Consider the following 57,671-nt stretch of genomic DNA (forward strand, 5'->3'; position numbering starts at 1 on the left):
CCCAGTACACTACGCATGCAACGTGATATCTGGATCAGCGCCTACACCATGGCCCGCCATTTCAGCAAGGCGGCGGATAACAATGACGACGGCAAATGATTTGCCGTCGGACTCCCTCTGCTGATCATTTCCAGTCACCAGTCACCAGTCACCAGTCACCAGTCACCAGTCACCAGTCACCAGTCACCAGTCACCAGTCACGCTTTTGGGTCTGCCTTACGTCCTGATTCCTTTGTTACTGTCCTTTTAGCCTTTGTTTTTATTGGGCTTTTCTTTCTGCCGAATTTTTTTTGAAAAAAATTAAAATTTTTGTGTAAGAAAGCCTGCGGGGCGGCGACTAAACCTACAGCCAAAGCAATTCGCCTGGCTCCACGCTGACGGCGTCGGGACTAGCAGTGTTCTATTCCAATACTTCAGAGGTGCAGACAATGAATAATTCCAAACTACTGGCCATCGCTGCCGTATCAGGTTTGCTGACCATGGGGGTGATGGGGCAGTCCGCCATGGCGGCAGCTGACAAGGAAAAATGTTACGGCGTGGCGATGGCTGGCCAGAATGACTGCGCCTCCAATGGCCATGCCTGTGCCGGTCAGGCCACCAAGGACAAGGACCCGGGTGACTGGAAATACGTTGCCAAGGGCACCTGTGAAAACATGGGCGGCATGCTGAATAAGTAAGCCCGGTAAAAGTGAGCGATGTCATCTGCCCGCCGGTCAGGTGATGTTCTCTTCATCAGTAAGCAGTACGCAATAAAACAACTATTCTGATTCAACGACTAAGCTGTCTGTTCAGACGACGGACAGCACGGAGATCAACGTGATGAAAGCTTCTAATCTGTTGGCTATGAGTGCGGTTGCAGGTTTGCTGGCGATGAGCGCCGCTACTACAGTGAGTGCTGCCGAGCAGGATAAATGCTTCGGTGTGGCGATGGCTGGCAAGAACGACTGCGCTACTGCTCAGCACGCCTGTGCTGGTCATTCCACCAAAGACAAAGACCCGATGGATTTCAAACTGGTCGCCAAGGGCACCTGTGAAAGCATGGGTGGCATGCTCAAATAACTGAGGTTGTTATGACGCAATTACCGATTGCGGTTGGCGTCGGGTTACGCGGCACCCATTACCGGGATTTTCTCGCTGATCAGGCACCGGCCGTCCCCTGGCTGGAAGCCCACAGTGAGAACTATTTCGGTGGTGGGGCTGCGCTCCATACCCTGATGCGTATTCGTGAACGTTATCCCATCAGCCTGCATGGCGTGGGTATGGGGCTGGCATCGGCCGACGGGCTGGATGCAGACCACCTGCGTGAACTGCAGCAACTGGTGGCAACCGTGCAGCCTGCTGCCGTCTCCGAACACCTGAGCTGGAACCGCAGTGGCGGGCAGGTCATCAATGATCTGCTGCCTTTCCCCTACACCGCCGAGGCGCTGGAGCTGGTGGCGCGTAATGTGGATCAGGTGCAGCAGGCACTGGGCTGCGCCATTGCCGTGGAAAACCTGTCCAGCTATGTGCGCTTCCGGCAGACGGCGATGAGCGAGGCCGAATTTCTTGCGGCGCTGGTTGAGCGTACGGGCTGCAAGATTCTGCTCGATGTCAACAATATCTACGTCAATCAGGTCAATCTCGGGATCGATGCCCGGCAGTTCATGCGTGCTTTGCCGGTCGGGCAGGTGGCAGAGATTCATCTGGCAGGCTTTTCTACGCTGGAGGATTGTCTGGTGGACAGTCACAGCCAGCCGGTCTGCGCCGAAGTCTGGCTGCTGTATGCGGAGGCCCTGCAGCGCTTTGGTGCGCTGCCGACCTTGCTGGAGTGGGATATCGATATTCCGCCACTCACCGTGTTGATGCAGGAGGCTGACAAAGCGCAGCAGATTTTACAGCAGGCAGGCGCCTGGCAACCGATGAACCGAGAGCAGAAGGAGCACGGTGATGTCCTCTGAACTGGCGCAGATTCAGCAGCAGATGCTGAACGCTGTCACCGGCACTTCGACCGCCGTGCAGGAGTGCCTGCAGTCCGGGCCGGGCTGCAGCAGCGAACGCGGTATGGACGTCTATCGCAACAACCGCCGGGTGGTGCTGAAGTCCATGCTGAGTTCGGTCTATCGGATAGTGGCGCAGATTGTGGGCGATGACTTCTTTCAGGCGCTGATCCATCGGTATGTCCAGACTCAGCCTTCCCTCAGCGGCAATCTACATCGCTACGGCGATAAGCTGCCGGCTCTGCTACGCACGATGCCCGAAGCTGCCGGATTGCCTTATCTGGCTGATGTGGCCGCGCTGGAGTGGGCGTGGCACAGCACCTATTACGCCCCAGACAATGCTGACTTCGACATGGCCAGACTGGCAGCGGTCGCTCCTGAGGCCTTTGCCCGGCTGGGTTTTGTGCTGGCGCCGGCTTTGCAGCTGCTGCGCTCCGACTATCCGCTTTATGCCATCTGGCAGCGCCATCAGCCTGAGTGCGAAGTGGAGCAGGTCGATCTTGGCATGGGCGGGCAGTGTGTTGCACTGTGGCGCCCCTATGGTCAGGTGCAGATTCGCCCGCTGAGCTCGGGGGAATTCCAGCTGCTGCTGGCGCTGCAACAGGGCGCTTCCCTGGAACAGGCGGTAGAGTCGCTGGACAGCCTGACGGACGGCGAGGCGGAGGTGGATGTGCAGGCCGTGCTGGGCTGGTTGCTGCAACAGCGGATGCTGGTGGATATCCGCGTGGCGGTTTGACTGCCTGCCTGCCGGGGTCTTTTGAGGGACTACACAGCGGGTGCGTACACACCCGGCTGACAAAATAACAGGAATACACCATGTCCGATCTGTTACTGAGCCTCAGCCGCTGGCTGGAGCGCAACTCGCCGCCGCTGCGTGATGTGGTCTGGCTGATACTGCGTCTCTATGTGGCCAACGTGTTCTTCAAGTCCGGTCTGACCAAGATTGATGACTGGAGTACCACGCTGTTTCTGTTTACCGAGGAATACCACGTCCCCTTGCTGCCCCCGGTACTGGCTGCGGTCATGGGCACGGCGGGTGAGCTGGGCCTGTCGGCATTACTGGTGCTGGGGCTGGCAGGGCGGTTCAGTGCCTGCGGCCTGTTTATCCTCAATATCGTTGCCGTTATCTCCTATCCGGCCGTTCGCGAAGATGCGGCGCTGCTGGCTTCACATACCCATTGGGGGCTGATGCTGGCGGTGCTGGCCGCCAGCGGACCGGGGCGACTGGCACTGGATGCGGCATTGCTGCGTATTCTTGCCCGTCGGCATCAGAACAATTTCCCTCAGCAGGGATAAATTTTTCCCCATTGCTGTCTCACTTCGAACGTGAACAGGTTCTTATGAACCTAACGGGCTGGCGGCAAACCGCTATTGCCGCCACAATTGGCACTTTCGACGGCCTGCCAAGGTGTGTTTTGTGTGTGAGACAGTTATTAAGGGGAATCGATGAAGCTGGGACGTGCTGGTTTAGTACTTCTCGTCATGCTGTTGCTGGTGCTGGCCTGGCATTTTGATCTGTCGTCTTATCTGGATCTGGAGTTCCTGCGGCAGAAACGTGACTCCTGGTCGGCGCTGATCAGTCAGTATCCGCTGCGCAGCAGTATTATTTTCTTCCTCGGCTATGTACTGGCGACGGCGCTGTCGGTGCCCGGTGCGACACTGCTGACGCTGTTTGCCGGGACCATGTTCGGTCTGCTGTGGGGCACGGTGCTGGTGTCGTTCGCCAGTACCGTCGGTGCGGTGCTGGCCATGCTGGTGGCACGCTATCTGGCGCGTGACTGGATCAGCCATCATTGCGAGCGGCAAATGGCGGTCATCAATAAAGGCATCCAGCGCGATGGCGTCTTTTATCTGTTTGGCCTGCGTATGGTGCCGGTCTTTCCCTTCTTCCTGATCAACCTGCTGATGGGCCTGACCTCCATGCGGGTCTGGACTTTTGCCTGGGTGAGTCAGATCGGCATGTTGCTGGGCACGGTGGCTTACGTCTATACCGGCGCCCGCCTGACCGAGCTGAACACACCGGCAGATGTGCTGTCGCTGCCGTTGCTGAGTGCGCTGGCGGTAGTGGGGCTGCTGCCACTGCTGACGCGCTGGTCACTGTCGTGGCTACGTGATTATCGCCACCGGCGGCAGTGGCCCAAACCTGCTCATTATGATTACAACCTGGTGGTGATTGGTGCCGGTGCGGCGGGTCTGGTGACCAGCTATATCGCTGCGGCGGTCAGGGCCCGGGTGGCGCTGGTGGAAAAAGCCGGGATGGGGGGCGATTGCCTGCATACCGGCTGCGTGCCATCAAAAGCACTGCTGCGCGCAGCGCATTATGTGGCCGCGACCACTGAGGCGAGGAACCTGGGCCTGCGTTCCGCGCAGGTGGAGTTTGACTTCGCCGAGGTGATGGAGAGGGTGCAGCAAACCATTCAGCAGGTAGCACCTCATGATGGGGTGGAGCGCTACACCACCCTCGGTGTGGACTGCATTGCCGGTGAGGCAAGGTTGTTGTCGCCATGGCAGCTGCAGGTCGGAGACCGACAGCTGACCAGCCGCAATATTGTGATTGCCACCGGCGCGCGTCCGGCGCTGCCGCCGATTCCGGGGCTGACGGAGATGGACCCGCTGACGTCGGAGACGTTCTGGCAACTGCGGGAACTGCCTCAGCGCCTGCTGATTCTCGGTGGCGGTGCGGTGGGGTGCGAGCTGGGGCAGGCCATGGCCTGCTTTGGCAGTGAGGTGATGATCGTTGAGCGCGCCGGGCGCCTGTTGCCCCGTGAAGATGAAGAGGTAGCGGTCGCCCTGCAGAGCCGCTGCCGTGACCTTGGCATCAGCCTGCATCTGGCGGCGGAAATCACCCATTTCAGTGAGGAGCAAGGCACGCGCCGTGCCTGGCTACGTCAGCACGGAACCAGTGAGGATACCGTGTCGCTGGAGTTTGACCGGGTGCTGGTGGCTTCCGGGCGGCAGGCCAATACTGAAGGGATGGGGCTGGAGGCACTGGGGATCGAGCGCAACGCGGATGGCACCTTGCAGGTGGATGACTTCCTGCGTACCCGCTTCCGTCATATTTTTGCCTGTGGTGATGTGGCAGGCCCTTATCAGTACACGCACGCGGCTGCCCATCAGGCCTGGTACGCCAGCGTTAACGCCCTGTTTGGTCTGGTTAAACGTTATCGCGTTGACTACCGGCACCTGCCCATGGCGGTCTTTACCGATCCGCAGATTGCCCGGGTGGGGCTGACCGAGCAGCAGGCGCGGCTGCAGGGCGTGGCCTTTGAGGTCAGCCGCTTTGATCTGGGAGAGCTGGACCGGGCCATCATCGAGGGCCGTCGTCATGGCTGGATCAAGGTGCTGACCGCGACAGGCAAGGATCGCATTCTCGGTGTCACCATCGTAGGTGATCAGGCCGCGGAGCTGATGGCCGAGTTTGTACTGGCCATGAAGCACAATATCGGCCTGAACAAGGTGCTCAGCACCATTCACATCTATCCTACTCTGGCTGAGGCCAACAAATACGTCGCCGGGGTGTGGAAGCGTCAGCATACACCGCAGTGGATCTTGCCGTGGCTGGAGCGCTATCACACATGGAGGAGAGGTCAATGAGAGGGATGTGGCGTAGCTGCCTGAGTCTGCTGGTGATGCTGGTCACCCTGTGCGCTGCCATCAGCGTTCAGGCCGAAGACTGGAACACCCTGCTCAAGCATGCCCGGGGTGAAACAGTGTACTTCAATGCCTGGGGCGGCAGCCCTCGCGTCAATGACTACATTGGCTGGGCGGCGGCGGAAGTGAAAAGCCGTTATGGCATCAACCTGAAACTGGTCAAGGTGGCAGACACCTCCGCGGTGGTCGGCCGCATTCTGGCGGAAAAGGCCGCCGGGCGGGAGAAGCAGGGCAGTGTTGATCTGCTGTGGGTCAACGGCGAGAACTTCCGCACCCTCAAGCAGAATGGCCTGCTGTTCGGCCCTTTCAGCACCAGTCTGCCCAACTATGAGTGGGTGGATCGCAGCAAGCCCAGCGTCAGCCACGACTTTGCCATCCCGGTAGAAGGCATGGAGTCGCCCTGGGGCATGGCGCAGTTGGTGTTCCTCTATGACAGTGCCCGCGTTGAGCAGCCTCCTCATTCGATGGAAGCCCTGCTGGCCTTTGCCAGAGAGCATCCGGGGCGAGTCAGTTACCCGCTGCCACCGGCGTTTCTGGGCACTACCTTTCTCAAGCAGGCACTACTTGAGACCATGAAGCGCCCCATGCGTCTGCTGCAGCCTTATGATGAGGCCGATTTTGCCGAAGTAACGGCGCCGCTGTGGGACTATCTGGATCAGCTGCACCCCTATCTCTGGCATCAGGGCAAAGATTTCCCCGCTTCTGCAGAAGTGATGAACCATATGCTCGACAGTGGCGAGCTGTTGCTGTCCATGAGCTTTAACCCTAACGAGGCCAGTGCCGCCATTCTGGCGGGGCAGTTGCCCGGCAGTGTGCGCACCTATGTGCACGATAAAGGCACGCTGGCAAACACGCACTTTCTGGCGATCCCGTTCAACAGCAACCACAAGGCGGCTGCACAGGTGGTGGCCAACTTCCTGCTGTCGCCCGAAGCGCAGGCGCGTAAGGAAGACCCCAGTTTCTGGGGCGATCCGACGGTGCTGGATCTGAAGCTGTTGTCGGCGGAAGATCAGGCTCGCTTTCAGGCCATCCAGCATGGGCCTGCGACGCTGACAGCGGAAGAGATGGGGCATGTACTGGCCGAGCCTCATGCCAGCTGGGTGCCTGCGCTGGAGCAGGAGTGGCAGCGGCGTTACGGCCATTGACGCGGCGGCCATGGCGCCCGTGCTGGCAGTCTGCCGGGCTGCACAGTCTGGCCATCCTGCTGCTTGGCGTCCCGCTGTTGCTTGGGCTGACGGGCACCGTGCTGCTGTCGCTGGGCAGCTGGCAGCCCTTTATTAATTCCTCTGCTATTAGCTCAGCTGCTTCATCCGACCCTCTTTCTCTCTGGCAGCCACTCCTGCAACTGCCCGCCCTGCCACACGCCATACTGCTCAGCCTGACGACTGGCTGGGCGGCGACCTTGCTCAGTCTGTCCCTGACCCTGCTGATCCTGATGGTGCTGCGCAGCCCGCGTCAGTTGCACTGGTTGCAGCGCTGGCTGGCGCCTATTCTGGCCATCCCTCATGCGGCCATGGCTTTCGGGTTGATGGCGTTGCTGGCACCCTCGGGCTGGCTGCTGCGCCTGCTGGTGGGGGGGCGCAATGGTGGGTTGCCACCTGACTGGTCGTGGGTGCAGGGAAGTTCAGGAGTGAGCCTGATACTGGCGCTGGTATTGAAAGAAACCCCCTTCCTGCTGCTGATGACCCTCAGTGCGCTGGCCCGCACCGATGCGGGGAAACGCAGCCAGCTGGCGGCGACGCTGGGCTATCCCCCCGGACAGGCATTGCTGTTGCTGGTCTGGCCTGCACTCTATCCAGCGTTACGCTTACCGCTCCTGGCGGTACTGGCCTATGGTCTGAGCAATGTGGACATGGCGGCCATCATCGGTCCGGGCAATCCGCCTACACTGGCCGTGCTGATCTGGCGCTGGCTGGCGGATGCGGATGTGCAGCAGTGGCTGCCTGCCAGTGCGGCAGCGTTATTGCTGCTGGCGATGATGCTGTTAAGCCTGCTGGTGTGGCTGGGCCTTGAGCAGGGCGGACGCTGGCTGTTGCTGAGGCTGACCCGCAGTGGCTGGCGCTGGCAATGGCCAGCCCGGTGGCACAAGCTGGGCCGCTACAGTGCCTCATTGCTGATCGGCCTGCTGGTGGCCAGCACGGTGCTGGCAGTGCTGCTGTTGTTGTGCTGGTCGTTCAGCTGGCGCTGGCCGTATCCCGCGCTCTGGCCACAAAGCTGGACGGCGCAGCACTGGCTCAGCCTGTGGCAGGCTGGTTCTGTGCTGCTGGGTAACAGCCTGCTGCTGGGCCTTGCCAGCGCCTGCTGTGGCCTGCTGCTGTGTGTGCTGTGGCTGGAGTGGAGTGTTCATCAGCAGCGCCCGCTGTATCTGGGCATCTGGTTATGGTTGCCGCTGCTATTGCCGCAACTGGTCTATGCCTTTGGCTTGCAGTGGCTGTTGTTGCGACTAGGGTGGGATGGTCAGGCGCTGGCGTTGCTCTGGGCGCACCTGCTGGTGGTCTTGCCCTACATGTATCTGAGTCTGGCGGATAGCTATCGTGGCCTTGACCCGCGCTATCAGCAGCAGGCCCGCCTGCTGGGCATGAGCTACTGGCAGGCGTTGTGGCGGGTCAAATGGCCGATTCTCAGTCCGGCACTGGTGACCGCGCTGGCGGTGGGTTTTGCCGTCAGTAATGGCCAGTATCTGCTGACCCTGTATATCGGCAGCGGGCGCTTCCCGACGCTGACAACGGAGGCGGTCAGTCTGGCCAGCAGCTGGGACATGCGGGTCATCGGCGTCTATGCTTTTGCTCAGCTCAGTCTGCCGCTGCTGGGATTTGCACTGGCACTGTACTGGCCGAAGTGGCGTTACGCCGGATTGCAGGGGATGCAGCCAGACATAGTTACAGCCAGACATAGTTAAAGGGAGAAGCGAACCGTGACCTCAGCGTTGACCAGCGGACTCCAGCTGCAGGGCGTCACCCTCAGTGTGGCAGAGCGCCTGCTGTGCCTTGAGCTGTCGCTGCAGATCGGGGGAGGGCAGTTACTTGCCCTGATGGGCCCCAGCGGCTGCGGTAAATCCACGCTGCTGGCCTGGATCACCGGCACGCTGAACCGGCCGTTCAATGCGAGAGGCTCACTGCGGCTGGGCGGTGCCGAGGTACATCATCTCCCCCCTGAGCGGCGGCGTATCGGCCTGCTGCAACAGGATGATCTGCTGTTCCCTCACCTCAATGTGCACGACAACCTTTTGCTGGCAGTGCCGCGGCACTATGCACAGAGTGAGCGGCACCGGCGAGTCGGGCAGGCACTGCAGCAGGCGGAGCTGGCAGACATGGCGGGGCGGGATCCGCTGACACTTTCCGGTGGGCAACGGGCGCGAGTGAGCCTGATGCGTACCCTGCTGGCGGAGCCGCTGGCCTTGTTGCTGGATGAGCCTTTCAACCGGCTGGATCAGGCACTGCGCGAGCAGATGCGCCAGTTTGTCTATGGCCACCTTAGCGCCTGCGGTCTGCCAACCCTGCTGGTTACCCATGATCCGCAGGATATTCCTGCCGGGGCGACGGTGCTGCACTGGCCTGCTGTCTCCCTAGTAGAAGGAGCGCCCAATCATGCTTGATCGCTACACCAGCCGCTGGGTACAGCCGCCGTTGAAGGTGCTGGCGTACCATGCCCGGCGGGAAGAAATCAGTGCTGATCAGCTGACGGTGCTGGGTTTCGTCTTTGGCCTGATGGCGATGGTGGCCATTACCCTGGGGCACTTTGAGCTGGCGCTGGTCTTACTGTTGATCAACCGCTTTCTCGACGGCCTCGATGGGGCTGTAGCGCGGCAGACTCAGCCATCGGATGCCGGGGGCTATCTCGATATCTGTCTCGACTTTCTGATTTACTCGGGCGTGATCTGGGCCTTCGCTCTGGCGGAGCCTGCCAATGCGACGGCAGCGGCGACGCTGATTTTTGCCTTTGTCGGCACTGGCAGCAGCTTTTTAGCCTTTGCGGCGGTGGCAGCCCGGCGTTCGCTGGTGCAGCCACAGGCCGTGCATAAGTCGCTGTACTATCTGGGCGGCCTGACCGAAGGAACAGAAACCATCCTGTTCTTTGTGCTGCTCTGCTTGTTCCCCGGTGCTTTTGTGCCGCTGGCCTATGGCTTTGCCGTGCTCTGCGCTATGACTACAGCGACTCGTATTGTCGGTGGTTACCTGACCCTGCGGCAGCCATAGTGCCTGTTCACCATCTGCTGCAAAGCAGCATGCTGGCTTGGCAAGGGCGGTTTGCCGTGGAATGATGACCCTCGACTCAAAAGACATAGGATTTCGGATATGCCGATGAGTGTGGCTGGCGCACTGGCGCTGATTGCCGTGGTGGGGCTGGGATGCCAGTGGCTGGCATGGCGGGTAAAGTTGCCCGCGATCCTGTTTTTGCTGCTCTCCGGTGTACTGCTTGGCCCGGGGCTGGGCTGGATTCAGCCTGATTATCTGTTCAAGGAACTGCTGTTCCCGCTGGTATCACTGTCGGTCGCCATCATTCTGTTTGAAGGCAGCCTGACCCTGCATCTCACGCAGATCAAGGACGTCGGCAAAGTCGTGCGCAGGCTTGTCACCTTTGGCGCACTGGTGACCTGGGCGATGATCGCACTGGCTGCCCGCTGGCTGATCGGCCTCAACTGGGATATGGCCTGGCTGTTCGGGGCGCTGGTGGTGGTGACCGGGCCGACGGTGATTGTGCCGATGCTGCGTACCATCCGTGTCAACGCCCGTATCGGCAACATCCTGCGCTGGGAGGGCATCATCATTGACCCTATCGGTGCGCTGCTGGCGGTACTGGTCTTCGAGTGGATTATTTCCCGCAGTGCGGAAGGCGGTCCGCTGTGGCACACCGCATTGTTGTTTGCCGAGGTGGTGGGTGTCGGTGGCCTGACCGGGCTGGTGACGGGCTATGCCCTTGGCCAGGCCCTGCGTCGCCACTGGCTGCCTGACTACCTGCAGGCGCTGGCGACGCTGGCACTGGTGCTGGGCTCCTTTACCTTCGCCAATCATCTGGCCCATGAGTCCGGTCTGCTGACAGTGACCGTCATGGGCATGCTGCTGGCCAATATGAAAGGGGTAGAAATCGAGGGCATTCTGTCCTTCAAGGAAAACCTCACGGTGATGCTGATCTCCGGGCTGTTTATTCTGCTGGCGGCGCGACTGGATCTGCATGATCTGTGGATGCTGGGAGCGCCTGCGATTGCGCTGCTACTGGTGATTCACTTTATCGTCCGGCCGGTGTCCGTCTGGCTGTGCAGCTGGGGATCGGAGCTGAGCTGGAAAGACAAGGCCATGATCGCCTGGATTGGCCCGCGGGGGATCGTCGCCGCGGCAGTATCGGCCCTGTTTGCCCTGCGTCTGGAGCAGAACGGCGTGGCCGATGCACAGGTGCTGTCGGCGCTGTCCTTCGCCGTCATCATCGGTACCGTGCTGTTCCAGAGCGCCACTGCCCGGCCACTGGCCAAGCGGCTGGGGGTGGCTGAGCCTGAACCTCGCGGCTTTATCTTTATCGGTGCCAATACCGTCGCCCGGGAGCTGGCCAAGCTGCTGGAGCAGAATCAGGTGCCGGTACTGATGGTGGACCCCAGCTGGGAAAATATCCGCGAGGCGCGCATGGCCGGGCTGCGTACCTTTCATGGCAATCCACTGTCACGTCATGCCGATACCTATCTCGATCTGGTCGGGTATGGCCGTATGCTCGCCCTGTCCCCACAGCGGGAAGTGAACGTGCTGGCCAGTCTGCGCTATCGCCCTGAATTCGGGCGCCGCAATATCTTCGCCCTGCAAACCAGCAAGGATACCCAGACCTCGGCCAGACAGCTGATTTCTGAGGAGTATCAGGGCCGTTATCTCGGCGCCACGGGGGGCAGTGAAGGGCTGACTTACAGCAAGTTTGCCAGCCTGATTCGTCAGGGTGCCCGACTGCGTACCACCCGCCTGTCGGACGACTTTACCCTTGAGGCCTGGAAGGCCCAGCACGGCAGTGATCGCTGCCCGTTATTTGCCATTACGCCGAAGGGCGAAGTGCAGATATTCAGCAATGAAGCCAGCCCTCAGCCCAGATCAGGCTGGTTGCTGTTGTCGTTCGACATGGGTGTGGAAAAGGAAAAAGAGAAGGTGCAGATCAAGGCACAGGAGAAAAGTCAGGCCAGTGCTGAGAAAGCCGAACGCAGTGGTGATGAAGCACTGAGCTCCAGCCCGGCCACATCCTGAGATCATGAGTACGTTCTGAGCATACATTCCGAGCACAGGGCGGCAGATAACAGTTGAAGCCAATCGTAGCTTGCCGGTCATGGGGCAGTCGTTATCATAGGCGGCCGCCACAATGGCAGGCAGGCTGGATAGCCTGAGAGCATGTTCGTGATCCGGCGGGCGCAGGTCTTTTCAGCGCTGCGGATCAGCAACAGGCTCTGAGCTCAGTTGATCAACAAGCAGTATCGATAACTGGTTTGGTAGAGTGAAACCCAATGGAAAAGTATCTGGAACGCACCATGTATGCCGCACGCTGGCTGTTGGCCCCGATTTATATGGGCCTGAGTCTGGCGTTGCTGGCACTGACGATTAAGTTTTTTCAGGAAATCTTTCACGTCCTGCCACATATACTCGATACCTCCGAGACTGATCTGGTGCTGCTGGTGCTGTCACTGGTTGACCTGTCACTGGTCGGTGGCCTGCTGGTGATGGTGATGTTCAGCGGCTATGAAAACTTCGTCTCGCGTCTGGATATCCCCGAAGGAGAAGAGAAGCTGGGCTGGCTGGGTAAGCTGGATTCTTCCACCCTCAAGTCCAAGGTGGCTGCGTCCATCGTCGCTATTTCCTCCATTCATCTGCTGAAAATTTTCATGAATGCCAGTACCTACGACACTGAGCATCTCAAGTGGTACGTCATTATCCACATGACCTTTGTCGCTTCCGCCTTTGCCATGGGTTATCTGGACAAGCTGACCCGCGACAGCCACTGATCTGACCTGCAGACCTACAAGGATTGGCCCATGCATACCCTGGCGCAACTACAGGCCGGCGAGCTTCACGGTGTCACCCGGCTGCAACTGGCAGAAGGGCTGACACACTTTCCCGCAGAGATTTTTTCCCTGGCCGACAGCCTGGAAATCCTGGATCTCAGCAATAACGCCCTGAGCGAGCTGCCAGACGACCTGCACCGGTTGCACAGGCTGAAGGTGATTTTCTGTTCCAATAACCGCTTTCGTCAGCTGCCGGCGTGCCTCGGCCAGTGCGCGGAACTGGAGATGATTGGCTTCAAAAGTAATCGCATTGAAACCGTTCCGGCTGAGGCTCTCCCCGTGCAAACCCGCTGGCTGATCCTGACCGATAACCTGATTGCTGCACTGCCGGAGCGAATAGGGCAACTGCACCGACTGCAAAAGCTGATGCTGGCCGGTAACTGCCTGACTGAGCTGCCCGGCAGCCTCAGCCAGTGCCATCAGTTGCAGCTGCTGCGCATCTCAGCCAACCGACTGCCGCAGTTCCCCGATGTGGTGCTGGATCTGCCGCAGCTGAGCTGGCTGGCGTTTTCCGGCAACCCGTTCTGTGCCGAGCGTCAGCCGCACGACGCATTTCCGCAGGTGGCCGCAGACGATCTGTATCATCACGAAGTGCTGGGGCAGGGCGCCTCAGGGGTGATCCGCCGCGCTTCATGGCGCCATAACCCCCATGGCTGCAGCGAGCAGGTGGCGATCAAGGTATTCAAGGGGGACGTCACCAGTGACGGCTACCCGCTGGATGAGCTGGAAGCATGCCTGTCCATCGGCCAGCATCCGAATATGGTTACACCGCTGGCACGGGTAACGGGTGAGCTGCAGGAGGCGCTGGTGATGGAGCTGATCCCTGCCGACTACCTCAATCTCGGCCAGCCACCGAGCCTTGCCAGCTGTACCCGCGATGTCTTCACGGCGGGTCAGTCCTTCGACATCGCGACCATCAGCGGCTTTGTCGAACAGATGGAAAGCGTGGTGGCACACCTGCGCCAATGTGGCATCAGCCACGGTGATCTGTACGCCCACAATGTGCTGGTTAACCCCGCAGGTCATCTGCTGTTCGGTGATCTGGGGGCCGCGTCACGCTATCACCATCTGGTGGATTATCAGCGTCAGGGCATTGAGCGCATGGAGCAAAGAGCATTGCACTGTTTTATCGAAGATATGCTTGGGCTGTGTGTGGAGCAGGACCGACATACCGAGCTGTACCGTCAGCTGGCAGCCAGGCTGGGCTAAGGCCCGGCCTGTTTTCAAAACAAACTGTCTATTCGGCAGTGAACTCTGGCAGCAGACATTCAGTATTCCCATGTATTTTTTGAGCTGCCTATTCGGCAGTGAACCTCAGGGCGTTACTACCTCCACCGGTGTAGCTTTTCTGAGCTGCCTATTCGGCAGTGAACTGATCATGGGCTTCTTTATTTTCTTGCGTGTTTTTCTGAGCTGCCTATTCGGCAGTGAACGTGCCCTGCCGGGCTGCCAGATACCACTTGGTTTTCTGAGCTGCCTATTCGGCAGTGAACTCCACGGTGAAGCCTTGCTGCTGCTCCATGTATTTCTGAGCTGCCTATTCGGCAGTGAACGCGGAGTTACTGGCCCTGGCGCTGCGCGGCAATTTCTGAGCTGCCTATTCGGCAGTGAACCTTGCATGCACTCAACGAGCGCTACACCCGGCTTTCTGAGCTGCCTATTCGGCAGTGAACGAGGCCAGGATCAGTCACTGTTGTCCGGGGCATTTCTGAGCTACCTATTCGGCAGTGAACAAGCGGGCGTCACCATGCAGCGTGTCCATTTTTTTCTGAGCTGCCTATTCGGCAGTGAACAGCAAGCCTACGGCGCAATGAATGGCCCTGTCTTTCTGAGCTGCCTATTCGGCAGTGAACTCCAGAAACCCTCGAGGGCCGAGCGGCCTACTTTTCTGAGCTGCCTATTCGGCAGTGAACGTGTTCCATTGGTCACTGACGCGCCCAATGCTGTTTCTGAGCTGCCTATTCGGCAGTGAACTGCTCTATGTATTCAATCGTGAAACGCGTGGATTTCTGAGCTGCCTATTCGGCAGTGAACTTCAGCAGCCTCCAGCGTAGCCATAACCGGCATTTCTGAGCTGCCTATTCGGCAGTGAACGTATCGCTCATGATCGCCTCTTTTTATGACATTTTCTGAGCTGCCTATTCGGCAGTGAACTATTCGGTCATTGCTGCAAAGTAAGCAGGACTTTTCTGAGCTGCCTATTCGGCAGTGAACCGGTTTCAGCATAGGCTCTGGTGCGTCGCCGTTTTCTGAGCTGCCTATTCGGCAGTGAACTAAAAAAGGCGCTTAAATCGATAACCGATTCATTTCTGAGCTGCCTATTCGGCAGTGAACGAAACGTTCTTAGCGTTACCTAACTCTTTGGATTTCTGAGCTGCCTATTCGGCAGTGAACGGTTACATGGCGCAAAACATAGAACCATATATTTTCTGAGCTGCCTATTCGGCAGTGAACGGTTTTCTCTGCCTGCTCCTGCTGGGCCAGCATTTCTGAGCTGCCTATTCGGCAGTGAACGATTGACCGCTTTAGATCTCGCCGACGACTCATTTCTGAGCTGCCTATTCGGCAGTGAACATGACTTTAATGCAGCGCTGTATTCCTAAACTTTTCTGAGCTGCCTATTCGGCAGTGAACAGCCAGGTGCAGCAGTCGCTCGATAGCAGCACTTTCTGAGCTGCCTATTCGGCAGTGAACCGTCAATAAAGTGCAAAAGAGTGGCACGATTTTTCTGAGCTGCCTATTCGGCAGTGAACCGCGCTAACACTGCTAAAAAAGCAGCAGCACATTTCTGAGCTGCCTATTCGGCAGTGAACCTTTCTGCACGTCATCCCAGCGTGATGACTTGTTTCTGAGCTGCCTATTCGGCAGTGAACGGTGACGCGGGCCACACTGTGCCGTGCGGTACTTTCTGAGCTGCCTATTCGGCAGTGAACGTGTTGCCCCATGGCGCCATTGAGCGGCGGCATTTCTGAGCTGCCTATTCGGCAGTGAACGCTGCGATAGGACTTTTGTGGTTTCAGGGGCATTTCTGAGCTGCCTATTCGGCAGTGAACTAGAAACCATTCAACAGCATCTAGTTTCTAAATTTCTGAGCTGCCTATTCGGCAGTGAACAAGATAATACAGCGCCAGCACGCCCATCACCTGTTTCTGAGCTGCCTATTCGGCAGTGAACGCAAAACGATCAACGCCGTCATTTTGCTTTTCTTTCTGAGCTGCCTATTCGGCAGTGAACGTCGTTCCTACGTTTCAGGTGTAAATCTCTTATTTCTGAGCTGCCTATTCGGCAGTGAACTCTTTTCGCCTTGGAGTCTCACGCTCGACTCTTTTCTGAGCTGCCTATTCGGCAGTGAACGCAAGCCCCGAAGCACGCGACTGACGTGCGCTTTTCTGAGCTGCCTATTCGGCAGTGAACCGGGTCCGACTGCCCCGTCACATTTGACGCAATTTCTGAGCTGCCTATTCGGCAGTGAACCAATCCAGGGGTCGGAAGATTGCAGCACAGAATTTCTGAGCTGCCTATTCGGCAGTGAACAGCAAGAAAGCCGACGCTGACCCGAAACTGTTATTTCTGAGCTGCCTATTCGGCAGTGAACTAGATATCGGTAATCCCGTAGCGTACTACCCATTTCTGAGCTGCCTATTCGGCAGTGAACGGCGGCCAGTGTATTCAGACGTTCAGCCAGCTTTTCTGAGCTGCCTATTCGGCAGTGAACGCGGAGTTACTGGCCCTGGCGCTGCGCGGCAATTTCTGAGCTGCCTATTCGGCAGTGAACGCATCCAGTGCCCAACCAGCCTGGCGAATACTTTTCTGAGCTGCCTATTCGGCAGTGAACGAGGGAGGTTAATAGTGACTGTAGAGTTATTATTTCTGAGCTGCCTATTCGGCAGTGAACTTCCTGCAGCGGAACCACCAATTAATAGTGTATTTCTGAGCTGCCTATTCGGCAGTGAACTATCGCTATGTGGCTCACTGCTGGCGCCGATATTTCTGAGCTGCCTATTCGGCAGTGAACTTCTCGGCGTCAGCATGATAAAACAGGGCGTCTTTCTGAGCTGCCTATTCGGCAGTGAACCCTCTGCTACAGAGTAACCGCGCATGACGTCATTTCTGAGCTGCCTATTCGGCAGTGAACCATGGTCCTGAGTTGCGAACGGCATTGACTCATTTCTGAGCTGCCTATTCGGCAGTGAACTACATTGGTCACCTGCTGATGCCAATAGTGAATTTCTGAGCTGCCTATTCGGCAGTGAACTTCCTGGTTTCGCGATGAGGCTTCAAAAGCAGTTTCTGAGCTGCCTATTCGGCAGTGAACGGCGTAATGGTTTCTCCCGCATCCTGATAGCATTTCTGAGCTGCCTATTCGGCAGTGAACAATTGCTCGATAGTGGCCGCCAGAGATTCAACTTTCTGAGCTGCCTATTCGGCAGTGAACAGGCGTCTTGAAGGGCTTTATCCTGATGACTGTTTCTGAGCTGCCTATTCGGCAGTGAACCGGAGCGACCTGGACCAGCGCTTATAGTGCCTTTTCTGAGCTGCCTATTCGGCAGTGAACCGGACGAAGTAGCGCGGGCGACAGCGGCAGAATTTCTGAGCTGCCTATTCGGCAGTGAACGATGACGGTGATGGAGCGCCTGTCTACCGGGCTTTCTGAGCTGCCTATTCGGCAGTGAACGAGGGCCTTTCTGACTGGGAGCCGCATGGTGATTTCTGAGCTGCCTATTCGGCAGTGAACATCTTCATGGACCCAATCACATTGATCTCGCTTTTCTGAGCTGCCTATTCGGCAGTGAACCACCTCAAGTACTTTTTTCATTGCCTCTCTGCTTTCTGAGCTGCCTATTCGGCAGTGAACTCTGTACTGATCCGCAAAGACAAAGGGCGCAATTTCTGAGCTGCCTATTCGGCAGTGAACTGGATCGAGGCGTACCAGTTCACTGGCCGTCATTTCTGAGCTGCCTATTCGGCAGTGAACTTTGCAGCGTCCACGTTTTCCCGCACTCAGATTTTCTGAGCTGCCTATTCGGCAGTGAACATCAACCGACAGCTGGCCGCCGCTGACATCACTTTTCTGAGCTGCCTATTCGGCAGTGAACTCCGTTGCCCAGATGGTGGACCATTCCATCAATTTCTGAGCTGCCTATTCGGCAGTGAACCTCTGCACCAAACCGAATAAGACGGCTCAGGCTTTCTGAGCTGCCTATTCGGCAGTGAACCTGAGTAGCGGCCGCCCGCACCGCAGCCAGCATTTCTGAGCTGCCTATTCGGCAGTGAACTTTTTATTACCAGGAGACAAGCCATGCGATCATTTCTGAGCTGCCTATTCGGCAGTGAACCACCGCTGACTGGCAGCAGGCCATGGCAGAAGTTTCTGAGCTGCCTATTCGGCAGTGAACTATAACGACTGCGTAAACTTGACTCGCAGCCCTTTCTGAGCTGCCTATTCGGCAGTGAACAATGGACGATGGCCGCAGTTGAAGCTGTCTATTTTCTGAGCTGCCTATTCGGCAGTGAACACAAATAGGTCAGATGAACCATTTAATCAAATATTTCTGAGCTGCCTATTCGGCAGTGAACGGGCTGTTCACGGTTGGCGGTGGTACCATGACTTTCTGAGCTGCCTATTCGGCAGTGAACCTGAGAAGCTCACTGAGACGACAAGTCAGACCTTTCTGAGCTGCCTATTCGGCAGTGAACGATTATTGCAGACCATCTGCTACGCGGTACCATTTCTGAGCTGCCTATTCGGCAGTGAACTGCTTGGTTTCGTCAGATACGTGCTCGCTGACTTTCTGAGCTGCCTATTCGGCAGTGAACTCCTGCACCGGATAGGAAAAGCGCCGACGAGTTTCTGAGCTGCCTATTCGGCAGTGAACTAGAGCCTGTCTAACCTAACTTCCTGATTGTTAAAGAGCAAACCCCTTTAAACGGCGCACAACCCTTTTTTTGTTGTGTGCCGTAACCCTTTGATTTTTATAGGCTCAATAAGAGGCCCGGAAAAAAGGGTCAGAACCAGGGGAGGCTGGCCGTCTGGCTTAGGCCGTAACTGTTGAACGTGCCTGTGAGTGGTGTTGCCTGCTCTGCACTCAGTTGCAGAAACAGCCGGAAGTGTTGACCGGTGCTGTTACTGCGAAGTTGCAGATAGGGCAGTTTCAGTTGCTGAGCCACTGAATCAGGGATGCGCTCTCTGGCTTCGGCTTCACTCAGGTGATGGCGTTTGGCCAGTCGGCGACGCAGGCGTTCAGGATTGCTTTGCGCCTGTACTCGCCGCAGGGTGCGGTGCTTGGCATCAGCGGGAACGGGTAGCAATGCGCTGAGTTCCACATGGTCATGCATACCGCTGAGCCATGGCTGGCTCATTAGCTGGTCCAGTGCGGTGGCATTACCGTGCAGGCGCAGTACGCCGCCCAGCCCGGCGCGTTGCTGTTCCATCAGCGGGAAGCTGACACCAATGGCATCATGCTGGCCGGCCACCAAGGCACGGTGCAGTTTGCTGTAGAGCGCACTCATTAACTGCGGCGGGGTAAAGTCCGGGTCAGGGCGCAGGCGGATATCAAGGTAGTGGTCCATGGTCAGTCCGCCTTACCGAACACGCCGCCACGAATCAGCGTGGCCATCACAAAGTGTTGTTGCTCCAGTGCGGGCACCTTGTCTTCCGTGACCCAGTTATCCAGCAGGGTGTAGAAGTCCATTTTGGCTTTGGGCTGGCGATAGGCTTTGCCTTCAGTGGTGACGGAGCCATAGGGTTCGACCGCAATGGGGCCGAGTGCATCGCCGCTGTCATTGGGATACCAGGTGTCGATGGTGCGCAGGGCGTTGCCGATTTTCTGTGAATGGATACCGGCAATGTTACTGACGTGATACAGGGTTTTGCTCTTGCCGCTGCTGCCCTTGTCGAGGATCAGCTCCTGCGAGGGGAAGACTTCCTGCCCGGCACCCATACGCACAAAGGCGGTGACGGAGAGCAGTACATGGTGTTTACCGGCCAGCCCGTCAGCTATCAGGCGGGTCAGCTCAGCGATATTGTCGCTGCTATCGAACTGGCGCAGGGACAAGCTCAGTGCATCGAAGGTCCAGCGCTTGGTCGCTTTGCCCTCGACCAGATGACTGACCACTACTTCGACCTGCTCGGCACCCATGCGGTTGCGCCAGAGGAAGCGGCCATTGGCCAGGTTGCAGGCGTAGCGGCCAGCCAGTTCGCTAAAGCCGTATTGCTCGGTATAGCTGGCGACCGTGTTTAGCAGTTTGGTGCGATAGTCACTGTCATTGCAGGCTGAGGGCGTACCGGCACCGGCCAGCACACGCAGGGTAAAGCGCACCATCAGGGTATCGGCATCACTGGGCAGGGCGGCAATATCGACTGTCTGCAGGTTGGGGTTTTCAATGGCCGCATCCAGCTTGGCCGGGTCTTGATCCTTAGTTTTCAGACGGTTGGAAATGGTGCCGCGAATGGATTTTTCCCGGATGGGAATACCTTGCCAGTCGGCGCTGTTATCGCGTTGATCCCAGTTACCGGCAAACAGCAAAGCGTCAGAAGGGTCCAGCTTGCGCTCGAAAGCCAGTACGGAAGCGGTTTTTACAGGGGTAGTTGCCATCGTGAGGTTCCTTTTACTTAAGCAAAGTCGGTGATGTGAGAGGGGGAGTAGTCATTCTGGCAGCGGTAAAGGCCGCTGCTGTCGTCGTGAGTGCTGTACCACAGAAGCTGTTCAGGGCTTTGTAGCCGGTGCGGGCTCAGCCACTGGCCGATGGAGTACAGGCTTTCAACAAAGCGGAAGGGCACCGTCATATCGCGGGCATGGGCGACCTCTCCGGGTTGATGCAGGGGCGACAGTGCGCCAAAGCCAACAGGAATCGGCACCAGCCAGCCGGGTGGGCGGCTGGCCTCCCATTCCACTTTATCAGTCGCTGGGGTTGCCGGTGCCTGAGTCTGTTCTGTTGCAGGGCGTGGGCGGATATGCAGGCGCGACAGATCAAGCCAGGCATCGATGCGACTGGCTTCGGGCTGACTCTGCTGCAGCTCGTGCAGTCGCGCAGAGAGTAGGTCATCGCGACATACCAGCGCAAATCCTGGCAGCCACTGGCGGCGCAGGCTGCGGAATTCACTGGCACGCTGATCCGGGTTATCGCTCAGGCTTTTCAGCGTTGGCTGCTGGTAGTAGCCGGGGGTGCCGGGCTCCGCAGGTAACACGCTGCCGCCGGCAATGCGCAGGGTTGCCAGCACGTCGGCGCAATGGCGGGCCGCCTGCTGGCGCTGCTCTTCACTGGCGGCCATGCCGCTGCCAGCAACCCCAAAGACCAGCGTAATTTCAAGATGGGCACGGCCTTCCTCGACGATGGCGGCAGTGCTGCCGTCTTTATCGACCGGGTTACGTGTCAGGCAGAACGTGCGGGTATAGCCACCAGTGGTGACCTGTGCAGCAAAGTGATGGCAGATCACCCCGACACTGAGAAACTCCAGCCCGGTGTGCTCATGTACCTTACGCTCCAGTGCCACCATCAGCCCGGTGAAAGCGGTAATGGCCGGGAAGCCCCAGGTCATCGGGCTGGATATGCAGTTGGCATTCTGCACCCGAAGCCGCGGGATGATCAGTAAGCCCTGCTCATTCATAGCTCAGCTCCTTCTGCAATTGATCCAGCTCCTGCTCAAGATGTTTCAGCCATTCACGCCAGTCATCGGTGAGTTTGACCTCCTTGCTCCACTGCTTGTGCTCCGGGTCAGCGACCGGCAATTCAGCGATGCGCAATAGCCTGTTCAGCCAGCTGGCAAAGCGCTGGCAGATTTCCTGTTGCCAGTCTCCCTGGCGCCACCTGGCAGCAAAGGCCTCGTCGTCCTTCGCCCGGTACGGGTCAAGCCACAGGGTTTCAGCTTCCACCAGTCGGCACTCTGGCTGCGCGCTCCAGCCGGGCGGTAACTGCCAGCATTCGGCACCGAACTGCAGTAGTTCATCCACCAGCCGGGAGGTGAGGGAAAAGCGTGTTTCCCGTGTCTGCACGTTCTTGGGCGGGTCACCCAGCAGCAGTACACGCAGCTGGCGCACGGTCAGCCGGACTTCTGGGCGCCGGGTAAAGCGCGGGAAGACCGAGTCGGTGCGCAACGGTGGTGTCAGCAGGTTGCGGTCCCAGCTGGGGGGAAGTGAGGCCAGCAGGTAGTTGTTACCGCCCCGTTCGCTGTTGAGCTGGCTGATATTCTGCGGTTTGGTGCCGCCCAGTTTTTGCACTGCCAGAGCCGGGTAGTCGTAGTAACCAGTTGCGTGCTGTTCACCTTTGCGACGCGCTTCTCGTGCGGCTTTGGCCTCTTCGCCAAAGCGATGGCTGTTGATCTGCTGAAACACCTGATGGCTGAGTGAGCTGGCATAAAGGGGGGCGAGCAGATGATAGTGCTCGTCGTTCAGCGGGTCGTTGCCGGTCAGCCAGTAGACCTGTTTGGCCCGTTGATGGCTGGCACTGCCGCCACGGCTGGCAACCAGCCCGGCAAAGGCATCTAGCCACTGTTGTGCCTGTTCAGGGTCATCACTGAGCGCGGCTTTTAAGGCCGTGTCCTGAGCCAGTGCCCGGTCGAGCAGGGTGCGGCCATCGTCGCCTGCGAGTTTCAGCAACTTGTAGACATCCAGTGCCGCGGCGTTGCCGACCACATCCGCACTAAAACTGACTGGCAGATCATGGCTGCCAAGCACGCTGTGCCCGGTTAAATCAGAGGGGGAAACATACAGGTTGGTCCCCCTGGCATCAGGATGAATGGCTTTCAGGGTATGGGTGACACTCTGAATTTGCCCTACGCGGCGGGCGGCATCCTCAAGCCAGCTGCTGTATTGGTATTGGGCGGTGAGCGCCTGATATTTCGGGTCATCTGCCGAGAGTTTGTCGAGCTTGGCATCCAGCCGCTCCTTGATAAAGGCAGCGATCAGGGCGCGGAGCTTGTCGCTCTCGTCCTTGTTTGAGGCGGGCATACTGTAACCTCTGCAAAAATCCATGTTTGGGTTAGACAGTTGAACTGGTTAGAATGGCTCCGAAGCAACACCGCATCGGATAGCTAAAAGGCGGGTTTCCCCGCCTTATGCTCTTCTGATCATGTGATAGTTAGTCACACGTCTATCCTCCTTCTGCCTCATTCCCGGCAAGTAGGGGCGTTAGCCAGAGTGATGAACGATGTTGATTGTTCAGACTCTTCTGGTGGTGTGGTTGCCGATCACATGGATTACCTCCTTATTCCGTCAAACCCCGGAATTAGGTTTGGCCCCTCAGCCAAGTTGCTTTGATGTAGTCCATGGATGCCGCCAGCATCCATGGACTATTAATATAAAGTATCCAGTATATTCGCAATCACTGTGGGTAAAGGGTAGGCTGTTTCTTGAGCAAATTGAATCAGAGGACTCAGTTGAATGCAACAAGAAATTTGTTCTTGAGTTTAATCAGTGCTAGCGTTTTCCAGCTTTTACTGCCGTCTAGGTAGCTCAGAAAAGTATATTCGCGAACTCCGTGGGTATGTTCACTGCCGAATAGGCAGCTAAGATCGGCCCGGCTACATTGTGTAGCCGGTTGCTTCCCCTCCAGTTATCTCCTTTTCCTGAACCCCAGCACTGGGTGAAAGTGCCAGCCGTTCTGATTTGCTGGTAAGCGAATAGTGGCAAAACGCTTTGCACACTGGCTCAGGCTGATTTCCAGCGACTCAGCCAGCCCGGTCAGGGCGGCCAGCAAGTCGGTGTCACCCCAGGGGCTGCTGAAGAGCTCTGTTCCGTAGTAGTGCAGCTGGCTGCCGTCGATCAGCAGGTAGTTCGGGTTTAGCCTGTCGCTGCGGTCCACTTCATGGCACAGCAGGGCTTCCTCTTCGTCATCCGGCAGAAACACCAGCTCCTGATAACGCTGACTGTCCTCTCGAAACGGGAAGCATTGCGGCAGCACGGCGGTCAGGCTGATATGCGGGATACTCCAGCAACTGTAAGCACCCAGAGGGGGTATCCACTGCGCGGTGGCACCTGTGCGAGGGCTGCGCCTGCCTGCAGGCGCAGCAGCCGGTGCGGATGGCATAACCAGCGTATCGCGGGTGCGCTGATGCTCCAGATCGACCAGATTGCTGCGTGGTTGCAGCGGTGCTCGCTCCAGTAGTCGTGGGCGGGCATCAATGCTGTGGTATTGCTCCAGCGTCAGAATCTCCGCCAGTCGATGGCTGTTAAGGCGGGTGCTGGGTGTTTCATAGCCGGGATGGCAGAAGGCCGCCTGAGCGGGGTCGCGCAGATGCTTGATATTGGTATCGAGGATCAGCAGATTGGCTGTCTTGCAGCTACCTGGCCGATGGCGACGGATGCGCCCTGCCAGCTGAATGAGTGAGCGCATGGATGACGGCTCAGCAATCGCCCAGTCGTAATCATGGTCACGGCCCACTTCTGTCACCGGGCTGCCAAGCACCACAAACAGCTGGTGGGTTTCTGGGGAGCTGTCGAGGCGCTGGCGAATGTCCGCCAGCTCAAATACCGCGGCCGGGGTGCGCCGATTCAGCGCCTGATCCAGCCGGTGTTCGATGGCGGAGCGCAGAAAGAGCGGGAACTGTGCATGGTAGACGCACAGGTGCAGGCGCCAGTCGGGCGGCAGTGCCTGCTGAAACAGGGCCAGCGCCACCTCGATCAAAGGTTCGATATTGGCCATGCGGATCAGACCAAAACTCACCTGTTTGCTGCTCCGGGGGTCTGCTTCGGCATGAGACAGATGCAACGACCGCATGGCCTCCAGTAACAGCGGCGCGAGTGCCGGGCCGATTTCTTCAGGGCGCAGAGTAGGTGCGGGCATCGCCAGCAACTGGCTGAGGCGGCGAGCCTCCTGCTGTGCCAGCCGCTGATAGCGCTGTCTGGCAAACCCCAGATGAGCCTGCTCAAACACACTCGCCGTGGCGCAGTCGGCCGCCAGACATTGATGCTCATCGACCCAGGCGCAGCAAATATCCACTGGCAGCCCCGGCTGGCCACGCTGCTGCTGATATTCTTCCCGACCCTGACGGTACGCATCGAACAGCCCCTGAATCAGTGCAGGCGGCAGGGTCGCTGATGACAGCAGCAGACGGCTGCCGAGCAGGCCACACCAGTACACCAGCCGGGTCAGGGCATGGCTGTCGGCCAGATCGAAATCATCTGGCTCATCCAGAATCAGATCGCTGCTCAGCAGTCGCAGCATCGGCAGTATCTGCCCGCCGCCACGCAGGCTCTCGGTCGCAGGCATCAGGTGATCAATGGTGCAGACCAGAATAGGGGCTTCCAGTAGCTGGCGGCTGCGACCTTCCAGCATCAGGCGCGACAGCAGCGGATGGCTGTCGCTGTTGCCATCAAAGCGCAGGTGGTTGTCTTCTTCTAACAGTGAGGCCGCTGAGGCCGAACCGCTCTGTTCGGCCAGCTGCTGATAGTGCTCCTGCAATTCCCGGTGGGCACTGCCGCCGACCAGTACCGCCAGCTCATCATCCTGCAGATGCAATCGGTCACGCAGGGCATTGCCGGTTTGCAGGGTAAGGGTGCGCAGGCCCAGCGCAATGGTAAAGCGTGCGCCCTGTTGCGGATCAGCCAGCGCATAGGCGATGCGGCCATTGGCGAGGGTTTTGCCACAGCCGGTGGAGGCCATATTGACCACAAACAACCCCTGTTGGCGGGAACGCTCACGCAGGGCCGATGCCATATCGGCAGCCTTGTCCTGCCAGCGAAACTGCAGACTGTCACTGCGGCGGCGCAAGCCACGATGGCGGGCGAGACGGGGTAGCTGGCGTTCTACTCCGGGCAGCGCATGGCTGACCAGACTGGCATGGGCACAGACGCCCAGCAGGTGCTCATCCAGCGGCTGATTCATACCGCCGGTTTTGCGCAGGGTGTTGGCAAACAGCGGGTAGTCTTTTTCGCCACTGACCCGTTGCGGGTGTTTGACCGTTGTGAGGCCCGCGGGGGCGTTCGGCGATGGAGGAATAACGCTCAAGGAGGAATAGTAATGGTCGGCCAGCATCAGGGTGAGCCGCGACAGATGCATGATATAGGGGCTATTCAGCCAGACGGCGCCATCGCCACGCTGCTGGCAGCGCAGCAAACGCTGAGCCAGACGGGCCGCCCGTTTACGCCACAGCGGCGTGAGCGCAGGCAGCGGGTGGTCAAACTGCCAGTAGGCGGCCAGTTCGCTCGCCGTGCTATCGCTGACCACTTCATTCCAGCGGGCGTCGATGTTCTGCAACAGCTGCTGTAAGCCAGCGCTGTTGAGGCCATCAGGTTTTGCGCCTAGCCAACACTGCTGGTGCTTGTCGTCAAAAGCAGGATGAGCAGGCAGGCGGTGATGGCTAAGCACCAGCCAGCCAATGGCCGTCGCCAGCGGTGGCAGGTGTTCAAAGGGTTTGCGGCAGTTGGCATCCAGCCCGTCCCGTTGCAGATTGGCCAGCCAGCGCTGATCGTCTTCCGTGCCGGGGGTAAGCAGCCGGTTGAGCCACTGCTCATCGCTGTCCTGACCGACAAAGGCCAGAAACAACCGCAGGGAAATCCATTCATGGCGGTAGCGGTTGCGCTCCGTCAGCTGGCCTTGTAAACGCTGCTGAAAGGCGTGGCAGGCTTTACCCAGATCATGCATCAGGGCCGCCAGTGCCGACAGCAGGTAGATGGCTTCGCCGCAGTGCCAGTCGTTTTCATCATCCTGACGCAGCATGTCCCGCTCGGTGCTGTTGGTGGGCGTAGCACCTTGCAGGTTAAAGCGGCTACCGTCGCCGACAATCCACATCAGCTCGCTATGATCGCGACCTCGTATCCAGTGGCAGGCCACCGCGGTGTTGCGCCGGGCAGATTTGCGCAGCAGCTTGCGCAGAGTATCCAGCCCGGCCTGTGTGATGGCAGTTTGCCAGGTGCGGTCGCCGCGACGCTCGGCGAACTGGTCGAGAATCCGCCGGGTTTCCTTGAGTGCGCGTTTATCGCACTGAGAAATCAGCAGAATATTCATCCCTGCGGCTCCGCCTGCGCTTGCTGGCCCAGCTGTTCAGCGGTGGCTTTGAGGGTGTCGATCATAAAGTCCAGCGCTTCACTGCGGGTTAGCCCCTCGATGCACTGCTGACGGAAGGTTTGTTCTTCATCGCCGTTCATAGCGCAGAGAAAGGCCAGCGGCAGGATGATGGCGTCTTTGACTAAATCGGCCACGTCAAACACCAGCCCGCCGCGACGGGTTTTGCCGTGCAGTATCGCCAGCCCGTGGGGCAGGCCGAGCACCCAGCAGGCGGTAGCGCCCAGGCCATAAGCCAGATAGTTACCGTGATCGAGAAAGCGGTTAGCCGGGTCAGTGCCACCGCCCCGTTTGGCACGCACAAAGTCACCGTACTGGGTCGTGGTGGCTGCCAGCCTGAACAGCCGTTTGCTTAGCCGGGCCTCTTCCGTGAGCAGAAAGGTGTGGTCGGGGGCGGCTTTGATCGCTTCGGCAGATTGGTTCAGTGCGTGCTGTAGCGTCTGGCTATCGGGGTTAAAACCGGCGTCTTTCAGCACCCTGTCGTGCAGCCACTGTTGGCGGATACGTTCCAGCCGTGCCAGTTGAAAGGTTTTGGCCGCCTGCAGGCGTAGCGCATCGGCAAACCAGAATCGCACCCAGTGCTGCAGGTATTCGGTCGGGCGGTATTCGCTCTGCGGGGAAAACCATGCCACTTCAATATCCATCTCATTGGCGCTGAACAGCGGCGTACCGCCACCGCCACAGAAGCCAACCATTACTCCAGCCCTGGCCAGCTCACGCATGGCGGCCTGAGTAATGGACGTGCCGGTGCCAAGCAGAAGGGTGGTGGTATTGGCGATAGGGATATTCCAGTACAGCTGGCGTTTACCTTCATCGGTCACGTATTCCACCCGACCACCGTTGACCAGTACCCGGCAGTGTTGCAGGTAGTACAGATTGGCGCGCTTGGAGTGCAGGATGGTCTTGAGATCGGAGGGGCTGAAGTCTTCCATGATGGCGTTGCCGTCTACTGGGTGAGCTGAAATCTATAGCCCAGTGGGCGTATAAGGGCAACGTTTGTAAAGAGGTAAATAAGGTTGGGACGATGTGGATCAGGTATACGCTCCACTCTGCCGTTTGACGCTCAGGATGACGTGCTGAATATGTGAAGCGGGAGATTGTGAAGTGGGTGCTGGAGGGGAGCGAAAGCGTATGTCCAATTGGCGGGGCAGGGAATTTGCTTTACTTGCAGATGAGCAGAGCGGGTCGTGGCAGCGGTTGGCGAGGCGTTTGGGGAGTGCGATTATTGATGTCGCAGCTGGATCTTCGGACAGGTTGTCAACCTCAACGGCTATGTTACGGTGCCCGCCGGGTTGAGGAGCAACCCACCGGAACCCTTTGTGCTCAATCGTTTGGTAAAAGGACATTGCATGAGCCAGCCTAGCACGTGCCCGACACCTACAGGTCTGCCTGTCACTAGCAATCCAGCAGGTCAGCCGTACCTTGATGAACTGACTCCGATTGCTGAATATATGGCACGGGAGATCCGTCAGAACCTGCGAAGTAAAGAGGTGCAGGCAATGAAGCATCTTAACCACTCCGCCGATTACTTTCTCAACCATAACCGTGAAATGAAAAGCTGGGGAATTAGCTGGTTACTGGAGTGGAGTAAAGACAAGGCCAAAGGTGTCACCGCGCGGGAAGCAGCGATGATGATCTGGACCAAAATGGTGGCACAAGATAGCCGCTGGGATCATAAACCGGTAATTAGCCGCTGTTTCCACCTGCGTGATCCGGTTAAGCAAGAGTTTCATGGCTGGAAAGGGCGCAGGTACTTTTACGATATTTGGTCAAATATCCATTATGGTTTTATTGGTACAGCCGCAGGCTTTAGTGCTCCAGCGCTTTTAGATGGGGCTGGGCTGGAACAAATTGGAAGTGATGTGCTGCGTCACAGGCTACCGAAGAGAAAAGCTCCGCTGGCAGGTACGTTGCGCGATTTTGATGATGCCAATGATCGTCTTTCAATTCAGATAGGTATTAATCTGTATCGCAAGTTCCCCGGTGGGCCATCGGCCAGTGTATTGGTGAGCAGCATTTTAAACAGCCCACTTAAATAGTGTTCAGGGACGAGCGATGAAATACGTAATAGGGCTAGTTATTTCCGCACTGGCAGTAACGTGGTGGTATTTCCGGCTTGCAGGCCCGGTGAGTTATGTGGAGGTTGAGTTTGTTGCTCCTAAAGGAGCTGAGCCATTGTCGGTAGTGGAGTTTATGGCAGGGGAGGATAAAACATCACTGGTTAATATTTCTCCCGGCGAAACACAAACAACGCGAATATATCCAGGCGAGTCTGCTGGCAGCGAGATGGGGTTGACCGTATTCAGGTCAGCAATGAGCGATGAAGAGACTCCTTCAATTCATCCAGTCGATTGGATTGGGCCACGTCCATATCCTGCTGGAACAGCTTTCCGCATACATTTTCAGATTGACCAAAATGGCAATGTCATTTCTGACAAGTCATGCCAATTACCCTGTTCGTTTGACTGAATGAAATAGCCCATGGATACCCCATAAGGGTATCCATGGGTTTGGCTGCCTATTCGGCAGTGAACGCTGCCAGGGATAACGCAGGCTCCGCTTATCATTTCTGAGCTGCCTATTCGGCAGTGAACCCAAACCTCTTCTTGACGAGCGTGATGCATTTTTTCTGAGCTGCCTATTCGGCAGTGAACAGGTGGGAGGGGAGGTCAGTCGCTGAATTTTTTTCTGAGCTGCCTATTCGGCAGTGAACCCCCCATTTAGGCGCCTGCACATCCTTTACCTTTTCTGAGCTGCCTATTCGGCAGTGAACGCATCCCCGCTACGTATCAAAGTAGATGATATTTTCTGAGCTGCCTATTCGGCAGTGAACGATGTGACCGTTACGGCATTGATTGAACACTTTTTCTGAGCTGCCTATTCGGCAGTGAACGTCGTGTTGAAGGTGTCCGTACTGATGCGGAATTTCTGAGCTGCCTATTCGGCAGTGAACTGAACAAGGCTGGGCTGGCAGCGGATGTTTTCTTTCTGAGCTGCCTATTCGGCAGTGAACAGTGAACTTTGCATCGTGCGAATCAGAGCCGATTTCTGAGCTGCCTATTCGGCAGTGAACAACTCCAAAGCATTATGATTTATACAGCCAGTTTTCTGAGCTGCCTATTCGGCAGTGAACCATGAGCTGTATATTTCAAGCGCATTTCTTGCTTTCTGAGCTGCCTATTCGGCAGTGAACCGATTCTTAACGGCCGTATTACGTACTTTTTCTTTCTGAGCTGCCTATTCGGCAGTGAACTTGTTGATGAATGTCAGATGGCGTTACCTTCTTTTCTGAGCTGCCTATTCGGCAGTGAACCACCGGCGCAGATAGCTCAGCGGTACATGGAATTTCTGAGCTGCCTATTCGGCAGTGAACCCTCCGAGACCCGGTAAGCAGCATAACTTGCATTTCTGAGCTGCCTATTCGGCAGTGAACTGTTCACTACCGGTTCGCGTGACGCTATCGCATTTCTGAGCTGCCTATTCGGCAGTGAACTGCCGTCTTTGTGCTAGTCGCGTGTACGTAATTTTCTGAGCTGCCTATTCGGCAGTGAACTGCCAGGCCCTGTCGTACCAATCCTGATACCATTTCTGAGCTGCCTATTCGGCAGTGAACGAATAGGTGATACGCCCAATGGTCGCACAAAGTTTCTGAGCTGCCTATTCGGCAGTGAACCATGATGCAGCACAGGGAAATAGTGGCCATCTTTTCTGAGCTGCCTATTCGGCAGTGAACTTAAACTCTGATGATTTATATCGTCCCTTATTTTTCTGAGCTGCCTATTCGGCAGTGAACGATGTGCGCCTGCCCATGAACAACCAGGAGCTTTTCTGAGCTGCCTATTCGGCAGTGAACGTTTTCGTGCCAGAGCTGGAGGAGCTGGAATTTTTCTGAGCTGCCTATTCGGCAGTGAACTTGGTTGTTCATGGGCAAGCGCACATCGACAATTTTCTGAGCTGCCTATTCGGCAGTGAACATCTCTACAGCTGCTATGGTAGCTCGTGTGATTTTCTGAGCTGCCTATTCGGCAGTGAACAAGTCCCCTAAAAACGTCTCTGATATCCGAGTTTTCTGAGCTGCCTATTCGGCAGTGAACTTGACCTTTGAACTGTGCGATCTCTCTTAGCATTTCTGAGCTGCCTATTCGGCAGTGAACAGTGACACCCACACTTTACCCCGGAACTCCGGTTTCTGAGCTGCCTATTCGGCAGTGAACGTACCGGAAGACTTCGGCTCAATTTCCCATTTTTTCTGAGCTGCCTATTCGGCAGTGAACGTGGAGTCAGCCCTATCTGACGGGGTGCTGACTTTCTGAGCTGCCTATTCGGCAGTGAACACCCGCCTGTATTCGCTGCTGGCCAAGCAGCATTTCTGAGCTGCCTATTCGGCAGTGAACTCCTCACCCGTTTACGTTAAGCGGGCTATTGATTTCTGAGCTGCCTATTCGGCAGTGAACAGGAATTTATTCTTAAAGGTATCAAATAAATCTTTCTGAGCTGCCTATTCGGCAGTGAACTCCCAGATGGTTTGACTATCCCGCAGCAAGTATTTCTGAGCTGCCTATTCGGCAGTGAACAGTGCTATTGGCGGAACACCTTCATTTTCTCTATTTCTGAGCTGCCTATTCGGCAGTGAACGCCATCACCACCGAGCAGACAGCCCGGGCTGATTTCTGAGCTGCCTATTCGGCAGTGAACACCCCGGCAACTTCAAATACACCGTCTCCAACTTTCTGAGCTGCCTATTCGGCAGTGAACGGACGGCGGTTCTCCTCCAATGCCTGTAACGTTTTCTGAGCTGCCTATTCGGCAGTGAACTCGTGTTTAACGCGGCCCACACGAATTTGAACTTTCTGAGCTGCCTATTCGGCAGTGAACCAGATCGCCCACCGCTAAGCCGAACGCAGTCATTTCTGAGCTGCCTATTCGGCAGTGAACTCCCTGCAGAGAAACTGACCCGCAGGATCCTGTTTCTGAGCTGCCTATTCGGCAGTGAACTGGGCCACCTGTTGATAGCCGCCGGACCCTGCTTTCTGAGCTGCCTATTCGGCAGTGAACACGCAGCGTATAAATTGAATGGCCACCCTGTTTTTCTGAGCTGCCTATTCGGCAGTGAACCCCTGCACCGTAGACCCCGGCGTACTGTGTGATTTCTGAGCTGCCTATTCGGCAGTGAACACAATTACTGTCGTCACGACGATGAGCGGTACTTTCTGAGCTGCCTATTCGGCAGTGAACATACCGCCTTTTTAGCAGCGGTGTCTTCAAACTTTCTGAGCTGCCTATTCGGCAGTGAACCCATTACTTGGCCGTCTGACGCTAAAGACCTGTTTCTGAGCTGCCTATTCGGCAGTGAACAACGAAACCCCGGTGCCACTGGTGCTGGGGAATTTCTGAGCTGCCTATTCGGCAGTGAACGTCTGGATAGCTGGCTTGGTTTGTCGTGGCGATTTCTGAGCTGCCTATTCGGCAGTGAACTACGTGGCCGCTGCAACGCGTATCAGCGATGTTTTCTGAGCTGCCTATTCGGCAGTGAACCGGCTCTTCCGGCGTCGTCGGCAACTCCCCATTTTCTGAGCTGCCTATTCGGCAGTGAACACCAGATAACCAACTGCGACGGGGAGTTTTTGTTTCTGAGCTGCCTATTCGGCAGTGAACTTGGTGATGCAGAGGCTGTCATTTACTTCACTTTTCTGAGCTGCCTATTCGGCAGTGAACCCATCTGCCAGCGCGGCCCGCACTTTATCGATTTTCTGAGCTGCCTATTCGGCAGTGAACGTGTGCGTTGATCATGCTGGCATCCTCGTAGTTTTCTGAGCTGCCTATTCGGCAGTGAACTGTCATCGTTGCAGACGGCAGTGAACACGTCTTTTCTGAGCTGCCTATTCGGCAGTGAACCAGACGGCAGTGAACACGTCTGGCAATACTCATTTCTGAGCTGCCTATTCGGCAGTGAACGAAACAGAAACGTCAACGACAACTACTAGCACTTTCTGAGCTGCCTATTCGGCAGTGAACTTCCTGCGGAGAGACTAACCCGCAGGATCCTGTTTCTGAGCTGCCTATTCGGCAGTGAACGCTGTATGACAATACGGACCCCGATTTTTCTTTTTCTGAGCTGCCTATTCGGCAGTGAACCCGCTGCCAGGCAATGCAATTCAATGATCCACTTTCTGAGCTGCCTATTCGGCAGTGAACGCCAAGCTCTGCCGCAACCATCAGCACCGCCTTTTCTGAGCTGCCTATTCGGCAGTGAACTGCGGTTACCATTATATGCAACAACTTGGCATTTTCTGAGCTGCCTATTCGGCAGTGAACGTGAAGGCCAATGCGCGGACGTTTACTGATGATTTCTGAGCTGCCTATTCGGCAGTGAACGTCCTATCGCATCTGCCGGTGCCCGCTATCAGTTTCTGAGCTGCCTATTCGGCAGTGAACGCCGCAATCCTGCGGATGATGGCACACTCAAATTTCTGAGCTGCCTATTCGGCAGTGAACCACCGCGCACACGCCTGAACGCGTCGCGCTCATTTCTGAGCTGCCTATTCGGCAGTGAACGTATTATCGCCGCCAGAGACTACGCCCGTGTGTTTCTGAGCTGCCTATTCGGCAGTGAACTATCATCAGTCTGATCGAGTATGAGGAGGGCTTTTCTGAGCTGCCTATTCGGCAGTGAACACCAAAGCCTCGACACCATCATCACTCAGAATTTTCTGAGCTGCCTATTCGGCAGTGAACTAGAGCTAAGTCTGTATAAACTGCTGATTGTTAAAGAGCAAGGTGCCATTTTATGGAAGTAACCCTTTTTTTTAACGCACTCGCTAACCTGTTGATTTATATACCGCAGAGAACCGCAGTCAAAAAAAGGGTGTGCTACAAGGTTAGCCAGCAGTGCGTACCTCTGCCACTGTGATGATCAACTACCTGGTATTCAAATCTTTCGTTGGTCTTCCCCTATGAACTCAATTCCCTATTTCGTTGCCGCTCTTGGCCTTGGGCAGCTGTATGTGATGGCCAAACCTGTTGCCGGTGAATGGGTTGACGAGGAGTTTGCCAGTATTGCCCGTTCCGGCATCAGTCTGATGGTGTCGTTGCTGGAGTGGCATGAAGCCTGTTAGGTGGGGCTGGAGCAGGAGGCGTCACTGGCGCAGCGGCATGGTATGGAGTTCCGGTCGTATCCTGTTGCAGACCGCGGTTTGCCCGCGGATAAGGTTCAGTTTGTAGGGTTTATTCATGATCTGCTGGGGCAGATCAGCGCTGGAGCACAGGTCGTCGTGCACTGCCGTGCCGGAATTGGTCGTACTGGTATCGCCGCCGCCAGCCTGCTGATAGCCGCTGGCTATTCGGCCGGGGATGCCTTTGCGCTGGTGTCGGCCAAGCGGGGCGTGGAGGTGCCTGATACTGAGGAGCAGAAAGTCTGGGTTACCGAGCTGGCGGCAGCGTTGTTTCAGTGCAGGTAATCACCTGCCTGAGGTAATTGATAGCACCTGCTTGACCGCTCCCTGACCTTTACCGGTTCCCCTTGCTCAGTTCCATCGTCACCAGCGCCTTGAGGCGGTTGGCCACCGGCGACAGCTGGCGGCCTTTGACCAGCAGCAGGTAGTAGGGTGACATCACGATGCGGGTCTTCAGCGGCAGTACCCGCAACCGGGCACCCACCTTGTCCCCCAGCAGCAGATCCGGCACTTCACTGGCCAGCGGCGCGATAGCGGAAGATGACACCAGAATGGCGATCATCGCCAGCAGCGAGGTGGTGTTAGTGATATTGGTGGGCAGGGCCGCACCGGCACTGAGAAAGGCGCTTTCGACCGCCTCGCGGATCGGCGCGCGATGGCTCTGCATCACCCATTCGTAGCCGGACAGATCACTGATTGTGACCTGATCAACATAGGCCAGCGGGTGATCCTCACGCACCACCAGATTGACCACTTCGGTGCGTGCCGGATGAATCTCAAAGTCTGACGGATCGACGCCCCTTGGCAAACGGGCAAGGACAAAGTCGTTCTTGCCTGCGGCCAGATCATGCACCAGCACTTCGCTGGATTCGACGTTGATATGAATTTCCGCCTTGGGGGAGATGGCCTTCAGCTGGCGTATGGCCGGAATCACGAAACCGACCGCCGCCCCGGTGACCGCACCCACGGTGGTGATGCCGCCTTCACCGCCTTTCAGTTCTTCTACATCCCGTGACAGGTCGCGCAGTTCCACCAGCAGGTTGTGTGAACGCTGGGCCAGTGCACGGCCAATCAGTGTCGGCACCATACCTTTGGCGTGACGCTCGAACAGTTTGGCACCCAGAGTATTTTCAATTTCCGACAGCATGCGTGACGCGGCGGGTTGGGTCAGCGTCAGTTCGTCGGCAGCCAGGCCCAGCTGGCCGTGCTCGGCAATGGCGGAGATCAGACGTAACTGATTGATTTTCAGGTTTTTGGCGATGCCAATGTCCATGTCTTTGCCTGTTGTTATGGTTGTAGGGGGACAGAGCTGGAGCATGATTTGCGCCCTGATACCCAGGGTTTCAAAAGGTGTCGTGTAATGGTGGCTGGTTGGTGGCGAGTTGTCGAGATTTATGCATAACAATTTTGTTATGCAACTCTACAAAAATTGCATTTGATTGGTATGGAAAGGGCGCCTATCTTCATTCAGTGCCTAATACTGAACTTGCTGTGGCCAGCATATTCGCACTGTCTGCTGGCGGTCAGGTTCATCACAGGCTCTTTGGCTGAACGATAAAAATAACGGCGGCTCAGGTAACCAGCGTACGTACAACGATGCGCTACCGGGGTCGCAATCAGGAGAAGCTAATGAAACACGTCAAAAAACTCATAGCCGCAATGGCTCTGGGAACCGCGATGCTTACCTCTGCTGTGCAGGCTGCCGGAGTGGTCGGGATTTCCATGCCGACCAAGTCGTCAGCACGCTGGATCGCCGATGGCAACAACATGGTCGATCAGTTCGAAAAAGCAGGCTTCAAAACCGATCTGCAATACGCCGAGGATGACATTCCCAACCAGGTGGCGCAGATCGAAAACATGATGACCAAAGGGGTTGATGTACTGGTCATCGCCGCCATCGATGGCACCACCCTGACCAACGCGCTGGAAAATGCCCATGCCGCCGGTATCAAGGTGATCGCTTATGACCGTCTGATCCGTGACAGCAAGTACGTCGATTACTACGCCACCTTCGATAACTTCAAGGTCGGTGTACTGCAGGCGCAGTCGCTGGTGAAAGGGATGGAAGCCCGTGGTAAAGGCCCTTACAACATTGAGCTGTTCGGCGGCTCTCCTGACGACAACAACGCTTACTTCTTCTACAACGGCGCCATGTCTGTCCTGCAACCGATGATCGACAAAGGCGAGATCAGCGTGGTGTCCGGTCAGATGGGCATGGACAAGGTCGGTACCCTGCGCTGGGACGGTGCTACCGCTCAGGCACGTATGGATAACCTGCTGTCTGCCAACTACACCAAGAAACACGTCGATGGCGTGCTGTCACCCTATGACGGTATCTCCATCGGTATCCTGTCTTCTCTGAAAGGCGTGGGCTACGGCTCAGGCGATCTGCCCATGCCCATCGTGACCGGTCAGGATGCTGAAGTACCTTCAGTGAAATCCATTCTGGCGGGCGAGCAGTACTCCACCATCTTCAAGGATACCCGTCAGCTGGCAGGCGTCACTGTGGGCATGGTCAAGGCGCTGCTGAATGGCAGTACCCCCGAAATCAACGACACCACCACCTACAACAACGGGGTGAAAGTGGTGCCTTCCTACCTGCTTGAGCCGGTCACCGTCGACAAGAGCAACTGGGAAAAAGTGCTGATCGACAGCGGTTACTACAAAAAGGATCAGATCCAGTAACCCACCTCTGCTGAACAGGCTGACAACGGCCTGTTCGGACGGACGGCCTGGCCCTGTCTCTGACTGGCTGGGCAGGTGCACTGGCCTCCGTCCTCTGTACAGCACTATCACGATTTCTCGGTAATACGATGCGCCGCCGCTGAAGGTGGGCGCATCCGCCTGAGCGGACACTCCTATGCAAGATATCATTCTGGAGATGCGTGGCATCACCAAGACATTCCCCGGCGTGAAGGCGCTGGATAATGTCAATCTCAAGGTACGTCGTGGTGAAATCCACGCCCTGTGCGGCGAGAACGGTGCAGGCAAGTCCACCCTGATGAAAGTCCTGAGTGGCGTCTACCCCCATGGCAGCTACGACGGTGACATCGTCTATGAAGGCCGCACCATGAGCTTCGGCGGCATCGCCGACAGCGAGCGGGAAGGCATCATCATTATTCATCAGGAACTGGCACTGGTGCCTTTGTTGTCCATTGCCGAAAACCTGTTTCTGGGTAACGAAATTGCCAGCCATGGCATCATCGACTGGCCGTCGGTATTCAAGCGCACCGAAGCGCTGCTGAAAAAAGTCGGCCTGAGTGAAACCCCTTCCACGCTGGTGGAAAAACTGGGCGTAGGTAAACAGCAGTTGGTGGAGATCGCCAAGGCGCTGGCCAAAGACGTCAAATTGCTGATTCTCGACGAGCCCACCGCCGCCCTGCAGGAGAACGACAGCCAGAAGCTGCTGGATCTGCTGCTGGAGTTCCGTGCACAGGGCATCTCGTCGATCCTGATATCCCACAAGCTGAATGAAGTCAGCCGCGTGGCGGACAGCATCACCGTGCTGCGTGATGGCACCTCGGTGGAAACCATGGATTGTCACGCCGACAGCATCAGCGAAGAGCACATTATCCGTGGCATGGTCGGGCGCGATATGGCGCACCGCTATCCCACCCGTACCCCCAAGATTGGCGACACCCTGCTGCAAATCCGCGACTGGAACGTCTGGCATCCGGAAAGCGCCGAGCGGCAGATGATCCGCAACGTCAGCCTCAGTGTGGCTGCCGGTGAAGTGGTGGGCATTGCGGGCCTGATGGGCGCGGGCCGCACCGAGCTGGCCATGAGCGTGTTTGGCCGCAGCTATGGCCGCAATATTTCCGGTTCCGTGCAGCTGCGTGGCAAGGAGATTGATGTCTCCACCGTGCGTCGCGCCGTTGACAGTGGCCTGGCCTATGTCACCGAAGACCGCAAGGAGCTGGGGCTGATTCTTGATGAAACCATTCTCTGCAATACCACCCTGGCGAACCTCGAAGGGGTTTCCAGCCACGGCGTGATCGATGACAACCAGGAACGCAAGATCTCCGAAGACTACCGTGCCGCACTGCGTATCCGTACTCCCGGCGTGTTCCAGAAGACGGTCAACCTGTCCGGCGGCAACCAGCAGAAGGTGGTGCTGTCGAAGTGGCTGTTTGCTCAGCCTGAGGTGCTGATTCTGGATGAACCGACCCGCGGTATCGACGTCGGGGCCAAGTTCGAGATCTACAGCATCATCAATCAGCTCGCCGATGAAGGTAAGGGCGTGATCATGATTTCGTCGGAAATGCCTGAGCTGCTGGGGATGTGTGACCGCATCTACGTAATGAACGAAGGCGCCTTTGTCGGCGAACTGGCCCGTCATGAAGCGAGTCAGGAAAAGATCATGTCGATGATCGTCACGGCGTAAGCGAGGTAATGACGATGGACCAGACAAAAACGCTAAAAAACAGGCAGGCCCAGGCTGTCGTGGCCGGGCAGGGGACCTCATCCATGTCCAATAACTCTTCTTCTGTGTCTGACAGCAGCGCGGCTGCCAGCAAACCCAGTGCCCTGGCACACATGAAGCACCACTTCCGTGACTACGGCATGCTGCTGGCGCTGGTGGTGATCATGGGGCTGTTTCAGGTACTGACCGATGGCACGCTGATGCGTCCCATCAACCTGACCAACCTGTTCCTGCAGAACAGCTACATCATAATCATGGCCTTCGGCATGTTGCTGGTAATCGTGGCCGGTCATATCGATCTGTCGGTGGGCTCGGTGGTGGGCTTCGTCGGTGCCGCAGCGGCAGTGATGATGGTGCACTGGGGCTGGTCGATGGCGCTGGTGGTGCCGGTCTGTTTGCTGCTTGGCTGTGCGATCGGCGCTGCGCAGGGCTACTGGATTGCCTACTGGAAGATACCGTCCTTTATCGTCACCCTGGCCGGTATGCTGGTGTTCCGTGGCCTGACCCTGGCCGTGCTGGAAGGCCAGTCAGTCGGACCTTTCTCGCCCAGCTTCCAGCTGATGAGCACCGGTTTTATTCCTGATGTATTCAGCGATGACCGTCCCAATATCACCGCCATCGTGCTGGGTGTGATTGCCGCGGCCACCATCGTGTTTCTGGCCGCCCGTGCCCGTGCCCGTTCGCTGCAGTTCGGCATTGAAGATGAGCCCTTCACCTTCTACGTGGTGAAAAATGGCCTGATCGCGGCGGCCATCATCTATATCTCCTATCTGCTGTCGACATACCGTGGTCTGCCCAACGTGCTGATCACCATGGGTGTGCTGATGTGCGCCTATACCTTCCTGACCAACCGTACCACCCTTGGCCGTCGGATCTACGCCATCGGCGGCAACGTCAAGGCCGCCAAGCTGTCCGGTATCAACACCGAACGCCTGACTTTCCTCACCTTCGTCAACATGGGCATGCTCGCCGCCCTTGCGGGCCTGATTTTCGCTGCCCGTCTCAATACCGCCACGCCCAAGGCCGGTCTGGCATTCGAGCTGGATGTGATCGCCGCGGTCTTTATCGGTGGTGCGTCCATGTCCGGTGGTGTCGGCAAGATCATCGGTGCGGTCATCGGCGCCCTGATCATGGGGGTGATGAACAACGGTATGTCCATCCTCGGTATCGGCATCGAATGGCAGCAGGTGATCAAAGGTCTGGTCCTGCTGGCTGCGGTGATCTTCGATGTGGTCAACAAGAATAAGTCACGCTAAGGAGCCTTCTGTCATGCAAGCTGCCCTGTATCTGTCCCAGTTGAAAGAAGGTGGTGTGATCTGCCGGCGTGGTGATGATGCCCGCCGGGTACTCAATGCAACCTCAACCTATGCCCTGGCGCAGGAAGCCATCGCCGCAGGCACATCGCTGGCTGCCGTGATTGAAACCCACGGCCTCGGTGACGCGGTGGACCTGCACGCGCTGGCCGCTGCTGGCAAACTCGATTGCCCGGTGCGCCACCCTGACCCGGCGCACATGCACCTGACCGGTACCGGCCTGACCCATCTGGGCTCGGCGGCCACCCGTGATGCCATGCATGCCAAGGCCAAAAGCGGTGATGAAGAACAGCTGACCGACTCCATGAAGATGTTCCGCATGGGGCTGGAGGGTGGCAAGCCTGCTGCCGGTCAGGAAGGGGTGCAGCCCGAATGGTTCTACAAAGGCACCGGCGTCGCCGCTGTGGCCTCTGGTGATGCGCTGGAATCACCGGCCTTTGCCCTTGATGGTGGCGAGGAGCCGGAGATTGCCGGGTTCTATGTCATCGGTGCTGACGGCAAGCCCTATCGTCTGGGCTTTACCGTGGCCAATGAGTTTTCTGATCACGTGACCGAACGCATCAACTATCTGTATCTGGCGCACTCCAAGCTGCGCCCGGCGTCTTTCGGCGCAGAACTGCTGATTGGCGAGCTGCCTGATGACATTCAGGGCACTTCGCGGATTCTGCGGAACGGCGAAGTACTGTGGCAGAAACCCTTTCTGTCCGGGGAGGCCAATATGTCGCACACCATCGCCAATCTGGAGCACCACCACTTCAAATATGCCCTGTTCCGCCAGCCGGGCGATCTGCATGTGCATATGTTTGGCACCGCTACCCTGTCATTTGCCGATGGCATCAGGGTGGAAGAGGGCGATGTGTTTGAAATCGATGCACCGCAGCTGGGCTTGCCTCTGCGTAACCCGCTGCAACGGGGTGAGCGCCCCGCGACTGAGGTAGTCGGACTATGACCGGTCAACATTCCCCTGCATCTGAACCCGCTGTCAGCAACACCAAAGCCAGTTATCCCGGTCTGCGTGGCCGTACCGTGCTGATCTCCGGCGGTGCCACCGGCATTGGCCGGGCACTGGTGGAAGCCTTTGCCCGGCAGGGCGCCTGCACCGCCTTTGTGGATATCGCCGCTGAGGAAGGGGAAGCCCTGTCCCGGCAGCTCAATGCCGAAGGCTGTGAAACCCTGTTCCAGCGCTGTGACATCACTGACATCAAGGCCTACCAGAGCACCATCTTCAAGGCCGCCGAGCATTTCGGCCCGATTACCGTACTGGTCAACAATGCCGCCAACGACGTGCGTCATTCACTGGACTCCATCAGCGCCGAACGCTTCGACGAGCTGATCTCGGTCAACCTGCGTCACGCCATGTTCGCTGCGCAGGCGGTGGCACCGATGATGCGTCAGGCCGGTGGCGGCTCCATCGTCAACTTCGGTTCGGTGGGCTGGATGATGGCCTCCGCCGGTTACCCGGTCTATGCCGCCAGCAAGGCCGCGGTACACGGCATGACCCGCGGGCTGGCGCGTGATCTGGGCAAGGACCACATCCGCGTGAATACGCTGGTGCCCGGCTGGGTCATGACGGAAAAACAACTGTCCCTGTGGGTCGATGAGGCCGCCAGAGATCTGATCAAACGCAGCCAGTGCATGCCCGGTCAACTGTTGCCGGAACATATCGCCGATATGGCGCTGTTCCTGGCCTCGGATGCGTCTGCCATGTGCACGGCACAGAATTTTATTGTTGATGGAGGCTGGGTATGAGCAACTTCAAACCCGCAAAATGGCCGCGTAAATTGCGTTCTACCGAGTGGTTCGGCGGTGACTCCCGTGACCATATCTACCACCGCAGCTGGATGAAGAATCAGGGCCTGCCCGCCGATCTGTTCGACGGCCGGCCGGTTATCGGTATCTGCAACACCTGGTCGCAGCTGACGCCCTGTAACGCTCACCTGCGTGATCTGGCAGAGCGGGTCAAGCACGGTATTTATGAAGCGGGCGGTCTGCCGCTGGAGTTCCCGGTGTTTTCTCCCGGTGAAAGCTCGCTGCGCCCCACCGCCATGATGTACCGCAATATGGCGGCGATGGATGTGGAAGAAGCCCTGCGTGCCAACCCGCTGGACGGCGTGGTGCTGCTGGCCGGTTGTGACAAGACTACTCCGGCGCTGCTGATGGGCGCTGCCAGTGTCGATATTCCTGCCATCGTCGTATCCGGCGGGCCGATGCTGAATGGCTGGTTCCGTGGCGAACGGGTGGGTTCGGGCACCGCGCTGTGGCAAATGTCGGAAGACATCAAGGCCGGCAAGATGAGCCGTGAAGACTTCCTCGAAGCCGAACAGTCCATGTCTCGCTCGCCCGGTTCCTGTAACACCATGGGCACCGCCAGCACCATGGCCAGCATGGCCGAAGCACTGGGCATGGCGCTGTCGGGCAATGCCGCCATTCCGGCGGTCGACAGCCGTCGCCGTGTGATGGCGCACCTGACTGGCCGCCGTATCGTGCAGATGGTCAAGGATGATCTCAAACCTTCCGACATCATGACCCGTCAGGCGTTCGAGAATGCCATCCGGGTCAATGGTGCCATCGGTGGTTCAACAAATGCGGTGATTCACCTGCTGGCCATAGCCGGGCGGGTGGGCATTGATCTGACGCTGGATGACTGGGATCGCCTTGGTCGTGATATTCCCACCATCGTTAACCTGATGCCGTCGGGTAAATACCTGATGGAAGAGTTTTTCTACGCCGGTGGCCTGCCGGTGGTGATTCGTCATCTGGGCGAGGGCGGCAAGCTGCACAAGGAGGCAGTGACCGTCTCCGGCGAGAGCATCTGGGAAGAAGTGAAAGACGTACGCAACTGGAACCCGGACGTCATTCTGCCGGTTGACAAGGCGCTGACCCAGAGCGGCGGCATTGCCGTGCTGCGTGGCAATCTGGCACCGCGCGGTGCAGTGCTGAAGCCTTCTGCTGCCAGCCCGCATCTGATGCAGCATCGTGGCCGTGCGGTGGTGTTTGAAGACATCGACGACTACAAGGCCAAGATCAACGACGAGAGTCTGGATATCGACGAAACCTGCGTGATGGTGCTGAAAAACTGTGGCCCGCGGGGTTATCCCGGCATGGCCGAAGTCGGCAACATGGGCCTGCCGCCCAAGGTGCTGCGCAAAGGCATCACCGACATGGTGCGGATTTCCGATGCCCGTATGTCCGGCACGGCCTACGGCACCGTGGTTCTGCATACCACGCCGGAAGCGGCGGCCGGTGGTCCGCTGGCAGTGGTACAGAACGGTGACATGATCGAGCTGGACGTGGCCGCACGCCGTATTCATCTGGATATTCCCGAGGACGAGCTGGCCCGCCGTCTGGCCGCCTGGCAACCCACGGTGGAAGCACCGAAGAGCGGCTACATCAAGCTGTTCCATGAGCATGTCGAAGGCGCTGATACCGGTGCTGACTTCGACTTCCTCAAGGGCTGCCGCGGTGCACCTATTCCCAAGGACAGCCACTAAGGCCGAGTGACGCGCCTTCTTTCCCTCCTTTTTCACCGTTCCTCTCCTTCGCCGGGAGAGGAACGGGGGAGAGGAGCCGGATAGAGGGTGCGTGAGCACATTGTTGACGTTATCCGTCTTACAGATTCAGCAGGAGGAACCACACCGTGACCAGCTTGACCGGAAAACATCTGATTGCAGGCAACTGGGTAGCAGGGGAGACAACCTTTGCTTCATCACCGGCAGTCGGGCCGGTACATCATTTTGCGGTGGGTACACCTGACCATGTTCGCGCTGCGTGTGAAGCGGCGGAACAGGCCTTCACCCATTTTGGCTATTCCAGCCGTGCCGAGCGGGCAACACTGCTGCGCCGTATTGCTGATGAAATTGATGCCCGCGGCGAGGCCATTACCGAGATCGGCACACAGGAAACCGGCCTGCCCGCCGCCCGCCTGACCGGCGAACGGGGCCGCACGGTAGGGCAACTGCGACTATTTGCTGAACATATCGAGGCCGGTGATTATCTTGATCGCCGCCATGATGCCGCTCTGCCTGATCGCCAGCCCTTGCCGCGCCCTGAATTATTTCTGATGCAGCGGCCCATTGGCCCTGTCGCGGTATTTGGTGCTTCCAACTTTCCGCTGGCCTTTTCCGTAGCCGGTGGTGATACCGCCTCTGCGCTGGCGGCGGGCTGCCCGGTAGTGGTTAAGGGCCATTCCGCCCACCCCGGTACCGGCGAGATCGTCGCTCAGGCAATTGCCGCTGCCATCGAGGCCTGCGGCGTTCATCCCGGAGTATTTTCCCTGATTCAGGGGGGCAACCGTGAAGTCGGGCAGACTCTGGTGCAGCATCCGCTGATCAGGGCGGTAGGTTTTACCGGCAGTCTGGCCGGTGGACGTGCCCTGTTTGATCTCTGCGCACAGCGCCATGATCCCATTCCCTTCTTTGGTGAGCTGGGTTCGGTCAACCCGATGTTTGTTCTGCCTGCTGCGGTAGCCGCGCGCGGTGAGGCCATCGGCAAGGGCTGGGCCGCCTCACTGACCATGGGCGCCGGGCAGTTCTGCACTAACCCCGGCATTGCCGTGCTGCTGAAAGGGCAGGATGCCGATGCCTTTATCGCCAGCGCTACCGCTGCGCTGGAGCAGGTAGGTGCCCAGACCATGCTGACGGACGGTATTGCTGCCGCCTATCGCCATGGGATGGAGCGCGTGCAGTCGAGTGCAGGCGTGCAAACGCTGCTGAGTACCCAGTGCAGTCAGCGCAGTGCCACGCCGTATCTGTTCCAGACCACAGCGGCCAACTGGCTGAGCAACGCCGAGCTGGGCGAGGAAGTCTTTGGCCCCTTGGGATTAGTAGTCGTGGCTGACAGTGTCGATGAGATGCTGGCACTGGCCTCGGCACTGGAAGGTCAGCTGACCTGCACATTGCAACTGGATGCCGATGACAGCGGGCTGGCCCGCCAGCTGCTGCCGATTCTGGAGCGCAAGGCCGGGCGCCTGCTGGCCAATGGTTTCCCCACCGGGGTAGAAGTCAGCGACACCATGGTGCACGGCGGGCCTTACCCTGCGTCCACCAACTTTGGCGCAACCTCTGTCGGCACCATGGCCATCCGTCGATTCCTGCGGCCGGTGTGTTATCAGAACTTGCCCCATGATGTCTTGCCGCTGGATTTGCAGGGGTAACAACGTATTGATGATCTGCTGCGCGTCGGGGAACGGCAGACAAGCCATCATCACGGTATTAACCCAGCAGCACTGTGTCCCCGCAGTGCGACCATTATTAGCCATCAAGCAAGAGCGCCAAGCATGAGCACGACCGACTGGATTGCTGTCGACTGGGGCACCTCACATATGCGGGCCTGGGCCATGACGGCCAGCGGTGACATTCTGCAGCGAGCCGCTTCAGACAAGGGCATGGGCAGTCTGTCCCCTGATCAGTTTGAAGCGGCACTGCTGGAGCAGATCGAGCCCTGGCTCAGGGACAATGTGCTAATGCCGGTGCTGGCCTGCGGCATGGTGGGCGCCCGTCAGGGCTGGTGCGAGGCGCCTTATACTCAGGTGCCCTGCACGCCGCTGGCGGCGGATCAGATGGTGAAACCTGACGTGAAGGATGCGCGCATAGCGGTGCATATCATCCCCGGTTTATGCCAGCAGGGGCCCGCGGATGTGATGCGCGGTGAGGAAACCCAGATCGCCGGGTTTATGGCAGAGCATCCCCATTTTGTCGGTGTCCTGTGTCTGCCCGGCACTCATTGCAAGTGGGCAGACCTGCGCGACGGCAAGGTTTTGCGCTTTCACACCTATATGACTGGTGAGCTGTTTGCCCTGCTGTCGCAGCAGTCAGTGCTGCGCCATGGTATGCAGCAGGACGCCGCGCAGGGGATGGATGAGGCGGTGTTCCTGCAGGCCGTCAACGAAGCATTCCAGCAGCCTCAGCAACTGAGCAGTGCCCTGTTTGGTCTGCGTGCCGCCGGGCTGCTGCAGGGGCTTGGCGCCGCGGCTGCCCGTGCCCGTTTGTCCGGGCTGCTGATTGGTAATGAGCTGGCTGCCGCAGCGCCGCTATGGCAGGGCCATGCGGTCAGTATTATCGGTGATAAGGGCCTGTCAGCCCTGTATGCCAAAGCCCTGCAGGCGCAGGGGATACCAGTGGCGACGGTCAGCGCCGAACAGATTACGCTGAATGGTTTACGTGCTGCCTGGCAGCAGCTTGCGCGCAGCGGATCGTGAACATCATCTGCATAGCGCCCGATCAGGAGTTCTAATATGCAACGCAATCTCATCGCCATTCTGCGCGGGGTTCGCCCTGACGAAGCGGAAGCGGTCACGGCGGCCATCATTGACGCAGGTATTAGCCGCATCGAGGTGCCGCTCAACTCACCTGAGCCGCTGCGCAGTATCGAGATCATGGCCCGGGCCTTCAGCGATGTGGCTCAGATTGGTGCCGGCACTGTACTGACGGTGGAGCAGGTGGCGGCGGTGTCAGCGGCGGGCGGGTCTTTTGTGGTGTCTCCCAACTGTTTTAGCGATGTCATTGAGGCCACCCGCATGCGTGGCATGGGGTCGTTTCCCGGTGTACTGACGCCCAGTGAGTGCTTCACTGCACTGCGGTGTGGCGCCACGGCACTCAAGGTTTTTCCGGCGACGATGATGGGCATTGAAGGGCTCAAGGCCATCCGGGCTGTCTTGCCTGCCGGGACGCAGGTGCTGATGGTCGGCGGTGTCGATGACAGCAATTTTGCCCAGTGGCTGGCTGCCGGTGCCGATGGCTTTGGTATCGGTTCGGCGTTGTACAAGCCGGGTAAGCGTGTGGCTGATGTGGCGGCAGCCGCGCAGCGCATGGTCGCCGCCTATGACCAGTACCATGGAGGCCAGTGATGACGAGTCAGGTCTGGGATGAGCGCGGCTGTCAGCTGGGTGAGGGCACTTTCTGGCACCCTCTGCGGCAGCAACTGTTCTGGTTCGATATTCTGGGCAATCGCCTGCTCAGCCGTGACGGCGACAGGCCGTTGCAGTGGCAGTTTGATGAGCGGGTGTCCGCAGCGGGCTGGATCGATGAGCATCATCTGCTGATCGCCAGTGAAAGCGGCTTGCAGCAGTTTGACCTGCGCCGCGGGCAGGGCGAAGTGATCTGTGCGCTGGAGGCCGATAACTCCAACACCCGTTCCAACGATGGCCGTGCCGACCCCTGGGGCGGTTTCTGGATCGGTACCATGGGCAAACAGGCCGAGGCGGAGGCGGGTGCCATCTACCGTTATTATCGCGGTGAGCTGCGTCGCCTGTTTCCATCCATCACCATCAGCAATGCTATCTGTTTTTCCCCGGACCGGCGTTACGCCTATTTTGCCGATACTGCCCGTGACCTGATCTGGCGTCAGGCGCTGGAGCCGCAGCACGGCTGGCCGCAGGGCGAGGCCGAGGTGTTTATCGATACTGGCCGTCAGGGAGTGCACCCTGATGGTGCCGTGGTCGACAGCGCCGGGCGGCTGTGGAATGCCCAGTGGGGTGCCGCCCGCGTGGCCTGCTATAGCCCGCAGGGGGAGTTTCTGCAGGCGGTCAGCTTTACTGCCCGGCAGATTTCCTGCCCGGGTTTTGGTGGCGCTGAGCTGCGCACGCTGTTTGCTACCTCGGCACAGGAAGGGATGTCAGCCGAGGCGCTGGTGGCAGAGCCGGACGCTGGCAAGGTGTTTGTGGCTGAGCTGGAGAGCGAACTGGGTATTCAGGGGCAGGCAGAGCATCAGGTCATTCTTTAAGCACCACGACCTTACCTTCAGAATCACGCCAATCCATCCGGGGCTATTGTGTGCTCTGCACAAAAACTGCATGGTGAGTAAGCCCGAAAGCATCATCTGATAAGTCTCTGTCTGGTCGCTATCCACCGTGGTACGGCCAGACGTGAAAAACCGTGTTGCCCATCTGTCGCAGGTCAGGCGGGCAATGTCGTAGTCGCATTCTTTGCTGAGCAGCGGGAGCTGGTCGGACTGTCCCTCATCAGGGCCGGTTATCGCCGACCGCTCGTCGTACTGTTCTCCCGGATTGGCAGGGTCATGCCGATCCCACAGGGTGCGGGTCAGGGACATACCTATCAGGACATAACTATGAGCCAGGTGATCAATTTTGATGCGCTTTACCCACGTAAGGGCGACATTCCTGAGCAGTTCGCCTTCAACGGTTTTATCGAACAACGTGAATACCTGATTAACGGTGAACTGCGGCGCTGGCAGGGGGATCTGGCGCCGGTCACCAGCCCGGTACATCTGCGCGATGATGATGGTCGCTGCAAACCGGTAATACTGGGCTCGACGCCACTGCTGGACGAAGCTGCTGCACTGGAAGCGTTGGATGCCGCGGTGGCTGCCTACAATCTGGGCCACGGTGAATGGCCCTCAATGCCGGTGGCTGAGCGTATCCGCCATGTGGAAAACTTCCTCAGCAAGATGCGTGAGCAGCGTGACGCCGTGGTCAAGCTGCTGATGTGGGAAATCGGCAAGAACCTGAAAGACTCCGAGAAGGAGTTCGACCGCACCTGTGACTATATCCGTGACACCATCCTGTCGCTGAAAGAGCTGGATCGCCGTTCCAGCCGCTTCCAGATCGAACAGGGGACTCTGGGCCAGATTCGTCGGGTACCGATGGGCGTGGCGTTGTGCATGGGGCCGTACAACTACCCCCTTAACGAAACCTTCACGACCCTGATTCCTGCCCTGATCATGGGCAATACCGTCATCTTCAAACCCGCCAAGTTTGGTGTACTGCTGATTCAGCCGCTGCTGGAAGTGTTCCGTTCCTGCTTCCCGCCGGGGGTGATCAACGTTATCTACGGTCGTGGCCGCGATACCGTGAGTGCACTGATGGCCAGTGGCAAGGTGGATGTGTTCGCCTTTATTGGCACCAACAAGGGTGCCAACGATCTGAAAAAGCTGCATCCCAAGCCCCATCGCCTGCGTTCGGCGCTGGGTCTGGATGCCAAGAATCCGGGAGTGGTGCTGCCAGAGGTGGATCTGGAGGCGACGGTCAAGGAGTGTGTGGCCGGTGCGCTGTCATTCAATGGCCAGCGCTGCACGGCACTGAAGATTCTGTTCGTGCACGAGTCCATCGCCGACCGCTTTGTCAGCCTGCTGTGCGAGCAGGTCGCCGGGCTGAAAGCGGGGATGCCCTGGGAGCCGGGAGTGGCGCTGACGCCTCTGCCTGAGCCGGGCAAGACCGCCTATCTCACCAGTCTGGTGGAAGATGCACAGGCATTGGGTGCCCGCGTGATGAACGACGGCGGGGCGACGGTGCGCGAAGCCTTCTTCTACCCGGCGGTGCTCTATCCGGTCAGTGCGCAGATGAAGGTGTACCGCGAAGAGCAGTTTGGTCCGGTGGTGCCGGTGGTGCCCTATAAGGACATCAGCGAAGTAATTGAATACGTCCGGGCGTCCAACTTCGGCCAGCAACTGAGCATCTTCGGCAATAACAGTCAGGAAGTGGGCCATCTGGTGGACGAATTTGCTAATCAGGTCGGGCGTATCAATCTCAACAGCCAGTGTCAGCGTGGCCCGGACTCCTTCCCCTTTACCGGGCGCAAGGATTCGGCGGAAGGCACCCTGTCAGTGGACGATGCGCTGCGGGTCTTCTCCATCCGCACCATTGTTGCGGCCAAGTACGACGACAGCAGCAAGCAGCTGATTGGCGACATTATTAACAACCGTGAATCCAGCTTCCTGACCACGGACTTTATCTTCTGAGGTCGCGTCCTGTATCGGGTGAAGATATGCCTGATCAAGCTACACCTTAAACCGCTGGGGCTACGCGCCAGCGGTTTCTTACTAAATACTGGTTCCACAGCACACGCCGTACAGAGTTCCGTTGTCTGACTTTATTAATTTTTAAATATGGAGAATCGCATCATCGGCATTTTTCTTTGTCGTTAACTCCATTTGTATTCCTTTCCTTAAAGCAACATCTTTAGCTAGTCGGATACATAACTTTGCTTAAGAAGTGGACTTTAGCCAGTCCCTGTGAGTGTAGCGAACTTTTTGTTAAGAGGTTGTTGAGAAATTCTGAGCCGTAGTGGAAAGCATTGAATAAGCCAGAATGAAACTGATTGCACCTAAAATGGTAGGGGCTATCCCCCAGATTATTGGAGATTTATTTACTGCTCTAACTAAAAGCGCTGCGGTAATAATGAAAATTATTCCAATAATAAATGGCAATAACATTGCACAGGGTAAAGCAAAAGATGGAATATTGGTGGCTTGGTTTGAGGTAGCACAATCAAAGCGGCAGTTAGTGATATACCGAAAGCCAAGCCAATCCAGAACGCAATGGCTTGGACGCAGGCTAATTTTTGATGCATGGAATGTTACTCCTGATGCTCAAACCTTTTCGATTATGATCGTTTTTGCTGTCCTTCTTAAAGAGTTTATTAGGAAAGAGTTTATTAGGAATTTGAATCATGCAGCTTTGGTTGGCCTAAAGAGAAAGAAGCGGTGCTTATTAAGCCATTTTCGATTTGATACACACAGAGCATTTCCATTTCGCCTTTGCCTTCTGGAAAGTTTCTGGTAACGACTTCGTGGTCTACTACAACATTCTCCATGACTATCCGATTTAGAAGATGAGCATGTAAGTCTGGCTCTTTAAACCGAATAACCATTCGCTGCCGCATCTCTTCATGCCCTGTGGCCAGACATTCACCTTGTAAACTAAACTGCTTTGCGTCCTTGGCATAGGTGTTGAGCCAGGCATCAATATCCTTGTTGTTGTATGCATCTAACTGACGCTGAACTAGAGCTGAGTATTCATCCATTTATTTTCTCCATTTACAGCGAGGTATGACTAATGTCTTGTTACGTCGTTTCTTCTTTAAGAACAAGTGAATACTGCGCTATTTAATTTAATACCTGCTTTCAAATTTGGATACCAGACTACGTTTATTTCTTGAGTTGAGTTTGGGGCTATTTCCTGACCACCTTCAAAATCCAGCACGTAACTTCCTACACCCTTAACATAGCTTCTACTTGATTCTGCATCATTAAATTTTGCCTCAAGCATTTTTGTGGAAAACTTCTTTGGTGTTTCGCTAGGGTTTGTGACTTTTAAGGTTCCTGCGACAATCGTTTTTTCATTACTCAAATTGAATGTCTCGAAGAACGAGAAAGTTCTTGTTTTGTCTTTTGAAAAGACTTTGACGGAAATGTCATTCAAACAAGTTACGTTCTGTTCAAATGCCTCCGCATTCAGACAAAATGTACTCGCCAAAATAAATGTATATATACGATGCATATTCTCACTTAATAGTCTGCTGAGGGGAATGACCTCATGGTAATTGTTAAAAGGTATACCTTTACCGTAGACCCAGCTTAAAACCAAAAATATATGGATGTTTTATTTTTATGGAAAATTTAGCCATCACTACACTGAATACTAAAAGGTGCTGTTTTTATAAATCAGCCTCTCAAAAGGTATACCTTCCTCCAGATTTATCAAGGATCAGATAATTTGATTGTGTTAGTTATTTCAGCAAGCAAGTGCCGTTGGGATATTATCTGAACTCCCATCCGAACTCATCTGGGTAACGGATACAAATCCAGTGTTCTTATCGGTTTTTCCAATACTCCACAATCCCAGTCCGTCAGCTAGGGTTGCCAGAAGTTGTTGAGGGATGGTGCTTATGGCGGCTCCATCCTCGGCTCCGCTATAGCGCAAATTGCACTAATACACCGGTTGGCGATCACCCATCAGAGTGCAGAAGGGGAATAACAAGGCGATTTCCGCGGCGGTATTCTGCCGGACAGACTGATCGTTGCGGCTTAATGCCTTGGGCTGGGTAACACAAAAAGACGAGGCGCTGTGCAGAGCAAAGAACCCTTCGCAGCAGTGCGGCTGCGAAGGGTTAACGGGTAAGGGGCGGATCAGCGAGGAGCGTCTGGCAGGAATGCTCTGTCAGACGCGGAAGCTGCTGATGGCGCTGTTCAGTTGCTGGGTGAGTTGGGTCAGCTGTTCGCTGGCGGCGGAGGTGGCTTGCCCGGCCTGTGCGGCCTGCTCACTGCCCTGGCTGACCGAGCGGATACGGCCGGTGACTTCTTCCGCGACGTTGGTCTGTTCTTCCGCAGCCGTGGCAATCTGATGGTTCATCGCCATGATCTGCGATACCGCTTCAGTGATGGCTTCCAGCGTGGTACCTACCTGCTGGGATTGCTGCACGGTCTGCTCGGCCTGTTTCTGGCTGTCTTCCATAAAGGTGACGGCCACTTTCACACCTTGCTGCAGCTCACGGATCATGCCTTCAATTTCCGCGGTGCTGCCCTGCGTACGCTGCGCCAGCAGGCGCACTTCATCGGCGACCACCGCAAAACCACGGCCCTGTTCACCCGCACGGGCAGCCTCGATGGCGGCGTTCAGTGCCAGCAGGTTGGTCTGCTCGGCAATGCTTTTGATCACGTCCAGTACCTGACTGATATTGCCGCTGGCGGCGCTGACCTTGGTGGTCAGCGTAGCCGACTCACGGATGTGTTCGGCCAGCGTCTGGATTGCATGCAGGGCATCGCTCAGCTGGCGCTGGCCACTGTTGGCATTGCCATGGGCACCGGAAGCGGCTTCGGCGGCATGATGGGCGTGCTCGGACACCTGATGGGCGGCATCGGAGACCTGGCCGATGGCTTCACTGATGGAGTGGATATCTTCGCGCTGCTGATCAATCACATGCTTGGCGTGTCTGGACGTTTCCTGCATGTACTCGGATTGCTGTGCTACTGCAGTGGAGCTGTTCATGCTGGTCTGGATCAGGTCTCGCACCCGATCGATCATCTGGTTGAACGCATCCGACAGACGGCCCATCTCATCCTTCTGACTGAGCTGCACGGTGACGGTCAGATCACCCTGAGCAACGCTGGTCACCGCTTTCAGCATGCTGCCCACAGCGATTTTTACCGAGCTGTAGAAGGCCAGATACATACCCAGTGCCAGCAGCACCACGATGCCAATACCCCCCATCACGATATTGCGACGCAGGGTTTCGGCCTGCAGGCGGTTTGCCAGCTGGCCCTGCAGCTGAGTGAACAGCGCATTGCTGTTGCTGATCAGCTGCTGCTGCAGGCCGGTAAAGTTCTGATCGAACTCATCGGCTTTCAGCTTGATGCGTGAGGCAGTGAGAATCTCATCGGTGACCAGTTTGACCAGCGTCTGGTAGTGATCATTGGATTCCTGCAGACCATTCTTGACATCGCTGCTGCCCTGATCGAGCAGCGGCTGGCTGGCCGCCTGATAAGCCACGTAGTTGGCATTGAGCTGGAACAGGGCGACGTTGAGCAGATCCTTGTTGACGTTACCCAGATAGCGCTCGCTGGTTATTTCCAGGCCGTAGGCACGCAATGCCGACAGCGATTCCAGCAGCGTGGGCAGGCTGCGTACCAGATAGCTGACGCCCAGCGCGGTGAATTCGTCACTGTCACGGCTGAGGCCGCTTTCCCAGGCCAGGGTATTCAGTACCGCCAGCTGCTTCTGCAGCGGCAGCGATTCGACGGAAAACAGCTCGTTGAGGGCATCCTTGGATTCGCTGAGATCGCTCTGACGTTCGTCATGGGCCTTCATGACTTCCTGAAACTGTTCAGCCGACTTGGGGAAGCGCTGCAGTGAGGTGCTGTCGAAGCCTGCGATCATATCTTTGGCTTTCTGGGTTTCCTGATCCAGCAATTCGGTCAGGCGTTTGTTAGTGAATGAACGGAATGCAGTGCGCACATCACGCACGTGCGCCAGCTCTTCATAGAGGGTGAACTGCTGTTGTAGCTGATCAATGCCCGCCAGCTCTTCCGAGGTGTCGGCAATCTTGGCGCTGTAGTTGTTGATCACCAGTACGGCGAGTACGGCGATCAGGGTAAAGAACAGCAAGCTGACCAGAATGAACTTTGCCGCATAGGAGATGCGGTTCATCAGGTGAATAAGCGGTCGTAGTAACACCATAAGAACCAGAAACCTTTCAGATCAAAATGCCTGGATGGGAGCGCTGGGCATCAATGCCGTGAGTCGTGCCGACTCTGGCTGGCTCATCACTACAGTATTCCGTTATAGCAGTGGAATCAGCTGCGGAGCAGGAATGAGTCATGCTATAGCGCCTTTACGATTGAATCTGGCAGCAAGTTTAGCCAGTTGGCAGATTGAACCTTTGCGTTAGCGCAAAGATCGGGTTTTTCCTGACGTGTACTGCCAGTTGCGCGTCAGTTATTTCCCTGAAAGAAGGACACAGCCTGCGATGCCCGTTTACGGTCAGCTGCACTCGCAAGGAGCGGGTTGATGCATCAAAGGTGTGCTAATAAATCTTGTTCAAGCAAAACTCTTGCCAGTGCGAGTAAGGCGACCGATCAGCATGACAGGGGAAGTGTGGGAGAAAAGTGCACAAGGACGGGGAGGGCAAAGGAAGGGGGTTCCGTCTGTGTTGTCCAACATGGTGCACGACAGCGGCAGAATCTGCCGCAAACGCGCAGCCGAAAAAGATGCATGAGCAGTGCTGGGCAAGGTGTTCCTTAAGGTAACAGCTTGTCACAGATGTGTTTATTTCACCTTGCTGAAGAACATCAGGAGTTTGCTTCCAGCTGCAGCAGCCTGCGTTTGCAGTCTACGCCGCCTGCATACCCCGTCAGGCTGCCGTCACTGCCGATGACACGATGACAGGGCACCACAATGGACCAGGGGTTGCGGCCATTGGCACTGGCAACGGCACGTATTGCCGAGGGCTGGCCCAAGCGTTCTGCCAGCTCACGATAGCTCAGTGTTTCGCCATAGCCGATGTGCTGCAGTGCTGACCATACCCGCTGCTGGAAGGGCGTGCCCCGTTGTTGCAGCGGCAGCTCAAACTGACGCAGCCGACCGTCCAGATAGGCCCGTAGCTGGCGGGCGGTTTCCTGTAGCAGCGGGGCATTGATGTCTTCCTGCCAGTGCGCAAATGCAACGGGGAAGTATTTCTGCTCAAGTCGGTAGAGCCCGTGCAGTTGGTCCTGCTCAGAGCAGGCGATATAGCCACCCAGTGCTGTGTGAATGTGCAGATACTGAATCATGCTGCCGTGCCTTTGAGAGGGTGATCGTGAGTGCTTTCTGACTGTTCTTCCCTGATGTGATGTACCGCGGGTATTACGGGCATCCTCCAGAAGCCGCTGAAGACTGTGCCCTGAGCGGCTGTTGTACACAATGGCCTTTGATTTATTGATAAGTACAGTCAAAGTACCTGTAAATTGCATTTGGAAAATTTATTGCTATGACTAAATATAGATGGAATAATTTTTCCAAAAATAACTAGCCGGAGGTTAGCCATGTCCCGTTTGCTCGTGCGTTCTCAGCAGCCTGATGATCAGGGTTGTGTACTGAAAATTACTCCCGAATCGGCTGGCTGGCGCTACGTCGGTTTTGAAGTCTACAAGCTGCAGCCCGGACAGGTGCTGAATCAGGCAAGTGGTGATGAAGAAGTCTGTCTGGTACTGATCAGTGGTATCGCCACGGTCAGGGCACAGGATCAGGTATTTGAGCATATCGGCAAGCGCATGAGCGTGTTCGAGCGCATTCCTCCCTATGCCGTCTACGTCCCTGCGCAGGCGGAATATCAGGTGACGGCTGAAACGGAAATCGAAATTGGCGTCTGCAAGGCCCCCGCCAAAGGCACTATGCCAGTGCGGCTGATCAAACCTGAGGACGTTCCCGCCATGAACCGTGGTCAGGGCACCAATGAGCGCTACATTCACAATATCCTGATGGGTGAGAACCCCGCCGAGAGCCTGCTGATTACCGAGGTGTATACCCCGAATGGTCACTGGTCCAGCTATCCTCCCCACAAGCACGACAGCGACAATCTGCCACAGGAGTCCTATCTGGAAGAGACCTACTACCATAAGGTCAATCCGCCACAGGGCTTCGCCTTCCAGCGTGTATACACTGATGATCGCAGCATTGATGAGACGCTGTCGGTACATAACAACGAAGTGGTGCTGGTGCCCGGTGGTTACCACCCGGTCGGCGCTCCTCATGGTTATGACCTGTATTACCTCAATGTGATGGCTGGCCCCAGTCGCGACTGGAAGTTTCACAACGATCCTGATCACGAATGGATTCTGCAGCCTAAGTAAACCTGGCTTTGTAACTGCTTTGCCTGACAGCCCTGCCCATGTGCAGGGCTGTTTGTTTTCCTCTCGCTACAGTTTTTGTCTCCGCTATAAACGCAGAAGCCAGCATGGCTGCTGGCTTCTGTGGAGATCGTTGGTGTTGTTGCACCGATACGCTCAGGTGGTCAGGTGGTCAGGTGGTCAGGTGGTCAGGTGACCGGCGTTGTGCAAATCACGCTCACTGGCGGGGGGTGGAGACCATTGATAGAGCCAGGTTTCCGACAGGGCCTGATCGCCGTTCTTGAGGAACAGACGAATGGTGATCGGATCTTCGCTGTCGTCGGGCGGGACCACATCAAACATGGCACGGAACCCTTTGATCTGCGGCAGCTGACGTACCGAGAGACGCTCCAGACGGCCACGGGACAGGGTGATAATGGCATCGACCTGAGCGCCATCAGGCAGCGATGGCAGTTGGCCACCGCCAAAATCAACACTGAAGTGCTTGCTGTAATAAGCGCGCTTCTTACCAATTTCACCCCCCAAGCCGGTATAGGTGGAGACGCACCAGGCGCGGTCCATCTCTGCTGGCAACTGTGCCCCCCAGCTCATGCGATAGCTGAAGTGCACCGGAACCCCTGCTTTCGCTGGCTGGTCCGGGTTCCAGTAGGCCACCACGTTGTCGAAGGTTTCGTCATCGGTGGGGATTTCCACCAGCTGCACGGAGCCGGTGCCCCAGTCGCTGGTTGGCTCGATCCACAGGTTGGGGCGCAGTTCGTAGTTGAAGTCAGGGTCCTGATAATGGTCGAAGCGGCGATCACGCTGCAGCAGACCAAAACCTTTCGGGCTGGCATCGGTAAAGACGTTGAAAGCCAGGTGACGTGGGTTGCTCAGCGGTCGCCATACCCATTCGCCGTTGCCGCGATGCATGGCCAGACCGTCAGAATCGTGAATTTCCGGGCGCCAGTCCCAGTCGGCACGCTTATCGTTCTCACCGATCATATACATGCTGGTGATGGGAGCCATGCCCAGACGGGCGATGTCCTTGCGTGGGAAGAGGGTGACATCAACGTTCATCACCAGCACGTTTTCAACATCGATGTCGAACATATAGGCACCGGTGGTGCTGGCGGAGTCCAGCAGCGCGTACACCTTGATGTGCTTGCTGTTGACCTCCGGGCGCTCCAGCCAGAACTGGGTGAAGTCGGGGAACTCTTCAGGCTGATCCATGGCGGTGTTGATGGCCAGACCGCGCGCTGACAGGCCGTACTGCATTTCGCTGCCGACTGCCCGGAAGTAACTGGCACCGAGGAAGCTGACCACATCACGGCTCCAGTCCTTGTCCAGATAGAGGCGGAAGCCCGCAAAGCCCAGATCCTGTGGCAGTGCTTCGCCCTTGATACCGCTCATGCCGTAATCAAACAGTGCCGGATCATAAGCCAGCTGCTGTGCCTTGCCATTGACCACTTCAAAGATCATGACCGGTTTGCGAAACAACGGGGACAGATGGAAAAACTCGGTACGCAAACGGGTGCCTGCGTTGTTCCAGAGTGCCCGGTTGCGGCGGAAGTGGATGGAGGTGGCCTGCTCCTGAGTCAGTCGTGCCAGCGGTTCTGGCAGCATCGGCACCGTGCCGTCATAGGGATTACCGGCCAGAATACGGGCTTGCTCCTTGAGACTGTCGAGGTCGAAGGGTTTGGCCTTGCCGAAAGTCTTGATCGCCGGGCTGCTGGCGGCGGCGAGCACTGACGACACGGGCAGGGACAGGAGGCTGGCAACACTGGCGGTTTTGAGAAAATCGCGTCTGTTCATCATGGCAACGAAGGGATGGCCTGATCTTCCGTAGGGGATTGGAAAGCTGCGACAGAGCATACCTGTTGCCCTGACAGACGGCCAGCGGTGCGGGCCGGGAAGTGTCAAAAGTCTGTAACCAACCTCATCAAAGCGCATCTTTTGTATGGTGTGGGTCTGATGAACAGGCAGAAAAAAACCGCCTGACCGAAGCCAGGCGGTAAGCCTACGTGCCACACGCAGAGAACCGAAACGGTAGATACAGCAAAAAGGCTGGATACAGCA

General features: G+C 57.1%; 41 protein-coding genes and 2 CRISPR repeat arrays. Of the genes, 29 read left to right on the top strand and 12 right to left on the bottom strand.

Annotation, left to right across the window (positions count from 1 at the left end; translation table 11 throughout):
* The first annotated feature begins 428 nt into the window (after window positions 1-428).
* The 13 genes from WH50_RS23870 (at window position 429) to WH50_RS23930 (ending at window position 13,860) form a co-directional block, all read left to right on the top strand.
* On the top strand, window positions 429-677 hold the full coding sequence (locus WH50_RS23870; RefSeq protein ID WP_104156599.1) for a BufA1 family periplasmic bufferin-type metallophore: 249 nt from the start codon (window positions 429-431) through the stop codon (window positions 675-677).
* 142 nt (window positions 678-819) lie between these two features.
* Complete coding sequence (locus tag WH50_RS23875) at window positions 820-1,059, top strand: BufA1 family periplasmic bufferin-type metallophore (RefSeq protein WP_104156598.1); 240 nt, start codon at window positions 820-822, stop codon at window positions 1,057-1,059.
* Between the two features lie 11 nt (window positions 1,060-1,070).
* Window positions 1,071-1,937 (top strand): MNIO family bufferin maturase, encoded by an 867-nt coding sequence (gene bufB, locus WH50_RS23880; RefSeq protein ID WP_110189762.1) that lies wholly within the window; start codon window positions 1,071-1,073, stop codon window positions 1,935-1,937.
* On the top strand, window positions 1,927-2,712 hold the full coding sequence (locus tag WH50_RS23885) for an HvfC/BufC N-terminal domain-containing protein (RefSeq protein ID WP_110189764.1): 786 nt from the start codon (window positions 1,927-1,929) through the stop codon (window positions 2,710-2,712). Before bufB ends, WH50_RS23885 begins: the two co-directional genes overlap by 11 nt.
* Before the next feature lie 80 nt (window positions 2,713-2,792).
* Entirely contained in the window at window positions 2,793-3,272 is a 480-nt protein-coding gene (locus WH50_RS23890; protein WP_110189766.1) for a DoxX family protein, read from the top strand.
* A 150-nt stretch (window positions 3,273-3,422) separates the two neighbouring features.
* Window positions 3,423-5,570 carry an FAD-dependent oxidoreductase gene (locus tag WH50_RS23895; protein ID WP_207780461.1) on the top strand — a complete coding sequence of 716 codons (2,148 nt, stop codon included), beginning with the start codon at window positions 3,423-3,425 and terminating at the stop codon, window positions 5,568-5,570.
* Window positions 5,567-6,772, top strand: a complete 1,206-nt coding sequence (locus WH50_RS23900) for an ABC transporter substrate-binding protein (protein WP_243410259.1) — start codon at window positions 5,567-5,569, stop codon at window positions 6,770-6,772. Before WH50_RS23895 ends, WH50_RS23900 begins: the two co-directional genes overlap by 4 nt.
* Window positions 6,748-8,526, top strand: coding sequence for an ABC transporter permease (locus WH50_RS23905; RefSeq protein WP_133251416.1), 1,779 nt, complete (start codon window positions 6,748-6,750; stop codon window positions 8,524-8,526). The genes WH50_RS23900 and WH50_RS23905 overlap by 25 nt, the downstream gene beginning before the upstream one ends.
* Before the next feature lie 15 nt (window positions 8,527-8,541).
* Window positions 8,542-9,222 (top strand): ATP-binding cassette domain-containing protein, encoded by a 681-nt coding sequence (locus WH50_RS23910; protein WP_110189772.1) that lies wholly within the window; start codon window positions 8,542-8,544, stop codon window positions 9,220-9,222.
* Window positions 9,215-9,823 carry a CDP-alcohol phosphatidyltransferase family protein gene (locus tag WH50_RS23915; protein WP_104156591.1) on the top strand — a complete coding sequence of 203 codons (609 nt, stop codon included), beginning with the start codon at window positions 9,215-9,217 and terminating at the stop codon, window positions 9,821-9,823. The genes WH50_RS23910 and WH50_RS23915 overlap by 8 nt, the downstream gene beginning before the upstream one ends.
* 99 nt (window positions 9,824-9,922) lie before the next feature.
* Window positions 9,923-11,842: a cation:proton antiporter gene (locus tag WH50_RS23920; protein ID WP_110189774.1), complete on the top strand. Its 1,920-nt coding sequence runs from the start codon at window positions 9,923-9,925 to the stop codon at window positions 11,840-11,842.
* 254 nt (window positions 11,843-12,096) lie between these two features.
* Complete coding sequence (locus WH50_RS23925) at window positions 12,097-12,591, top strand: TIGR00645 family protein (protein ID WP_104156589.1); 495 nt, start codon at window positions 12,097-12,099, stop codon at window positions 12,589-12,591.
* 30 nt (window positions 12,592-12,621) lie between these two features.
* On the top strand, window positions 12,622-13,860 hold the full coding sequence (locus tag WH50_RS23930; protein WP_110189776.1) for a leucine-rich repeat-containing protein kinase family protein: 1,239 nt from the start codon (window positions 12,622-12,624) through the stop codon (window positions 13,858-13,860).
* A 76-nt stretch (window positions 13,861-13,936) separates the two neighbouring features.
* Window positions 13,937-18,527: a CRISPR direct-repeat array (repeat unit 28 nt; unit sequence TTTCTGAGCTGCCTATTCGGCAGTGAAC).
* Window positions 18,528-18,657: 130 nt separating this feature from the next.
* Here the strand turns inward: WH50_RS23930 and cas6f are convergent.
* The 6 genes from cas6f to cas1f all read right to left on the bottom strand — a co-directional run bounded on the left by cas6f (window position 18,658) and on the right by cas1f (window position 27,584).
* Window positions 18,658-19,221 (bottom strand): type I-F CRISPR-associated endoribonuclease Cas6/Csy4, encoded by a 564-nt coding sequence (gene cas6f, locus WH50_RS23935; protein ID WP_110189778.1) that lies wholly within the window; start codon window positions 19,219-19,221, stop codon window positions 18,658-18,660.
* Window positions 19,222-19,223: 2 nt separating this feature from the next.
* On the bottom strand, window positions 19,224-20,246 hold the full coding sequence (csy3, locus tag WH50_RS23940) for a type I-F CRISPR-associated protein Csy3 (RefSeq protein ID WP_110189780.1): 1,023 nt from the start codon (window positions 20,244-20,246) through the stop codon (window positions 19,224-19,226).
* Window positions 20,247-20,263: 17 nt separating this feature from the next.
* Window positions 20,264-21,259, bottom strand: a complete 996-nt coding sequence (csy2, locus tag WH50_RS23945) for a type I-F CRISPR-associated protein Csy2 (RefSeq protein ID WP_110189782.1) — start codon at window positions 21,257-21,259, stop codon at window positions 20,264-20,266.
* Window positions 21,252-22,598 (bottom strand): type I-F CRISPR-associated protein Csy1, encoded by a 1,347-nt coding sequence (gene csy1, locus WH50_RS23950; protein WP_110189784.1) that lies wholly within the window; start codon window positions 22,596-22,598, stop codon window positions 21,252-21,254. The genes csy2 and csy1 overlap by 8 nt, the downstream gene beginning before the upstream one ends.
* 604 nt (window positions 22,599-23,202) lie before the next feature.
* Complete coding sequence (cas3f, locus tag WH50_RS23955) at window positions 23,203-26,595, bottom strand: type I-F CRISPR-associated helicase Cas3f (RefSeq protein WP_110189786.1); 3,393 nt, start codon at window positions 26,593-26,595, stop codon at window positions 23,203-23,205.
* On the bottom strand, window positions 26,592-27,584 hold the full coding sequence (gene cas1f, locus WH50_RS23960; RefSeq protein ID WP_110189788.1) for a type I-F CRISPR-associated endonuclease Cas1f: 993 nt from the start codon (window positions 27,582-27,584) through the stop codon (window positions 26,592-26,594). The genes cas3f and cas1f overlap by 4 nt, the downstream gene beginning before the upstream one ends.
* Window positions 27,585-28,001: 417 nt before the next feature.
* On the opposite strand from cas1f, the gene WH50_RS23965 reads away from it, so the two are divergent.
* The 4 genes from WH50_RS23965 to WH50_RS23970 all read left to right on the top strand — a co-directional run bounded on the left by WH50_RS23965 (window position 28,002) and on the right by WH50_RS23970 (window position 34,109).
* A complete protein-coding gene (locus tag WH50_RS23965) occupies window positions 28,002-28,691 on the top strand; it encodes a polymorphic toxin type 44 domain-containing protein (protein ID WP_110189790.1) in 690 nt (229 codons plus the stop codon).
* 16 nt (window positions 28,692-28,707) lie between these two features.
* Window positions 28,708-29,121 (top strand): hypothetical protein, encoded by a 414-nt coding sequence (locus WH50_RS26215; RefSeq protein WP_133251417.1) that lies wholly within the window; start codon window positions 28,708-28,710, stop codon window positions 29,119-29,121.
* A gap of 97 nt (window positions 29,122-29,218) precedes the next feature.
* Window positions 29,219-33,387: direct repeats of the CRISPR family, unit length 28 nt; unit sequence TTTCTGAGCTGCCTATTCGGCAGTGAAC.
* Window positions 33,388-33,605: 218 nt separating this feature from the next.
* Complete coding sequence (locus tag WH50_RS26480) at window positions 33,606-33,767, top strand: hypothetical protein (RefSeq protein ID WP_165838550.1); 162 nt, start codon at window positions 33,606-33,608, stop codon at window positions 33,765-33,767.
* On the top strand, window positions 33,768-34,109 hold the full coding sequence (locus WH50_RS23970) for a protein-tyrosine phosphatase family protein (RefSeq protein WP_110189792.1): 342 nt from the start codon (window positions 33,768-33,770) through the stop codon (window positions 34,107-34,109). It begins immediately after the preceding gene.
* Window positions 34,110-34,158: 49 nt separating this feature from the next.
* On the opposite strand, the gene WH50_RS23975 is transcribed toward WH50_RS23970, so the two are convergent.
* Window positions 34,159-35,097, bottom strand: a complete 939-nt coding sequence (locus tag WH50_RS23975) for a LysR family transcriptional regulator (RefSeq protein ID WP_110189793.1) — start codon at window positions 35,095-35,097, stop codon at window positions 34,159-34,161.
* Window positions 35,098-35,453: 356 nt separating this feature from the next.
* Between WH50_RS23975 and chvE the strand changes: the two genes are divergently transcribed.
* The 11 genes from chvE (at window position 35,454) to WH50_RS24030 (ending at window position 49,253) form a co-directional block, all read left to right on the top strand.
* A complete protein-coding gene (gene chvE / locus WH50_RS23980) occupies window positions 35,454-36,509 on the top strand; it encodes a multiple monosaccharide ABC transporter substrate-binding protein (RefSeq protein WP_110189795.1) in 1,056 nt (351 codons plus the stop codon).
* 175 nt (window positions 36,510-36,684) lie between these two features.
* Window positions 36,685-38,208: a multiple monosaccharide ABC transporter ATP-binding protein gene (mmsA, locus tag WH50_RS23985; protein ID WP_110189797.1), complete on the top strand. Its 1,524-nt coding sequence runs from the start codon at window positions 36,685-36,687 to the stop codon at window positions 38,206-38,208.
* 14 nt (window positions 38,209-38,222) lie between these two features.
* Window positions 38,223-39,503 carry a multiple monosaccharide ABC transporter permease gene (mmsB, locus tag WH50_RS23990; protein ID WP_279305960.1) on the top strand — a complete coding sequence of 427 codons (1,281 nt, stop codon included), beginning with the start codon at window positions 38,223-38,225 and terminating at the stop codon, window positions 39,501-39,503.
* Window positions 39,504-39,516: 13 nt separating this feature from the next.
* Entirely contained in the window at window positions 39,517-40,509 is a 993-nt protein-coding gene (gene araD1, locus WH50_RS23995) for an AraD1 family protein (RefSeq protein ID WP_207780462.1), read from the top strand.
* Window positions 40,506-41,309: an SDR family NAD(P)-dependent oxidoreductase gene (locus WH50_RS24000; RefSeq protein WP_110189799.1), complete on the top strand. Its 804-nt coding sequence runs from the start codon at window positions 40,506-40,508 to the stop codon at window positions 41,307-41,309. The genes araD1 and WH50_RS24000 overlap by 4 nt, the downstream gene beginning before the upstream one ends.
* Entirely contained in the window at window positions 41,306-43,051 is a 1,746-nt protein-coding gene (araD, locus tag WH50_RS24005) for an L-arabinonate dehydratase (RefSeq protein ID WP_104156570.1), read from the top strand. The genes WH50_RS24000 and araD overlap by 4 nt, the downstream gene beginning before the upstream one ends.
* Window positions 43,052-43,197: 146 nt before the next feature.
* Window positions 43,198-44,712: an aldehyde dehydrogenase (NADP(+)) gene (locus tag WH50_RS24010; RefSeq protein ID WP_110189801.1), complete on the top strand. Its 1,515-nt coding sequence runs from the start codon at window positions 43,198-43,200 to the stop codon at window positions 44,710-44,712.
* A gap of 123 nt (window positions 44,713-44,835) precedes the next feature.
* The gene (locus WH50_RS24015; RefSeq protein ID WP_110189803.1) at window positions 44,836-45,756 is read left to right on the top strand and encodes a 2-dehydro-3-deoxygalactonokinase; all 921 of its coding nucleotides are present in this window, start codon (window positions 44,836-44,838) and stop codon (window positions 45,754-45,756) included.
* A gap of 36 nt (window positions 45,757-45,792) precedes the next feature.
* The gene (locus WH50_RS24020) at window positions 45,793-46,404 is read left to right on the top strand and encodes a 2-dehydro-3-deoxy-6-phosphogalactonate aldolase (protein WP_104156567.1); all 612 of its coding nucleotides are present in this window, start codon (window positions 45,793-45,795) and stop codon (window positions 46,402-46,404) included.
* On the top strand, window positions 46,404-47,279 hold the full coding sequence (locus WH50_RS24025) for an SMP-30/gluconolactonase/LRE family protein (RefSeq protein WP_110189805.1): 876 nt from the start codon (window positions 46,404-46,406) through the stop codon (window positions 47,277-47,279). The genes WH50_RS24020 and WH50_RS24025 overlap by 1 nt, the downstream gene beginning before the upstream one ends.
* Before the next feature lie 345 nt (window positions 47,280-47,624).
* Complete coding sequence (locus WH50_RS24030) at window positions 47,625-49,253, top strand: NADP-dependent glyceraldehyde-3-phosphate dehydrogenase (RefSeq protein ID WP_104156565.1); 1,629 nt, start codon at window positions 47,625-47,627, stop codon at window positions 49,251-49,253.
* A 695-nt stretch (window positions 49,254-49,948) separates the two neighbouring features.
* Here the strand turns inward: WH50_RS24030 and WH50_RS24035 are convergent.
* The 4 genes from WH50_RS24035 to WH50_RS24045 all read right to left on the bottom strand — a co-directional run bounded on the left by WH50_RS24035 (window position 49,949) and on the right by WH50_RS24045 (window position 54,560).
* On the bottom strand, window positions 49,949-50,317 hold the full coding sequence (locus tag WH50_RS24035; RefSeq protein ID WP_104156564.1) for a nuclear transport factor 2 family protein: 369 nt from the start codon (window positions 50,315-50,317) through the stop codon (window positions 49,949-49,951).
* Window positions 50,318-50,373: 56 nt separating this feature from the next.
* The gene (locus WH50_RS26220; RefSeq protein ID WP_207780463.1) at window positions 50,374-50,715 is read right to left on the bottom strand and encodes a hypothetical protein; all 342 of its coding nucleotides are present in this window, start codon (window positions 50,713-50,715) and stop codon (window positions 50,374-50,376) included.
* Window positions 50,716-51,453: 738 nt separating this feature from the next.
* Window positions 51,454-53,469: a methyl-accepting chemotaxis protein gene (locus WH50_RS24040; RefSeq protein ID WP_110189807.1), complete on the bottom strand. Its 2,016-nt coding sequence runs from the start codon at window positions 53,467-53,469 to the stop codon at window positions 51,454-51,456.
* Window positions 53,470-54,080: 611 nt separating this feature from the next.
* Window positions 54,081-54,560: a methylated-DNA--[protein]-cysteine S-methyltransferase gene (locus WH50_RS24045; protein ID WP_110189809.1), complete on the bottom strand. Its 480-nt coding sequence runs from the start codon at window positions 54,558-54,560 to the stop codon at window positions 54,081-54,083.
* Window positions 54,561-54,812: 252 nt separating this feature from the next.
* Here WH50_RS24045 and iolB point away from each other — a divergent pair, with 252 nt between their 5' ends.
* Window positions 54,813-55,619 (top strand): 5-deoxy-glucuronate isomerase, encoded by an 807-nt coding sequence (gene iolB / locus WH50_RS24050; RefSeq protein WP_110189811.1) that lies wholly within the window; start codon window positions 54,813-54,815, stop codon window positions 55,617-55,619.
* 177 nt (window positions 55,620-55,796) lie between these two features.
* Here iolB and WH50_RS24055 read toward each other — a convergent pair whose 3' ends face one another.
* Complete coding sequence (locus tag WH50_RS24055; RefSeq protein WP_243410260.1) at window positions 55,797-57,410, bottom strand: OpgD/OpgG family glucan biosynthesis protein; 1,614 nt, start codon at window positions 57,408-57,410, stop codon at window positions 55,797-55,799.
* Between the last annotated feature and the right edge of the window lie 261 nt (window positions 57,411-57,671).

The organism is Pokkaliibacter plantistimulans, assembly GCF_003194385.1.
GTDB lineage: Bacteria > Pseudomonadota > Gammaproteobacteria > Pseudomonadales > Balneatricaceae > Pokkaliibacter > Pokkaliibacter plantistimulans.

What these genes read in the sequence shown, in the direction of transcription:
- WH50_RS23870 (WP_104156599.1), top strand. Translation starts at nt 429, where the DNA reads ATGAATAATTCCAAACTACTGGCCATCGCTGCCGTATCAGGTTTGCTG.
- WH50_RS23875 (WP_104156598.1), top strand. Translation starts at nt 820, where the DNA reads ATGAAAGCTTCTAATCTGTTGGCTATGAGTGCGGTTGCAGGTTTGCTG.
- bufB (WP_110189762.1), top strand. Translation starts at nt 1,071, where the DNA reads ATGACGCAATTACCGATTGCGGTTGGCGTCGGGTTACGCGGCACCCAT.
- WH50_RS23885 (WP_110189764.1), top strand. Translation starts at nt 1,927, where the DNA reads ATGTCCTCTGAACTGGCGCAGATTCAGCAGCAGATGCTGAACGCTGTC.
- WH50_RS23890 (WP_110189766.1), top strand. Translation starts at nt 2,793, where the DNA reads ATGTCCGATCTGTTACTGAGCCTCAGCCGCTGGCTGGAGCGCAACTCG.
- WH50_RS23895 (WP_207780461.1), top strand. Translation starts at nt 3,423, where the DNA reads ATGAAGCTGGGACGTGCTGGTTTAGTACTTCTCGTCATGCTGTTGCTG.
- WH50_RS23900 (WP_243410259.1), top strand. Translation starts at nt 5,567, where the DNA reads ATGAGAGGGATGTGGCGTAGCTGCCTGAGTCTGCTGGTGATGCTGGTC.
- WH50_RS23915 (WP_104156591.1), top strand. Translation starts at nt 9,215, where the DNA reads ATGCTTGATCGCTACACCAGCCGCTGGGTACAGCCGCCGTTGAAGGTG.
- WH50_RS23920 (WP_110189774.1), top strand. Translation starts at nt 9,923, where the DNA reads ATGCCGATGAGTGTGGCTGGCGCACTGGCGCTGATTGCCGTGGTGGGG.
- WH50_RS23925 (WP_104156589.1), top strand. Translation starts at nt 12,097, where the DNA reads ATGGAAAAGTATCTGGAACGCACCATGTATGCCGCACGCTGGCTGTTG.
- WH50_RS23930 (WP_110189776.1), top strand. Translation starts at nt 12,622, where the DNA reads ATGCATACCCTGGCGCAACTACAGGCCGGCGAGCTTCACGGTGTCACC.
- cas6f (WP_110189778.1), bottom strand. Translation starts at nt 19,221, where the DNA reads ATGGACCACTACCTTGATATCCGCCTGCGCCCTGACCCGGACTTTACC.
- csy3 (WP_110189780.1), bottom strand. Translation starts at nt 20,246, where the DNA reads ATGGCAACTACCCCTGTAAAAACCGCTTCCGTACTGGCTTTCGAGCGC.
- csy2 (WP_110189782.1), bottom strand. Translation starts at nt 21,259, where the DNA reads ATGAATGAGCAGGGCTTACTGATCATCCCGCGGCTTCGGGTGCAGAAT.
- csy1 (WP_110189784.1), bottom strand. Translation starts at nt 22,598, where the DNA reads ATGCCCGCCTCAAACAAGGACGAGAGCGACAAGCTCCGCGCCCTGATC.
- cas3f (WP_110189786.1), bottom strand. Translation starts at nt 26,595, where the DNA reads ATGAATATTCTGCTGATTTCTCAGTGCGATAAACGCGCACTCAAGGAA.
- cas1f (WP_110189788.1), bottom strand. Translation starts at nt 27,584, where the DNA reads ATGGAAGACTTCAGCCCCTCCGATCTCAAGACCATCCTGCACTCCAAG.
- WH50_RS23965 (WP_110189790.1), top strand. Translation starts at nt 28,002, where the DNA reads ATGAGCCAGCCTAGCACGTGCCCGACACCTACAGGTCTGCCTGTCACT.
- WH50_RS26215 (WP_133251417.1), top strand. Translation starts at nt 28,708, where the DNA reads ATGAAATACGTAATAGGGCTAGTTATTTCCGCACTGGCAGTAACGTGG.
- WH50_RS26480 (WP_165838550.1), top strand. Translation starts at nt 33,606, where the DNA reads ATGAACTCAATTCCCTATTTCGTTGCCGCTCTTGGCCTTGGGCAGCTG.
- WH50_RS23975 (WP_110189793.1), bottom strand. Translation starts at nt 35,097, where the DNA reads ATGGACATTGGCATCGCCAAAAACCTGAAAATCAATCAGTTACGTCTG.
- chvE (WP_110189795.1), top strand. Translation starts at nt 35,454, where the DNA reads ATGAAACACGTCAAAAAACTCATAGCCGCAATGGCTCTGGGAACCGCG.
- mmsA (WP_110189797.1), top strand. Translation starts at nt 36,685, where the DNA reads ATGCAAGATATCATTCTGGAGATGCGTGGCATCACCAAGACATTCCCC.
- mmsB (WP_279305960.1), top strand. Translation starts at nt 38,223, where the DNA reads ATGGACCAGACAAAAACGCTAAAAAACAGGCAGGCCCAGGCTGTCGTG.
- araD1 (WP_207780462.1), top strand. Translation starts at nt 39,517, where the DNA reads ATGCAAGCTGCCCTGTATCTGTCCCAGTTGAAAGAAGGTGGTGTGATC.
- WH50_RS24000 (WP_110189799.1), top strand. Translation starts at nt 40,506, where the DNA reads ATGACCGGTCAACATTCCCCTGCATCTGAACCCGCTGTCAGCAACACC.
- araD (WP_104156570.1), top strand. Translation starts at nt 41,306, where the DNA reads ATGAGCAACTTCAAACCCGCAAAATGGCCGCGTAAATTGCGTTCTACC.
- WH50_RS24015 (WP_110189803.1), top strand. Translation starts at nt 44,836, where the DNA reads ATGAGCACGACCGACTGGATTGCTGTCGACTGGGGCACCTCACATATG.
- WH50_RS24020 (WP_104156567.1), top strand. Translation starts at nt 45,793, where the DNA reads ATGCAACGCAATCTCATCGCCATTCTGCGCGGGGTTCGCCCTGACGAA.
- WH50_RS24025 (WP_110189805.1), top strand. Translation starts at nt 46,404, where the DNA reads ATGACGAGTCAGGTCTGGGATGAGCGCGGCTGTCAGCTGGGTGAGGGC.
- WH50_RS24030 (WP_104156565.1), top strand. Translation starts at nt 47,625, where the DNA reads ATGAGCCAGGTGATCAATTTTGATGCGCTTTACCCACGTAAGGGCGAC.
- WH50_RS24035 (WP_104156564.1), bottom strand. Translation starts at nt 50,317, where the DNA reads ATGGATGAATACTCAGCTCTAGTTCAGCGTCAGTTAGATGCATACAAC.
- WH50_RS24040 (WP_110189807.1), bottom strand. Translation starts at nt 53,469, where the DNA reads ATGGTGTTACTACGACCGCTTATTCACCTGATGAACCGCATCTCCTAT.
- WH50_RS24045 (WP_110189809.1), bottom strand. Translation starts at nt 54,560, where the DNA reads ATGATTCAGTATCTGCACATTCACACAGCACTGGGTGGCTATATCGCC.
- iolB (WP_110189811.1), top strand. Translation starts at nt 54,813, where the DNA reads ATGTCCCGTTTGCTCGTGCGTTCTCAGCAGCCTGATGATCAGGGTTGT.
- WH50_RS24055 (WP_243410260.1), bottom strand. Translation starts at nt 57,410, where the DNA reads ATGATGAACAGACGCGATTTTCTCAAAACCGCCAGTGTTGCCAGCCTC.